The sequence below is a fragment of the Aeromonas sobria genome (assembly GCF_000820145.1).
Lineage (GTDB): Bacteria > Pseudomonadota > Gammaproteobacteria > Enterobacterales > Aeromonadaceae > Aeromonas > Aeromonas sobria.
In genome coordinates this window covers 1-57,671 of the sequence record NZ_CDBW01000013.1, presented here as the reverse complement: position 1 = coordinate 57,671, position 57,671 = coordinate 1, and the positions used below count along the sequence as shown (strand labels likewise).

45 protein-coding genes and 4 tRNA genes (1 of these 49 running past the window's edge) are annotated in these 57,671 nt (G+C 58.0%); 29 read left to right on the top strand and 20 right to left on the bottom strand.

Annotation, left to right across the window (positions count from 1 at the left end):
* The 3 genes from BN1135_RS05920 to mutT all read left to right on the top strand — a co-directional run.
* Nucleotides 1-183 carry the 3' portion of a M23 family metallopeptidase gene (locus tag BN1135_RS05920; RefSeq protein ID WP_042019574.1) on the top strand. Its footprint begins 723 nt before the window's first position, so 183 of the gene's 906 nt are visible here — the last part of the coding sequence; its start codon lies beyond the left edge, outside the window; its stop codon occupies nt 181-183.
* Nucleotides 184-241: 58 nt separating this feature from the next.
* The gene (gene secA, locus BN1135_RS05915) at nt 242-2,962 is read left to right on the top strand and encodes a preprotein translocase subunit SecA (RefSeq protein ID WP_042019572.1); all 2,721 of its coding nucleotides are present in this window, start codon (nt 242-244) and stop codon (nt 2,960-2,962) included.
* A gap of 165 nt (nt 2,963-3,127) precedes the next feature.
* Nucleotides 3,128-3,532, top strand: coding sequence for an 8-oxo-dGTP diphosphatase MutT (gene mutT / locus BN1135_RS05910; protein WP_042019571.1), 405 nt, complete (start codon nt 3,128-3,130; stop codon nt 3,530-3,532).
* Nucleotides 3,533-3,603: 71 nt separating this feature from the next.
* Here the strand turns inward: mutT and yacG are convergent, their stop codons facing one another.
* The 9 genes from yacG to BN1135_RS05865 form a co-directional block, all read right to left on the bottom strand.
* Nucleotides 3,604-3,798 carry a DNA gyrase inhibitor YacG gene (gene yacG / locus BN1135_RS05905; protein ID WP_042019568.1) on the bottom strand — a complete coding sequence of 65 codons (195 nt, stop codon included), beginning with the start codon at nt 3,796-3,798 and terminating at the stop codon, nt 3,604-3,606.
* A gap of 12 nt (nt 3,799-3,810) precedes the next feature.
* Nucleotides 3,811-4,533: a cell division protein ZapD gene (zapD, locus tag BN1135_RS05900; RefSeq protein WP_042019565.1), complete on the bottom strand. Its 723-nt coding sequence runs from the start codon at nt 4,531-4,533 to the stop codon at nt 3,811-3,813.
* 37 nt (nt 4,534-4,570) lie between these two features.
* Entirely contained in the window at nt 4,571-5,185 is a 615-nt protein-coding gene (coaE, locus tag BN1135_RS05895) for a dephospho-CoA kinase (protein ID WP_042019564.1), read from the bottom strand.
* 3 nt (nt 5,186-5,188) lie between these two features.
* A complete protein-coding gene (locus tag BN1135_RS05890) occupies nt 5,189-6,061 on the bottom strand; it encodes a prepilin peptidase (RefSeq protein WP_042019563.1) in 873 nt (290 codons plus the stop codon).
* Between the two features lie 143 nt (nt 6,062-6,204).
* Nucleotides 6,205-7,446 carry a type II secretion system F family protein gene (locus BN1135_RS05885; RefSeq protein WP_042019562.1) on the bottom strand — a complete coding sequence of 414 codons (1,242 nt, stop codon included), beginning with the start codon at nt 7,444-7,446 and terminating at the stop codon, nt 6,205-6,207.
* Nucleotides 7,447-7,686: 240 nt separating this feature from the next.
* Entirely contained in the window at nt 7,687-9,393 is a 1,707-nt protein-coding gene (tapB, locus tag BN1135_RS05880; RefSeq protein WP_042019559.1) for a PilB family type IVa pilus assembly ATPase TapB, read from the bottom strand.
* On the bottom strand, nt 9,393-9,857 hold the full coding sequence (locus BN1135_RS21410) for a pilin (RefSeq protein ID WP_071287619.1): 465 nt from the start codon (nt 9,855-9,857) through the stop codon (nt 9,393-9,395). Before BN1135_RS21410 ends, tapB begins: the two co-directional genes overlap by 1 nt.
* Nucleotides 9,858-10,171: 314 nt before the next feature.
* Nucleotides 10,172-11,053: a carboxylating nicotinate-nucleotide diphosphorylase gene (gene nadC / locus BN1135_RS05870; protein WP_042019558.1), complete on the bottom strand. Its 882-nt coding sequence runs from the start codon at nt 11,051-11,053 to the stop codon at nt 10,172-10,174.
* 3 nt (nt 11,054-11,056) lie between these two features.
* Nucleotides 11,057-11,527, bottom strand: coding sequence for a retropepsin-like aspartic protease family protein (locus BN1135_RS05865; RefSeq protein ID WP_042019556.1), 471 nt, complete (start codon nt 11,525-11,527; stop codon nt 11,057-11,059).
* 130 nt (nt 11,528-11,657) lie between these two features.
* Between BN1135_RS05865 and ampD the strand changes: the two genes are divergently transcribed.
* From ampD to BN1135_RS05835, 6 genes are all read left to right on the top strand, one after another.
* Nucleotides 11,658-12,242, top strand: coding sequence for a 1,6-anhydro-N-acetylmuramyl-L-alanine amidase AmpD (gene ampD, locus BN1135_RS05860; RefSeq protein WP_042019554.1), 585 nt, complete (start codon nt 11,658-11,660; stop codon nt 12,240-12,242).
* 269 nt (nt 12,243-12,511) lie between these two features.
* Nucleotides 12,512-13,276, top strand: a complete 765-nt coding sequence (gene pdhR / locus BN1135_RS05855; protein WP_042019553.1) for a pyruvate dehydrogenase complex transcriptional repressor PdhR — start codon at nt 12,512-12,514, stop codon at nt 13,274-13,276.
* 79 nt (nt 13,277-13,355) lie between these two features.
* On the top strand, nt 13,356-16,016 hold the full coding sequence (aceE, locus tag BN1135_RS05850; protein WP_042019551.1) for a pyruvate dehydrogenase (acetyl-transferring), homodimeric type: 2,661 nt from the start codon (nt 13,356-13,358) through the stop codon (nt 16,014-16,016).
* Between the two features lie 124 nt (nt 16,017-16,140).
* Complete coding sequence (gene aceF, locus BN1135_RS05845; protein ID WP_042019550.1) at nt 16,141-18,027, top strand: pyruvate dehydrogenase complex dihydrolipoyllysine-residue acetyltransferase; 1,887 nt, start codon at nt 16,141-16,143, stop codon at nt 18,025-18,027.
* 162 nt (nt 18,028-18,189) lie between these two features.
* The gene (gene lpdA, locus BN1135_RS05840; protein ID WP_042019549.1) at nt 18,190-19,617 is read left to right on the top strand and encodes a dihydrolipoyl dehydrogenase; all 1,428 of its coding nucleotides are present in this window, start codon (nt 18,190-18,192) and stop codon (nt 19,615-19,617) included.
* Nucleotides 19,618-19,743: 126 nt separating this feature from the next.
* Nucleotides 19,744-20,706, top strand: coding sequence for a GGDEF domain-containing protein (locus BN1135_RS05835; protein WP_042019548.1), 963 nt, complete (start codon nt 19,744-19,746; stop codon nt 20,704-20,706).
* A gap of 85 nt (nt 20,707-20,791) precedes the next feature.
* Here BN1135_RS05835 and BN1135_RS05830 read toward each other — a convergent pair whose 3' ends face one another.
* The gene (locus tag BN1135_RS05830; protein ID WP_042019547.1) at nt 20,792-22,702 is read right to left on the bottom strand and encodes a methyl-accepting chemotaxis protein; all 1,911 of its coding nucleotides are present in this window, start codon (nt 22,700-22,702) and stop codon (nt 20,792-20,794) included.
* 235 nt (nt 22,703-22,937) lie between these two features.
* Between BN1135_RS05830 and BN1135_RS05825 the strand changes: the two genes are divergently transcribed.
* Nucleotides 22,938-25,199, top strand: coding sequence for a patatin-like phospholipase family protein (locus BN1135_RS05825; RefSeq protein ID WP_042019546.1), 2,262 nt, complete (start codon nt 22,938-22,940; stop codon nt 25,197-25,199).
* Between the two features lie 229 nt (nt 25,200-25,428).
* Entirely contained in the window at nt 25,429-28,026 is a 2,598-nt protein-coding gene (gene acnB / locus BN1135_RS05820) for a bifunctional aconitate hydratase 2/2-methylisocitrate dehydratase (RefSeq protein ID WP_042019762.1), read from the top strand.
* 91 nt (nt 28,027-28,117) lie between these two features.
* Here acnB and BN1135_RS05815 read toward each other — a convergent pair whose 3' ends face one another.
* Complete coding sequence (locus tag BN1135_RS05815) at nt 28,118-30,535, bottom strand: GH92 family glycosyl hydrolase (RefSeq protein ID WP_042019544.1); 2,418 nt, start codon at nt 30,533-30,535, stop codon at nt 28,118-28,120.
* 599 nt (nt 30,536-31,134) lie between these two features.
* Between BN1135_RS05815 and BN1135_RS05810 the strand changes: the two genes are divergently transcribed.
* The 4 genes from BN1135_RS05810 (at nt 31,135) to mdtD (ending at nt 36,987) form a co-directional block, all read left to right on the top strand.
* A complete protein-coding gene (locus BN1135_RS05810) occupies nt 31,135-32,721 on the top strand; it encodes an EAL domain-containing protein (RefSeq protein WP_042019543.1) in 1,587 nt (528 codons plus the stop codon).
* Nucleotides 32,722-32,883: 162 nt separating this feature from the next.
* Nucleotides 32,884-34,278 carry a D-arabinono-1,4-lactone oxidase gene (locus BN1135_RS05805; RefSeq protein ID WP_042019542.1) on the top strand — a complete coding sequence of 465 codons (1,395 nt, stop codon included), beginning with the start codon at nt 32,884-32,886 and terminating at the stop codon, nt 34,276-34,278.
* A 71-nt stretch (nt 34,279-34,349) separates the two neighbouring features.
* Entirely contained in the window at nt 34,350-35,477 is a 1,128-nt protein-coding gene (locus tag BN1135_RS05800; protein WP_042019541.1) for a CobW family GTP-binding protein, read from the top strand.
* 85 nt (nt 35,478-35,562) lie between these two features.
* Complete coding sequence (gene mdtD, locus BN1135_RS05795; RefSeq protein ID WP_042019540.1) at nt 35,563-36,987, top strand: multidrug transporter subunit MdtD; 1,425 nt, start codon at nt 35,563-35,565, stop codon at nt 36,985-36,987.
* On the opposite strand, the gene BN1135_RS05790 is transcribed toward mdtD, so the two are convergent.
* From BN1135_RS05790 to folB, 3 genes are all read right to left on the bottom strand, one after another.
* Nucleotides 36,959-37,447 carry a YbaK/EbsC family protein gene (locus tag BN1135_RS05790; RefSeq protein ID WP_042019539.1) on the bottom strand — a complete coding sequence of 163 codons (489 nt, stop codon included), beginning with the start codon at nt 37,445-37,447 and terminating at the stop codon, nt 36,959-36,961. The two genes, mdtD and BN1135_RS05790, sit on opposite strands and share 29 nt — an antisense overlap.
* A 99-nt stretch (nt 37,448-37,546) precedes the next feature.
* Entirely contained in the window at nt 37,547-38,056 is a 510-nt protein-coding gene (folK, locus tag BN1135_RS05785; RefSeq protein ID WP_042019538.1) for a 2-amino-4-hydroxy-6-hydroxymethyldihydropteridine diphosphokinase, read from the bottom strand.
* Nucleotides 38,056-38,427, bottom strand: a complete 372-nt coding sequence (folB, locus tag BN1135_RS05780; RefSeq protein ID WP_042019536.1) for a dihydroneopterin aldolase — start codon at nt 38,425-38,427, stop codon at nt 38,056-38,058. Before folB ends, folK begins: the two co-directional genes overlap by 1 nt.
* Nucleotides 38,428-38,583: 156 nt before the next feature.
* Between folB and plsY the strand changes: the two genes are divergently transcribed.
* The 6 genes from plsY (at nt 38,584) to BN1135_RS05750 (ending at nt 40,945) form a co-directional block, all read left to right on the top strand.
* A complete protein-coding gene (plsY, locus tag BN1135_RS05775) occupies nt 38,584-39,246 on the top strand; it encodes a glycerol-3-phosphate 1-O-acyltransferase PlsY (protein WP_042019534.1) in 663 nt (220 codons plus the stop codon).
* A 47-nt stretch (nt 39,247-39,293) separates the two neighbouring features.
* A tRNA-Phe gene (locus BN1135_RS05770) sits at nt 39,294-39,369 on the top strand.
* A gap of 52 nt (nt 39,370-39,421) precedes the next feature.
* Nucleotides 39,422-39,497: transfer RNA gene (locus BN1135_RS05765), tRNA-Thr, on the top strand.
* An 11-nt stretch (nt 39,498-39,508) separates the two neighbouring features.
* Nucleotides 39,509-39,584, top strand: a tRNA-Phe gene (locus tag BN1135_RS05760).
* Nucleotides 39,585-39,592: 8 nt separating this feature from the next.
* Nucleotides 39,593-39,668: transfer RNA gene (locus BN1135_RS05755), tRNA-Asn, on the top strand.
* 104 nt (nt 39,669-39,772) lie between these two features.
* Nucleotides 39,773-40,945 carry a CD0519/CD1768 family membrane protein gene (locus BN1135_RS05750; RefSeq protein WP_042019533.1) on the top strand — a complete coding sequence of 391 codons (1,173 nt, stop codon included), beginning with the start codon at nt 39,773-39,775 and terminating at the stop codon, nt 40,943-40,945.
* A 74-nt stretch (nt 40,946-41,019) separates the two neighbouring features.
* Here the strand turns inward: BN1135_RS05750 and BN1135_RS05745 are convergent, their stop codons facing one another.
* Nucleotides 41,020-41,712 (bottom strand): B3/B4 domain-containing protein, encoded by a 693-nt coding sequence (locus tag BN1135_RS05745; protein ID WP_042019532.1) that lies wholly within the window; start codon nt 41,710-41,712, stop codon nt 41,020-41,022.
* A gap of 143 nt (nt 41,713-41,855) precedes the next feature.
* Here BN1135_RS05745 and BN1135_RS21980 point away from each other — a divergent pair, with 143 nt between their 5' ends.
* Entirely contained in the window at nt 41,856-42,104 is a 249-nt protein-coding gene (locus tag BN1135_RS21980; protein WP_139245144.1) for a hypothetical protein, read from the top strand.
* 155 nt (nt 42,105-42,259) lie between these two features.
* Nucleotides 42,260-42,718 carry a hypothetical protein gene (locus BN1135_RS05735; RefSeq protein ID WP_042019527.1) on the top strand — a complete coding sequence of 153 codons (459 nt, stop codon included), beginning with the start codon at nt 42,260-42,262 and terminating at the stop codon, nt 42,716-42,718.
* A gap of 75 nt (nt 42,719-42,793) precedes the next feature.
* On the opposite strand, the gene argH is transcribed toward BN1135_RS05735, so the two are convergent.
* From argH to argC, 5 genes are all read right to left on the bottom strand, one after another.
* Nucleotides 42,794-44,179: an argininosuccinate lyase gene (gene argH, locus BN1135_RS05730; RefSeq protein WP_042019526.1), complete on the bottom strand. Its 1,386-nt coding sequence runs from the start codon at nt 44,177-44,179 to the stop codon at nt 42,794-42,796.
* A gap of 210 nt (nt 44,180-44,389) precedes the next feature.
* Entirely contained in the window at nt 44,390-45,625 is a 1,236-nt protein-coding gene (locus BN1135_RS05725) for an argininosuccinate synthase (protein ID WP_042019525.1), read from the bottom strand.
* Between the two features lie 84 nt (nt 45,626-45,709).
* Nucleotides 45,710-46,621, bottom strand: coding sequence for an ornithine carbamoyltransferase (locus BN1135_RS05720; protein ID WP_042019524.1), 912 nt, complete (start codon nt 46,619-46,621; stop codon nt 45,710-45,712).
* 25 nt (nt 46,622-46,646) lie between these two features.
* The gene (gene argB, locus BN1135_RS05715; RefSeq protein ID WP_042019522.1) at nt 46,647-47,426 is read right to left on the bottom strand and encodes an acetylglutamate kinase; all 780 of its coding nucleotides are present in this window, start codon (nt 47,424-47,426) and stop codon (nt 46,647-46,649) included.
* Nucleotides 47,427-47,448: 22 nt separating this feature from the next.
* Complete coding sequence (gene argC / locus BN1135_RS05710) at nt 47,449-48,456, bottom strand: N-acetyl-gamma-glutamyl-phosphate reductase (RefSeq protein ID WP_042019521.1); 1,008 nt, start codon at nt 48,454-48,456, stop codon at nt 47,449-47,451.
* Nucleotides 48,457-48,738: 282 nt separating this feature from the next.
* Between argC and argE the strand changes: the two genes are divergently transcribed.
* The 6 genes from argE to BN1135_RS05680 all read left to right on the top strand — a co-directional run bounded on the left by argE (nt 48,739) and on the right by BN1135_RS05680 (nt 57,560).
* On the top strand, nt 48,739-49,884 hold the full coding sequence (gene argE / locus BN1135_RS05705) for an acetylornithine deacetylase (protein ID WP_042019519.1): 1,146 nt from the start codon (nt 48,739-48,741) through the stop codon (nt 49,882-49,884).
* A gap of 219 nt (nt 49,885-50,103) precedes the next feature.
* Nucleotides 50,104-52,737, top strand: coding sequence for a phosphoenolpyruvate carboxylase (ppc, locus tag BN1135_RS05700; protein WP_042019517.1), 2,634 nt, complete (start codon nt 50,104-50,106; stop codon nt 52,735-52,737).
* 370 nt (nt 52,738-53,107) lie between these two features.
* The gene (locus tag BN1135_RS05695; protein ID WP_042019516.1) at nt 53,108-53,779 is read left to right on the top strand and encodes a helix-turn-helix transcriptional regulator; all 672 of its coding nucleotides are present in this window, start codon (nt 53,108-53,110) and stop codon (nt 53,777-53,779) included.
* A gap of 113 nt (nt 53,780-53,892) precedes the next feature.
* On the top strand, nt 53,893-55,047 hold the full coding sequence (locus BN1135_RS05690) for a trans-sulfuration enzyme family protein (RefSeq protein ID WP_042019515.1): 1,155 nt from the start codon (nt 53,893-53,895) through the stop codon (nt 55,045-55,047).
* A gap of 19 nt (nt 55,048-55,066) precedes the next feature.
* The gene (locus BN1135_RS05685) at nt 55,067-56,482 is read left to right on the top strand and encodes a Na+/H+ antiporter NhaC family protein (RefSeq protein WP_042019514.1); all 1,416 of its coding nucleotides are present in this window, start codon (nt 55,067-55,069) and stop codon (nt 56,480-56,482) included.
* Nucleotides 56,483-56,564: 82 nt separating this feature from the next.
* A complete protein-coding gene (locus BN1135_RS05680; protein WP_042019760.1) occupies nt 56,565-57,560 on the top strand; it encodes a D-cysteine desulfhydrase in 996 nt (331 codons plus the stop codon).
* The last annotated feature ends 111 nt before the right edge of the window (nt 57,561-57,671 follow it).

Here is a 57,671-nt window from a genome sequence, read left to right as displayed (position 1 = left end):
GTCACTCGTTACGCCCACAACTCCAAGCTGCTGGTTGAAGTGGGCACCCTGGTTGATCAGGGCCAGAAGATTGCCTTGATGGGGCGCACCGGTCGCGCGACCGGCGTCCATTTGCATTACGAAGTGTTGAAAGACGGTCGTCAGGTCAACCCCGCACGCTTTCTGAGTGCCGGACGGGGTTAGGTTTTTTCTCCAGGTTCCCATGACGGAACGCTTTTATAACCAGAAATAGTTGGTACCCATGATTAGCACACTGCTTACCAAGATTATTGGCAGCCGGAACGATAGAACGCTCAAGGCTTTGCGCAAAATTGTAAAACAGATCAATGCAATGGAGCCTCAGTTCGAAGCTCTGTCCGACTCTGAGCTGCAGGCCAAGACGGCCGAGTACCGTCAGCGTCTGGAGCAGGGTGAGACCCTGGAGCAGCTGTTGCCGGAAGCATTCGCGACCGTGCGTGAAGCCTCCAAGCGGGTATTCGGCATGCGTCACTTCGACGTGCAGCTGATCGGCGGCATGGTGCTGGATTCCAACCGCATCGCTGAAATGAAGACCGGTGAAGGTAAAACCCTGACCGCAACCCTGCCAGCGTACCTCAATGCCCTGAGTGGTCGTGGCGTCCACGTGGTGACAGTGAACGACTATCTGGCCAAGCGCGATGCGGAAGCCAACCGTCCGCTGTTTACCTTCCTCGGCATGACAGTAGATTGCAACGTGCCAGGTATGGATGCGTCGCAAAAGCGTGACGCTTATGCTGCCGATATTACCTACGGTACCAACAACGAATTCGGTTTTGACTACCTGCGCGACAACATGGCGTTCTCGCCGGAGCAGCGCGTACAGCGTCCGCTCAACTATGCGCTGGTGGATGAAGTTGACTCGGTGCTGATCGATGAAGCCCGCACCCCGCTGATTATCTCTGGCCCGGCTGAAGACAGCTCTGCCATGTATACCCAGATCAACAAGCTGATCCCGCTGTTGGTCAAGCAGGACAAAGAAGACACCGAGGAGTACACCGGTGAGGGGCACTACACGGTTGACGAGAAGAACCGTCAGGCCCTGCTGACCGAAAACGGTCAGATTTTCGTGGAAGAGCTGCTCAAGAAAGAGGGACTGCTCGATGAGCATGACTCCCTGTTCTCTGCCACCAATATCAGCCTGCTGCATCACGTCAACGCCGGTCTGCGTGCTCACACCCTGTTTGAGCGCAACGTGGATTACATCGTCCAGAAGGATGAGATCGTCATCGTCGATGAGCATACCGGCCGTACCATGCCGGGTCGTCGCTGGTCAGATGGTCTGCATCAGGCGGTTGAAGCGAAAGAAGGGACCAAGATCCAGAACGAGAACCAGACTCTGGCCTCGATCACCTTCCAGAACTACTTCCGTCTCTACAACAAGCTGGCGGGGATGACAGGTACTGCAGATACCGAAGCCTTTGAATTCCAGCAGATTTATGGTCTGGATACCGTGGTTATCCCGACTAACCAGCCGATGGTGCGCAAAGACATGGGCGATCTGGTCTATCTGACCGCCAATGAGAAGTATGCCGCCATCGTTGAAGATATCCGCCAGTGTGTGGCCAAGGGCCAACCTGTGCTGGTCGGTACCGTCTCTATCGAGAACTCCGAGCTGCTCTCCGGCATCCTGAACAAAGAGCAGATCCCGCACAAGGTGTTGAACGCCAAGTTCCACGCCATGGAAGCGGAAATTGTTGCTCAGGCGGGCCAGCTTGGCGCGGTCACCATCGCGACCAACATGGCTGGTCGTGGTACTGACATTGTGCTGGGCGGTAACTGGCAGGCAGAGATTGCCACGCTGGAGAACCCTTCCAGCGAGCAAGTCGCCGAGTTGAAAGCGGCCTGGCAGGTGCGCCACGATGAGGTGCTGGCTGCCGGTGGTCTGCACATTATCGGTACCGAGCGTCACGAATCCCGTCGTATCGACAACCAGCTGCGCGGCCGTTCCGGTCGTCAGGGTGACCCGGGTTCCTCCCGTTTCTACCTCTCCATGGAAGATACCCTGATGCGGATCTTCGCCTCCGATCGCGTGACCGGCATGATGAAGAAGCTGGGCATGGAAGAGGGCGAAGCCATCGAGCACCCTTGGGTGACCAAGGCGATCGAAAACGCCCAGCGCAAGGTGGAAGGTCGCAACTTCGACATCCGCAAGAGCTTGCTGGAGTTTGATGACGTGGCCAATGATCAGCGCAAGGTGGTTTACGAGCAGCGCAACGAGCTGCTGGATACCAACGATATCTCCGAGACCATTCACGTCATCCGTGATGACGTGTACGGCGCTGTGATCGACGAATACATCCCGCCCCAGTCACTGGAAGAGATGTGGGATGTCGCCGGTCTGGAAGCACGCTTGAAGGCTGACTTCGGGCTGGATCTGCCGCTGCAACAGTGGCTGGCAGAAGATGACAAGCTTTATGAAGAGAAGCTGCGCGAGCGCATTCTGGACGAAGCCAACAAGCTCTATAGCCACAAGCAGGAGCTGGTCGGGGTCGAAGTGCTGCGTAACTTCGAGAAGGCGGTGATGCTGCAAACCCTGGATGGCCTGTGGAAGGAGCATCTGGCGGCGATGGATCACCTGCGTCAGGGCATTCATCTGCGCGGTTATGCCCAGAAGAACCCCAAGCAGGAGTACAAGCGTGAATCCTTCGATCTGTTTACCCAGATGCTGGAAACTCTCAAGCGCGATGTAGTCAGCATCCTGAGCCGGGTTCAGGTGCAAGAGCGTGATGTAGAAGTGATGGAGGAGCAGCAGCGCCAGCAGGCAGAAGCCGCTCCCCGTACCTATACCCACGCCGCTGCAGAGAGCCAGCTGGCCGATGAAGAGGCCGCAGGCGAAGAGGGTCATACCACCTTCGTGCGCGACGAGCAGAAGGTTGGCCGCAACGATCCGTGCCCTTGTGGCTCCGGCAAAAAGTACAAGCATTGCCATGGTCAGTTGACCTGATCGATTGCAATGCCATAACAAGGCGGGCCCGGTGCCCGCCTTGTTTTTATCAAATGAGCGAAGAGAGCCAAAGTTGTCGATATCAAGTCGCCGCGGATGCGAGCGCTAATCAGGGATTGGCGGTATCGAGCAGCTTGATTAAGCAGATGGTGCAAAGGTAACAAGATGGAACAGAAAAAGCGGATCTGGGTGGCGGTTGGCGTCATCGAGAATGAACAGGGCGATATCTTCATCGCCAGACGCTCCTCCGATCGCCATCAGGGGGATCGTTGGGAGTTTCCCGGTGGCAAGGTGGAGTCGGGCGAGGATCTGCTCGGTGCGCTGGATCGGGAGCTGTGGGAAGAGATCGGTATCCGGGTGCAGGATTGCGCCCCCTTCATGGAGCTGCAGCACGACTATCCCGAGAAACAGGTGTTGCTGGATATCTGGAAGGTAACCCGCTTCAGTGGTGAACCGTTCGGCAAGGAGGGGCAGGAGTGCTTGTGGGTGCCGGTAACAGAGCTGCACCACTATCAGTTCCCTGATGCCAATGGCCCGATTGTGACGCGGCTACAGGCCACGCTGGCGTGAGCTGATAACAAGAAATGAAAAAAGGGCCATTCGGCCCTTTTTTCATTTTGCAGAGGTGAGTGACCACGGGCTTATAGCCACTGATCGCCCTCTTCCGGCTCAGGCAGCAGATCCGGGTTGATCGCCCCGGGGATCCGCTTCTCTTCATCTGCCCATTCGCCGAGATCGATCAGCTGGCAGCGCTTGCTGCAGAAGGGGCGAAACGGGCTCTGCGGACCCCATTCCAGTTCAGTTTGGCAAGTCGGACACTTAACCTTGGTGACCATCTGGATGTCTCCTTAACAGCAAGCGAGCTGGAACGGCACATCACCAACCAGCTGTTCCGAGGTGGACAAAAACCGCAAGGCAAAGCGATTTTTATGGCCGCTCAGGGTCGGGTAGCAAGAGAGATTGGCTGGCAGCTTGATGCGGATCAGCTCGGCGCTCTCGGCGGTATCCTGGAAGAAGCCGTTGCTGGCAACCTGCTCGCTGAAGGCGCCTGAATCGCGCCACAGCCCCAGTAGCAGGGTAATGGAATTCATCAACAAGTTGATGTCGGCAAGCCAGCTTTGCATCTGCTGGTGACGGGTAATAGCCGGGGTACCGAGCCAGTGGTGCAGTTGCGGTACATCGAAGGCACACAGGCCGCCGGGAATAGAGAAACGCTGGCGGATCGCCGCAAGCTGGCGATCTTCTTTCAGTCGTGCGCCGGGGCGAGGGGACTTGAGCAGATTGCGGGAGAGCTGGCTGCTCTCTTGCTGCATCTGCTTGATCTGCTCCAGATCGACGTCAGGCAAGCTGGCCCAGTGGCTCAGGCGCTGACTGAGTCGCTCCAGATCCTTGATAAGATCGGCGCGCAGGTCACCCCGCTCCAGCAACTCTTGCAGGTCAAACAACCCTTTGAAGAAGGCGATATGTGCCCAAGGCTGGTCGCTCTCCAGATTGTCGCGGATCTGGGAAAACAGAGACTCCAGACGAAGATAGGTCCGGCTTTTTTCATTGAGAGGAAAATCGTAAATCATGCCTAATCCTGGCCAGCCATAAACCGGCCTAGTGTACTCACAGTTGGTGGGCTTGTTGAGAGGCAAATGCCAGATATGTTTCGTGCAGCGCCAAAATCCGCGTTTTAATCGCCATTTCGCCGCCATTGTGGTTTTCGATGACATCATCTGCCGCAGCGAGACGCTCCGACCGGCTCGCCTGGGCCGCGATAATCAAACGGGCCTGTTCGGCTGACACCCCATCCCGGCGGCAGGTACGCTCAATCTGGGTCGCTTCGTCCACATCGATCACCAGCACCCGGTTGGCCAGTGTGGTGAGCTGGTTCTCTACCAGCAGTGGCACCACCAGCAGGCAGTAAGGTGGGCGGGCGACGGCGCACTGGCGCAGCATTTCATTGCGAATGAGCGGGTGGAGCAGGGCATTGAGCCACCCCTTGGCCTGTGGATCGGCAAAGATCTGTTCGCGCAGGCGGCGACGATCGAGCTGACCGGCCGGATCTATGAGGTCAGCGCCAAAATGCTCAGCGATGGCCGCCAGCGCCGGGCTACCCGGTGCCACTACCTCGCGGGCGATCACATCGGCATCCACTACCTCGATGCCCAGTTCGGCAAACTGGTTGGCGATGGTGGTCTTGCCGCTGCCAATGCCACCGGTAATTGCGACTACATACATGGGTTAGAGCACCATCTGAAGATACCAGCGGGTGATGGTATCGCCCCACAGCAGAGCGATCCAGCCCGCGATGGCGAGGTAGGGGCCGAAGGGGATCGGTTTGCCCTGATGGTGCTTGTGCAAGGCGATCAGGGCGATGCCGATAATGGCGCCGACCAAGGATGAGAGCAGCAGAATAATAGGCAGCGCCTGCCAGCCCAGCCAGGCGCCCAGGGCTGCCAGCAGCTTGAAGTCGCCATAACCCATCCCCTCCTTGCCGGTGAGCAGTTTGAAGGCCCAGTAGAGGCTCCAGAGCACCAGATACCCGGCCATGGTACCGATCACTGCATCCCCTAGTGGCACAAAACCATCCAGCAGGTTGAATAGCAGGCCACCCCACAGCAGCGGCAGGGTGAGCTGGTCGGGCAGCAGCATCTTGTCGAGATCGATAAAGGTGAGGGCTACCAGCATCCAGGTCAACAGCAGGGCTGCCAGCGTGCCCCAACCAGGGGTAATCACCATGGCAACGGCAACCGAGAGCAGGGCGGTCAACAGCTCCACCAGCGGATAACGGGCCGAGATCGGGGCTTGGCAGCCACGGCAGCTCCCCTTGAGCCAGAGCCAGCTTAGCAGCGGGATATTCTCCAGCGCAGTAATAGCATGGCCACAGTGAGGGCAGGCGGAGCGCGGCACCATCAGGTTGTAACGCTCTGCTGAAGCGGCCTCCTCATCGGGAGCGAAGTAGCCGCGATATTCCGCCTGCCACTCCCGCTCCAGCATGATCGGCAAGCGGTGGATCACCACGTTGAGAAAGCTGCCGATCATCAGGGAGAAGAGAAAAACCAGAGAGAGGTAGAGCCAGGGCAAGCCGTGAGCCAGCTCGATAAATAGAGGCATAAGAACAACCGTTACTAACAAAGGGTGAAAAAAGGTCTGTTAAAGCAGACCGGCTGGATCGCCAGTGTGAACCGGCCTGGTTAGCGCAGAGCAATCGAGCGTTGCAATGGCTGGGCTCGGCACGTGGGGTCTATCGCGCATCCTTAGCCAATGACATCACCGAGCTTGAAGATGGGTAGGTACATGGCGACCACCATGCCACCAACCAGCACCCCGAGCACCACCATGATTAGGGGTTCGAGCAGGCTGGTGAGGCCATCGACCAGATCATCCACCTCCTGTTCGAAGATGGTGGCGACCTTGGAGAGCATATCATCGATGGCGCCGGACTCCTCACCGATCATCACCATCTGGATCACCATGTCCGGGAAGAGATCGACCGTGCGCATTGCCACGTTAATCTGCATCCCTGCTACTACCTCGTTGCGAATGGCCAGCACGGCGGTGCGATAGACATAGTTGCCGGAGGCGCCAGCTGCCGAAATCAGCGCATCTACCAGCGGGATACCCGCTGAGAAGGTGGTGGATAGGGTGCGGGCAAAGCGCGCCATCGCCGCTTTGTGCAGGATCATTCCGACCACCGGAATAGTCAGTACAAACTTGTCGGTGTTGTCTTTTACCGTTTGCGAGGCTCGCCAGGCGCGCACATAGAGGAAGATCCCCAGCCCCACACCGCCAAAAATCAGGTACCACCAGTTCTGCATAAAGCGGGAGATGCCGATGACAAACTGGGTGAAGGCCGGTAACTCGGCACCAAAGCTCTTGAAGATATCCTCGAACTGGGGGATCACGAACAACAGCAGGATCGAGGTCACCACAATGGCCACCAGCATGACCATGGCAGGGTAAAACATCGCCTTCTTGATCTTCGACTTGAGCGCCTCTGATTTTTCCCGGTAGGTCGCGATACGGTCGTAGATGGTCTCCAGCGCACCGGATTGCTCACCGGCTTCCACCAGATCGCAATAAAGTTCGTCAAAGTGGCGGGGATGGCGGCGCAGCGCCTCTGACATGGGGGTGCCAGTCTCGACATCCGAGGCAATTTGCCCCATCAGCTCGCGCATTGCCGCTTTTTCATGGCTGCGGGCGATGATCTGCAGGCTCTGGACCAGCGGCACCCCGGCAGAGAGCATGGTGGTGATCTGGCGTGACACGATGGCGATATCCATCGGCTTGATCTTGGCGCCGCCCTTGGAGAAGAGTCCCTGGGATTTCTTGGCGACCTTGGTGACGTTGACCCCTTGCTTGCGAAGCTCGGCCTTGACGGTACTGATGCTGTCAGCCTGCAGTTCGCCGGACACTTTTTGTCCTTTGCGATTGACCCCGTGCCAGCGGAAGGCGAAGACTTTTTTGGGCGCATTGTTCTTTTTTGCTAGCGTAGCCATGACTGCATCCTGCAATGGGGTTGGTTGTCAGAGCCGGGCTCTGCGCATCACCAACTAGGTCAAGGTGCCCGGCAGGCTTGATGCCTGCGGGGTACTGATAGGGTGGGTGGTACCTTCTTGGCGCCAGCCCAGTAACTTGAATGTCTGATTACTCTGTTGCCGTGGCTATCATCCGTTCCGTATTCGTGAACGACCGATACCCTTTGCCAACTAAACTGATGAAACGCTTCGTCACGCGATCTAGTTGGTGGTCACCCGGTTGATTTCAGCCAGGCTGGTGACGCCGAGCCGGGCCTTCTCCAGGCCGGAGATCCGCAGGGTGCGCATCCCCTCTTTCTGGGCAATGGCGGCGATCTGCAGCGAGTTGGCCCCTTGCATGATCAGTTTGGCGATGTTCTCTGACATCAGCATGATTTCGTAGATACCGACCCGCCCCTTGTAGCCCGCCGAGCACTCTTTGCAGCCCACCGGCTTAAACAGTCGCAAGCCAGCTGCCAGTTGCTGTGGGGTAAAACCCAGCTCCAGCAGTTCGGCTTCCGGCACCACTTCTGGCGCTTTGCAGTGATCGCACAGTTTGCGGGCTAGCCGCTGGGCCATGATCAGGGTCACCGAGGATGCGATGTTAAAGGCGGGTACCCCCATGTTCATCATCCGGGTCAGGGTCTCGGCGGCGGAGTTTGTGTGCAGGGTGGAGAGCACCAGGTGGCCGGTTTGCGCCGCCTTGATGGCGATTTCGGCGGTTTCGAGATCGCGGATCTCCCCCACCATCACTACGTCCGGGTCTTGCCGCAAGAAGGATCGCAGGGCGCTGGCGAAGGTGAGCCCCGCCTTGGGGTTGACCTGCACCTGATTGACTCCGGGCAGGTTGATCTCCACCGGATCTTCGGCGGTGGAGATGTTCACCTCTGTGGTGTTGAGAATATTGAGGCCGGTATAGAGCGAGACGGTTTTGCCCGAGCCGGTGGGGCCAGTCACCAGGATCATCCCCTGCGGCTTGGCCAGCGCCCGCAGGTATTGCGCTTTCTGCCGGTCGTCAAAGCCGAGCTGCTCGATATTGAGGCGCGCCGCCGAGGAGTCGAGCAGTCGGATAACGATCTTCTCCCCCCACATGGTGGGCAGGGTGTTGACCCGCATATCCATCGACTTGTTGCGCGACAGCTTCAACTTGATGCGGCCATCTTGCGGCAAGCGCCGCTCGGCGATATCGAGCCGCGCCATTACCTTGAGTCGGGCGGAGAAGCGATTGGAGAGGTTGACCGGCGGAGTGGCGATTTCATGGAGAATGCCATCGATGCGAAAGCGCACCCGATATTTGAACTCGTAGGGCTCGAAGTGGAGGTCAGAGGCGCCGCGCTTGATGGCATCCATCAGGATCTTGTTGATGTACTTGACGATGGGGGCGTCGTCATCGGCGGTATTGACGCTCTCATCGAGCCGGCTGCTCTCGTCGGAGACTTCAAGTTCGGAGATCTCGGATTCGTCGATCTCTTCCATGCCGAGGGCATCGTTTTCGCTCTCCAGCAACTTGCCGATGGCGATGGTGAGCTTGTTCTCCTCCACCAGCAGCGCCTCGGTATGCAGGCCGAAGCTGAAACCAAAGTCTTCCAACGCCGAGACATTGGTCGGGTCCGACATGGCGATATAGAGAGTGTGGCCCTGGGTGTAGATGGGCAGAACGTGATGTTTCTCAATCAGCTTCTGATTGAGGTACTTCTGCGGGATCTCGGCCAAATCGAAGGCAGCAAGATCCAGCAGAGGTACCCCATACTCCAGCTCGCAAAAATCGGCCAGCGCCTTGCTGTCGAGGATGTCATTCTCTATCAGAAATGTCACAAAGGGCTTGCGCTGGGCCTTGGCCTGGCTCAGATAGCGCTGGGAGTCCTCTTCACTGATCAGAGAAGAGGCGGCCAGGCTTAACGCCAGGCCGCTATTAGGGCTAGAGGTCATTAGTTTGCTGGGCAGAAATCAGCAGTTGTAGCGGTTGGGCAACTACCGACCCAAGTTAGAGCCGCGCCATCAGCTTCGGTCGAGCTAGTGAGTCTATAGACATCGCCAGTTGCAGTGCCTTTGAGAGGCGGGAGGTTGGTGTCTGCTGTTGGATAAGAGCTAATAGTCCAAATGCCATAGGCGGTGTCAGAGCCGGTATAAGAAACAGAAGTGGTTACATTTCCTTTAGTGACAGCTCCGCTAATAATATTGGCGAGAGTGCAACCAATGCCTTTAGTTTGAAAGCATACTTCGATTGCAGTTTTGTAAGTACCGGTCGCTGCTGCAACTTCGGTCATCTTGGCTTTTTTGGTGTAGTTCTGATACGCCGGCAGCGCTACCGCCGCCAAAATGGCCACGATCGCGACCACGATCATCAGTTCAATAAGGGTAAAACCCGATTGTTTCTTCATTTCGCTGTTCATGGAAAATATCCTTTTATCCTTGGTTCCTGGGAAGTGCCGGTAGAAAATCGTCCGCACGTCAGTATCTTATCCGAGCTATCAAGGGTGGCAACAGAGATCGCGCTCTTTGTTAACCACTTTTCTATCATTTACCAAAAATATGATATAAATCATAAAATAAGCGGCTTCTATCGACTCTTTTTTAGCGGTTGGGGAAGGCCCATCATCACACTCCTTTGCTGCGGGATCCTGCATAAAGAAAAGGCGCCTATGGCGCCTTTTGCAAGTTGTTTATCCGGTTAGGTCGAGTATTTGCTCAGTTCCGCTGGTTCGCCTTACTGCTGGATAAAGCGCATGGAGAGATCGAGCGCCCGCAGATGCTTGGTCAGCGCCCCTACCGAGATAAAATCGACCCCGGTGGCGGCAAACTCGGCCAGAGTATCCAGGGTGACATTGCCGGAGACTTCCAGCTTGGCGCGCCTCTGATTGATGGCTACTGCCTCGCCCATCATGGCCACATCGAAGTTGTCGAGCATCACGATATCGGCGTGGGCCGCCAGCGCCAGCGCCTGCTCCAGCTCGGCCAGTGATTCAACCTCCACCTCGACCGGTTTGCCCGGATTGAGGCGGCGCGCTTCGCCAATCGCCTCGGCAATGCCGCCGCAGGCGAGGATATGGTTCTCTTTGATGAGGTAGGCGTCATAGAGGCCGATGCGGTGATTTTTGCCGCCGCCACAGGTGACCGCGTACTTCTGGGCGGTACGCAGCCCCGGCAAGGTCTTGCGGGTGTCGAGCAGGCGGCAGTCGGTGCCCTCCAGCTCTGCTACATAGCGGGCGGTAAGGGTAGCGACACCGGAGAGGGTCTGGACAAAGTTCAGCGCGGTGCGTTCGCCGGTCAGCAGCAGGCGGGCAGGGCCGTGCAGGCGGAACAACTCCTGATTGGGGGTGAGCCGCTCGCCATCTTGCACTTGCCACTCGACCAGAACGTCGCCACCGAACTGGGCATTGAGTTGCAAAAAGACTTCATCCACCCAGGGTTGGCCGCAGAACACTCCGGCTTCGCGGGTGATGATCCGGGCGCTGGCCATGCGGTCGGCCGGGATCAACTGGGCGGTGATATCGGCGCTGGCGTCCGGTTGGTCCAGCGTAGTGAGGGCATCGCCCAGATCTTCGAGTAGTGCGGCGCGCACGGCGCGGCTGACATCCTGTTGAAACATGCCTTATTCCTGCAAGGGTCTGAGCAGCAACTGCCGCTCCTTTTGAACCAGCTCCAGCCGACCGAGGGCGTTCATGCCAACCAGCACTTCGTCACCGTCTGCCGCCGGATTGATAAAGATGGCCAGATCGTACAAGGTCAATGGCCCCATCGCCAGCGTTTCGATGGTGCCGTTACCAACGCGGATCTGCCCCGCTGCGGTGTTGACCTGGCTGCTGCCCAGGGCGGTCAGGCCGAGCCGCTCGGCAACCTGCTGCGGGATGGTGACGCGGGTGGCGCCGGTATCGAGCAGCAGTTGCACCGGCTGGCCGTTGATGGCACCCTCCAGACGATAGTGGCCGCTCTGATCGGCCCGCAGCAGCAGCTCGCCGCTGGCGGTAACGCTCGGTTGCGAGCGGGAGTGGAAGTAGAGGGTCAGCAAGCCCATCAAAGAGAGCCAGGCCAGTAACCACAACCAGCGCGCCGTTTGCTGCATAGCCCATCCATATCGAGCGGAAGATGACTCAGCCTAACATACAATTTCCCGTTGATTCAGCAAGTTGGTGCAGGCTTGCCTATCACGTATCTTCCTCTTTTCGCCATTTGTCAGCCATATCGAGTAGCCGATGACTCAACTCGCTTTGCAACCTCACTTTGCTATCGATGCCGCAGGCTGGTGCCTGCAGGCGCGCCGGGTGCCCTCTCCCCATCACAACGAACGGGCCGCGCCGGACGATATCTCCCTGCTGGTGGTGCATGGCATCAGCCTGCCACCGGGGGAGTTTGGCGGCCCCTTTATCGACGATCTCTTTATGGGGCGGCTCGACCCTGACGCTCACCCCTATTTTGCCGCTATCCATCAGTTGCGGGTCTCGGCCCACTGTCTGATCCGTCGTGATGGTGAGCTGGTGCAGTATGTGCCATTTGGCGCGCGCGCCTGGCATGCGGGGGCATCGAGCTGGCAGGGGCGGGAGGCGTGCAACGACTTCTCCATCGGCATCGAGCTGGAAGGAACCGACGAGACCCCCTATACCAAGGCCCAGTATCGGGCACTGGCAGGGCTCACCCGAGCCATCTCAGGCCGTTATCCGGCCATCACCCACGAAAAAATTGTCGGTCATTGCGACATAGCGCCGGGGCGCAAAACGGATCCTGGTGCCAGTTTCCAGTGGGATCATCTGCACCAGTTACTCAACCTTGAAAGTAAATAATAAAATTTAGTTTAGATTTTAAAATCAATGGCTTGCCGATCTGGCAGGCCATTGCCACCGCCAGTTGCTCAAATGTTATCTGTGAGCGCCATCAAAATTATTGGTCAGACCAATTTCTATGAGCTAAATCATGTTTACCCCGTTTTACCCCTTAAGTGGTGGGGTTGGTTCTTGATTCAGATCATCTTTTGAGTGGACTTTTCAAAAGGCCTCTGCTAATTTTCGCCCCATCCATGAAATTGGTAATACCAATTTAACAAAGTAGCCTCATGCCCTATCGCAAGATTACGCAACCCAAGTTGGCCGACGCCATTGTCGCCGAGCTGGAACAGATGATTCTGGAAGGCAGTCTGCAGTCCGGGCAGAAATTGCTGCCCGAGCGGGAACTCGCCATCCAGTTTCAGGTATCGCGCCCCTCCCTGCGCGAAGCCATTCAGCGGCTGGAAGCGCGCGGGTTGCTTTATCGCCGTCAGGGCGGCGGCACTTATGTGCAGAATGCCTTGAACAAGGGGATCGCTGATCCGCTGTTTGAACTGCTCAGTACTCACCCGGAAGCCCAGTATGACCTGCTGGAGTTTCGTCACGCGCTGGAAGGCATCTGTGCCTACTATGCGGCGTTGCGCGGGACCGAGTCTGATTTCGAGCGCATTCGTCAGGTGCAAATCACCATTGAAGAGGCGGGCCAGCTGGGCTCGCTGGTGGCCGAGTCGGCTGCCGTTACCCAGTTTTATCTGGCGGTGGCGGAGGCGTCCCACAACGTGGTGCTGCTGCACCTGCTGCGGGCGATGGGCCCGATGCTTGAGCAGAACATTCTGCAAAATAACGAAATTTTGAATCGCCGCCCGGGAGTGGTAGCCAAGATCCGTCGCCATCGTGCGAATCTGATCGAGGCTATTCTTTCGGGGGCTCCGGAGCGGGCCAGAACTGCTTGTCATGAGCATCTGGCCTTTATCGAGGACACCTTGTTGGATATGCAGAGGGAAGAGACCCGGATCCAGCGATCCATGCGTCGGATCCGTCAGCAGGAAAACTAATCCCACAAGGCTTTATTGTCGAATGTTTGCGCCCTTCGCCGCGCAATGCCGTGCAATCACAACAAAATAGGAACCAGCCATGTCTGATATCCTGAAGAACGATGTGGACCCGATAGAAACGCTGGAGTGGCTTGCCTCTCTGGAATCCTTGCTGCGTGAAGAGGGTCCGCAACGCGCTCAGTTCATTCTTGAACAGCTTGCTGAGAAAGCCCGCGCAAGCGGTGTGGACGTGGCTGCCAAGGCAAATCGCGATTACATCAACACCATCCCGTCCAGCGATGAGCCGGACTACCCGGGCGACCTGGAGATGGAACGCCGCATTCGCGCCATCATCCGCTGGAACGCCATGATGATCGTGCTGCGCGCTTCCAAGAAAGATCTGGACCTCGGTGGTCACATGTCTTCCTTCGCCTCTTCTGCGACCATCTATGATGTCTGCTTCAACCACTTCTTCCGCGCTCGCAGCGAGAAGGATGGTGGTGACCTGGTCTACTTCCAGGGTCACATCTCCCCGGGCATCTATGCCCGCGCCTTTGCAGAAGGTCGTCTGACCGCAGAACAGCTGGACAACTTCCGTCAGGAAGTGGATGGCAAGGGTATCCCTTCCTATCCGCACCCGAAACTGATGCCGGACTTCTGGCAGTTCCCGACCGTTTCTATGGGTCTGGGTCCTATCGCCGCCATCTATCAGGCGCGTTTCCTGAAGTACCTGACCGACCGTGGTCTCAAGGATTGCTCCGAGCAGACCGTTTACGCCTTCCTGGGTGACGGCGAGATGGACGAGCCGGAAGCCAAGGGTGCCCTGACCGTTGCCGTGCGTGAAAAGCTCGACAACCTGGTATTCGTGGTCAACTGCAACCTGCAGCGTCTGGATGGTCCTGTGGTCGGTAACGGCAAGGTGATCAACGAGCTGGAAGGCCTGTTTGCTGGCGCCGGTTGGGATGTCACCAAGGTCATCTGGGGTCGCAAGTGGGATGAGCTGCTGAAGAAAGATACTTCCGGCAAGCTGATCCAGCTGATGAACGAAACAGTGGACGGTGACTACCAGACCATGAAGTCCCGCGACGGTGGCTACATCCGCGAGAACTTCTTCAACCGTTACCCGGAAACTGCCGCGCTGGTCAAAGACATGACCGACGAGGAGATCTTTACCCTGAACCGCGGTGGTCACGATCCTCGCAAACTGTTCGCCGCGTTCAACAAGGCGACCCAGACCAAGGGCAAGCCGACCGTTATTCTGGCCAAGACCATCAAGGGTTATGGCATGGGTGAAGCGGCTGAAGGCAAGAACATCGCTCACCAGGTCAAGAAGATGGAGCTGGACTCCGTGCGTCACCTGCGTGACCGCTTCAACCTGCCGGTGGCCGACGAGCAGCTGGCCGATCTGCCTTACCTGAAGATCGAAGCCGGTTCTGCCGAGCACAAATACCTGCACGACCGTCGCACCGCCCTGAAAGGCTATGTGCCGACCCGTCTGCAGGAGAGCACCACCAAGCTGGAAATCCCGGCGCTGGAAACCTTCGGCCCGCTGCTGGGTGAGCAGGCGCGCGAAATTTCCACCACCATGGCGTTCGTGCGTTCCCTGAACGTGATGCTGAAAGACAAGTCCATCGGCAAGCGCATCGTACCGATCCTGGCTGACGAAGCCCGTACCTTTGGTATGGAAGGTCTGTTCCGCCAGATCGGTATCTACAGCCCGCACGGTCAGCAGTACACCCCGCAAGACCGTGACATCGTCTCCTACTACAAGGAAGACAAGCAGGGTCAGGTTCTGCAAGACGGTATCAACGAGCTGGGCGCCATGTCCTCCTGGCTGGCTGCTGCGACCTCTTACAGCACCAACGACTGCCCGATGATCCCGTTCTACATCTACTACTCCATGTTCGGCTTCCAGCGTGTCGGCGATATGGCGTGGGCAGCCGGTGACCAGCAAGCCCGTGGCTTCCTGCTGGGCGCGACCTCCGGTCGTACCACCCTCAACGGCGAAGGTCTGCAGCACGAAGATGGTCACAGCCACATCCTGGCCAACACCATCCCGAACTGCGTCTCCTACGATCCGTCCTACGCCTATGAAGTGGCGGTGATCGTACAAGACGGCCTGCGCCGCATGTACGGTGAGAAGCCGGAGAACGTCTTCTACTACATCACCACCCTGAACGAGAACTATGCGATGCCAGCCATGCCGCAAGGCGCGGAAGAGGGTATTCGCAAGGGTATCTACAAGCTGGAAACCGTTGCTGGCAGCAAGGGCAAGGTTCAACTGCTGGGTTGTGGTTCCATCCTGGGTCATGTGCGCACCGCCGCCCAGATCCTGGCGAGCGAGTACGGCGTGGGTTCCGACGTGTTCAGCGTCACCTCCTTCAACGAACTGGCCCGTGACGGTCAGGACGTGGATCGCTGGAACATGCTGCACCCGACCGCCGAGGCTCGCGTACCGTACATCGCTACCGTACTGGGTTCCGAAGCCACCATCGCTGCGACCGACTACATGAAGTCCTTCGCCGATCAGGTTCGCGCCTTCGTACCGACCGAGCACTACCGTGTGTTGGGTACCGACGGTTACGGCCGTTCCGACAGCCGCGCCAACCTGCGTCGTCACTTCGAAGTGAACGAATTCTACGTGGTGGTTGCTGCCCTGACCGAACTGGCCAAGCGCGGCGAGATCGACAAGCAGGTTGTGGCTGATGCCATCACCAAGTACGGCATCGATGCCGACAAGGTCAACCCGCTGTACGCGTAAGAGGATCAAGTGTCGCGCCGCACTGCGGCGCGACACTATCTAGGTTTACAGTAAACGGTTAACGCGCGATACGCGTGAGGGCGGTCAGCCAGTCACGCGGATGCACGCAAGAGGATAAAGCACAATGTCCAAACAGATTATGGTGCCGGATATCGGCGCCGATGAAGTGGAAGTGACCGAGATCATGGTGGCCGTGGGCGATAAGGTCGAGCTCGACCAGTCCCTGATCGCTGTGGAAGGTGATAAAGCCTCCATGGAAGTCCCGGCCCCTGCCGCCGGTATCGTCAAAGAGATCCTGATCAAGGTGGGCGACAAGGTTGCCACCGGTTCCCAGATCATGATCTTCGAAGCAGAGGGCGCGGCTGCCGCTCCTGCTGCAGTTGCCGCCCCGGTTGCTGCTGCACCGGCCGCCGCTCCTGCCGCCGCCGTGCGCAAAGATGTACACGTACCGGACATCGGTGATGACGAAGTCGAAGTGACCGAGATCATGATTGCCGTGGGCGACATGGTTGAAGCTGACCAGTCCATCATTGCTGTGGAAGGTGACAAGGCCTCCATGGAAGTGCCTGCACCGTTCGCTGGTCGCGTGGTCGAGATCAAGGTTGCCACTGGCGCCAAGGTCTCTACCGGTTCCCTGGTAATGGTGTTTGAAGTGGCTGGCGCTGCGCCTGCTGCCGTTGCTGCTCCGGCTCAAGCCGCCGCTCCCGTGGCTGCTGCCCCGGTTGCCGCCGCTGCCAAAGAGGTCAACGTACCGGATATCGGTGGCGACGAAGTGGAAGTCACCGAGATCATGGTTGCCGTGGGTGACAAGGTTGAAGCTGACCAGTCCCTGATCGCGGTTGAAGGTGACAAGGCCTCCATGGAAGTGCCTGCGCCGTTCGCCGGTGTCATTAAAGAGATCAAGGTGAAGGCGGGTGACAAAGTCTCCACCGGTTCCCTGATCATGGTCTTCGAAGTGGCTGGCGCTGCTCCTGCCGCCGCCCCGGTGGCACAAGCTGCCGCTCCGGTCGCTGCTGCACCAGTTGCCGCTGCTCCGGCACCGGTTGCCCAAGCTGCTGCCGCTACCGATTTCGTTGCCAACGATGCTTACGTGCATGCCTCTCCGGCGGTACGTCGTCTGGCCCGTGAGTTCGGTGTCAATCTGGCCAAGGTTAAAGGTTCAGGTCGCAAAGGCCGCATCGTCAAAGAAGACGTGCAAGCCTATGTGAAGGATGCCATCAAGCGCGCCGAATCTGCTCCTGCTGCTGGCACAGGCACTGGCAACGGCATGAGCGTTCTGCCGTGGCCGAAGGTCGATTTCAGCAAGTTCGGTGAAGTGGAAGAGGTCGAACTGACCCGGATCCAGAAGATCTCTGGTCCTGCCTTGCACCGCAACTGGGCCATGATCCCTCATGTCACCCAGTTCGACGAAGCTGATACCACCGAGCTGGAAGCGTTCCGCAAAGAGCAGAACCTGATGCTCGAGAAGCAGAAGTCGGACGTGAAGATCACCCCGCTGGTGTTCATCCTGAAAGCCGCCGCCAAGGCGCTGGAAGCGCACCCGCGTTTTTGCAGCTCCCTGTCTGAAGATGGCAGCCGGATTATCATGAAGAAGTACATCCACATCGGTGTGGCGGTGGATACCCCCAACGGTCTGGTGGTTCCGGTGGTGCGCGATGTTAACAAGAAGGGCATCATGGAGCTGTCGCGCGATCTGGCCGAGATCTCCAAGAAGGCCCGTGCCGGCAAGCTGACCGCTGCCGACATGCAGGGCGGTTGCTTCACCATCTCCAGCCTGGGTGGCATCGGCGGTACCAGCTTTACCCCGATCGTCAACGCGCCGGAAGTGGCTATCCTCGGTGTCTCCAAGTCCGAGATGAAGCCGAAGTGGAACGGTAAAGAGTTCGCGCCGCGCCTGATGCTGCCGCTGGCTCTGAGCTACGACCACCGCGTGATCGATGGTGCCGATGGTGCTCGCTTCATCACCACCATGAACGGCGTGCTGTCCGACATTCGTCGACTGGTCCTGTAAGTGAGAGGGCGGGCCCAGAGCCTGCCCTTTTTACTTCTCATTTCATTAACAGGATTGTAAACTTGCCCCGTTTTTTCACGGCCGCAGCCGCCCTCTTGTTTAAGTAAAAAGTAGGCTTGAGACTGCGCCGTCCGGGGATATAAGAACGACAAAGAGGTCATGATGAGTAAAGAAATCAAAACTCAGGTCGTAGTACTGGGTGCTGGCCCTGCCGGTTATTCCGCTGCTTTCCGCGCGGCTGACCTGGGTCTGGATACTGTTATCGTCGAGCGTTACTCCACCCTGGGTGGCGTCTGCCTGAACGTGGGTTGTATTCCCTCCAAGGCGCTGTTGCACGTTGCCAAAGTGATTGAAGAGGCCAAGGCGCTGGCCGAACACGGTATCATCTTCGGTGCCCCGCAAACCGACATCGACAAAGTCCGTCTGTGGAAAGAAAAAGTCATCAACCAGCTGACCGGCGGTCTGGCTGGCATGGCCAAGATGCGTAAAGTTCAGGTTGTTAACGGCTTTGGTAAATTTACCGGCCCGAATACCCTTGAAGTCACCGGGGAAGATGGCAAGACCACTGTCACCTTCGACAACGCCATCATCGCCGCCGGTTCCCGTCCGGTGAAGTTGCCGTTCATCCCCCATGATGACCCCCGCGTATGGGATTCTACCGATGCGCTGGAGCTGACAACCGTACCCGGTAAACTGCTGGTTATCGGTGGTGGCATCATAGGTCTGGAGATGGGTACCGTTTACTCCTCGCTGGGTTCCGAGATCGACGTAGTGGAATTTGCTGACCAGCTGGTACCGGCTGCCGACAAAGACATCGTCAAGATCTACACCAAGCGCGTGGCCAAGAAATTCAACATCATGCTGGAGACCAAGGTCACCGCAGTTGAAGCCCGTGAAGATGGCCTGTACGTATCTTACGAAGGCAAGCATGCCCCTGCCGAGCCGGTACGTTACGACAACGTGCTGGTTGCCGTAGGCCGTGTACCGAACGGCAAGCTGATGGATGCCGAGAAGGCCGGTGTGACCGTGACCGAGCGCGGTTTCATCGAGGTGGACAAGCAGCTGCGTACCAACGTGGCGCACATCCACGCCATCGGTGACATCGTTGGTCAGCCGATGCTGGCCCACAAGGGTGTTCACGAAGGCCACGTTGCCGCCGAAGTTATCGCCGGCAAGAAGCACTACTTCGACCCGAAAGTGATCCCGTCCATCGCCTATACCGAGCCAGAGATGGCGTGGGTCGGTGTGACCGAGAAGGAAGCCAAGCAACAAGGGCTGAATTTCGAAGTGGCCACCTTCCCGTGGGCCGCGTCTGGTCGCGCCATTGCGTCTGATTGCTCCGACGGCATGACCAAGCTGATCTTCGACAAGGAGAGCGGCCGCGTCATCGGTGGTGCCATCGTCGGTACCAACGGCGGTGAACTGCTGGGTGAAATCGGTCTGGCCATCGAGATGGGTGCTGACGCCGAAGATATCGCGCTGACCATCCACGCTCACCCGACTCTGCACGAGTCAGTGGGTCTGGCTGCCGAAGTGTTCGAAGGCTCCATCACCGACCTGCCGAACGCCAAAGCCAAGAAGAAAAAGTAATTTTCTTCCCCCGCTAGCCTGAAAAAGCCGCTCAATCGAGCGGCTTTTTGTTTTCTCCGCTGCACACCGACTTTTCTAAAGCCAAATATGCTAAAGATAGGTTTTATCACGGACGAGAGATATCCAATGCTAGAGGCACCTATTCCACCCGATGAGGCATTGCGACTGGACACTCTGCGGCGGCTCTCTTTGCTTGATTCCGAGGCCGAGGAGCGGTTTGACCGGCTGACCCGCATGGCCCGACGGGTGTTTGATGTCCCGATCGCGCTGGTGAGTCTGGTGGATGAAGATCGCCAGTGGTTTAAATCCTGTATCGGGCTGGAGGTCAGCGAGACTGCGCGGGATATTTCATTCTGCGGCCACGCCATCATGGGTAATGAGACCTTCATCGTACCCGATGCCTCGCTGGATCCCCGTTTTGCCGACAATCCGCTGGTAGTGGGCGGGCCTTGCATCCGCTTCTATGCCGGACAGCCACTGCAGATCGCCAACGGTTGTAAGCTGGGGACGCTCTGTATCATCGATACGGTGCCACGAGTCTTGAGTGACGAAGATGTGGGGCTGCTCAAGGATCTGGCGGCGATGGTGGTGCGGGAGCTCGAAGCGGTACAACTGGCCACCATTGATGAGTTGACCCGGATCTCCAATCGGCGCGGGTTCGTGATGCTGGCAGAGAAGAGTCTCTCGCTGGCCAGTCGCTTGCAGATGCCACTGGCGTTGCTCTATCTGGATCTCAATGGTTTCAAGGGGATCAATGATCGCTGGGGACATGCGGAAGGGGATCGGGCCCTGATCGTCTTTGCCACTCTGCTCAAACAGGCTTTTCGTGGCGCCGATGTGTTTGCCCGCATGGGAGGCGATGAGTTCGCCGTCCTGCTGCCCAATGTGGTGGAGGCGCAGGCGCAGCTGGCTTATGAGCGTTTCAACGCTATCTTGGCCGAGCATAATCGGCACAGTGGTTGCGGTTATGCGCTTGCCTGCAGTACCGGGATCGTCAGCTATGACGGGCGCAGTTGTGTATCGCTGGCCGAGCTGCTCACCCGCGCCGATGAGCTGATGTATCAGCGCAAGCGGGATAGCAAGCGCTGACGGTTATACCGAAGGAGCAACCACGAGAAACAACAGAGAGCGCCGCGGCGCTCTCTGTTGTTGATGGTTCAGGTCAGGGTGTGGGTCAGAGCCGGAAGTTGCCAACCAGCTTGTCCAGCTGGCCGGAGAGCTGCTGCAGGCTGCGGCTGGACTCGGTCAGCTGGTGGGCGATATCGGCGGTCTCCATGGTGAGCTGGTTGATATCCTCCACATTGCGGTTGATCTCGCCGACCACGCTGGACTGCTCCTCGGTGGCGGTGGCGACCTGGATATTCATGTCGTTGATCTGGGTGATGTGGGCGGTGATCTGGCCGAGGGCAGCGTTGGCTGCATCGGCCTGACTCACCACTTCGAGACTCTGGTTGCGCCCTTGTGCCATGGCACTGACGGCGCGGGCACTCTGCTCCTGCAAGCGGTTGATCATCCCCTGGATCTCGGCGGTCGAAGCGGCGGAGCGGTTGGCCAGATTGCGCACCTCATCCGCTACCACGGCGAAGCCGCGACCCTGTTCACCGGCGCGAGCGGCCTCGATAGCGGCGTTCAGAGCCAGCAGGTTGGTCTGCTCCGAGATGCTGCGGATGGTTTCGAGGATGCTGCCGATGGAGTCGGTCTGGCTCGCCAGCGACTCTATGACCCCTGCCACCTGCTCAATATCGCCGGAGAGCCCGACGATGCCGTGGCGTGCCTGCGCCACCACCACAGCACCCGCATCGGCCTGATCGTTGGCTTGTTTGGCAACGTCGGCTGCCAGTGAGGCGTTACCGGCGATCTCGCTCACCGTAGCCCCCATCTCGTGGATGGCGGTCGCCACCTGCACGGTGCGGTCGCGCTGGGCGGTACAGTTGTGCTGGGTCAGCTGCGCCTTGTTGGCCACCTCGTTGGCGGTGTCGGCGAGCTGGCGGGAGTTCTCTGCCACCTGCTCGATGGAGGCGTGGATCTTGGCGACGAAGTTGTTGAAGCCGGTGGCGACCTGACTCAGCTCATCACGACCTTCCACCTTGAGGCGTTGGGTGAGATCCCCATCGCCGCTGCCCAGCTCCTTGAACAGGCGGGCCAACTCGTTGAGCGGACGACTGACCGAGCCTGCCAGCAGCATCCCCATCAGCCCCATGGCCAGCGCAATCACCAGCGAGATCATCAGGATCTCGTTGCGGGTCTGATCCAGCTCGGCATAGATCTCGGCTTGTGGCACCTGGGCCACCAGATACCAGTCGAGCAGCGGGATATAGCTACTGGCCAGTACCATGGGCTCGCCGTTCACCTCGGCGTTGATGACGGCAAAAGGTTGTTTGGCCAGCAGGCTGCCGGTATCACCGCTGGCAATGCTGCCAAGGGTATCGCGTTCGATGCGGTTAGCCTCGGGGTGCAGCTTCACCTTGCCGCTGCCATCGACCATAAAGACGATGCCACTCTCTTCCAGCCGGAAGTTGGCGACCATGGTCACCATGCTGTCGAGGGATTTGGCAAAGCCGGCCAGCCCGCGACCGTTGAGCTGCTGGAAGTTGACGAACAGCTTCACCTCGCCGTTGCTCTCGCGAAAGATGCTGAGGGTCATCTCCTTCTGGCTCTTGGTGTAGTCATAGAACCAGCCATCCTGCGTTGGGGTCAGGTTGCGCAGGAAGCCATCCTGGTTGTAGTAGGCGGCACTCTGGCGATCGGCGAAAGAGGCGGTCACCAGACCATACTGGTTGGCCACATCCTTGAGCTGGTTGATGAGAATAGGCTCCTGCTCTTTGGGCATGCCCCGATCCACCCAGTCGAGGATGAAGCGGTCGGTGGCCAGTTGGCGGGCGGCCTGGGCGATGCCGTGGAGATCCTGTTCAATCTCCTTGCTGATCCGCTGGGTCAGGTTGGGCAGCTCCTGCTCGAACATCCGGTTTTCGATCAGTTGCTGGGCCGAGCGTTGACTGAAGTAGCCTACCAGCAGGCAGGAGACGACCACGGCCAGGGTGACCGTAGCCAGTATTTTCTGTTTAAGAGTGAGGGTTGCCAGCATAAACGTGCTCAAAAGGTGGAGGGTTGACGACCCTCATATTAGCGGCAGCGCTGCACCGTCCATGAGGCAGGCAGCCCTTTATTTGCGGATTACGTTTGCGCTCACAGGGGCGGCGGCTCGCCCCTCCGGCATGCTGGCCGCGCAGGATGCGGATTGGCGGTTGCGCTAACCGCCACGCTCCTTATAGTAGAAGCCATCTTTGGTGACTGACCCCCTGAATAATATGGAAAATATGATGCGCAGCTTTGGTGCGGGATGGACCCGTCTGCTTTTGGTGTTGGTGGCGCTCAGCCCTCTGCTGGCTCAAGCCGCTGATGGTGGACGTCCCAAGATTGCTCTGGTGCTCAGCGGCGGCGGCGCCAAGGGATCGGCCCATATCGGCATCCTCAAGGTGCTGGAGCAAAAGCGTATTCCGGTCGACATCATAGTGGGTACCAGCATGGGATCCTACGTGGCGGGCATGTACGCCATGGGGCTCAGCGCCGAAGAGGTGGAGCGCGCTACCCTGGCCATTGACTGGAACAAGGGCTATCAGGACAAAGTGGGCCGCGATGAGCTCTCTTTGCGCAAGAAGCAGCAAAACGAACAGTATCAGCTGCGTACCGATATCGGGGTCAATGGCGATGCAGTGCAGTTAGCGGATGGCTTCTTCCAGGGCCAATCCATGGCCAGTCTGCTGCGGGGGGCGACCTCCAATCTGCCGGTGCAGCACAGTTTTGATGACCTGCCGATCCCCTATCGGGCGGTAGCGACCGACATGGAGACGGTCACCCCCTTTGTGCTGGGGAGCGGTAGCCTCGCCAAGGCGATGCAGGCCTCCATGTCCATCCCGGGGGCGCTCAAGCCCGTCGATTGGGAAGGGCATATTCTGGCGGACGGCGGCAGTGTCAACAACATGCCGGTGGATGTCGCCAAGGCGATGGGGGCCGATGTGGTGATCGCGGTGGATATCAGCGCCAAGCTGCGCACCCGGGAGTCCCTCAAGTCTGGTCTGGCGATGATCGATCAGCTCACCACCTACATGACCCAGGTGGGCACTGAAAAACAGAAAGCGCTGCTGGGGCCTAAGGATATTCTGCTAGTCCCCGAGTTTGGTGGCATGGGGATCGCCGATTTCGCCCGCATGCCGGAGGGGATCAAGATGGGGGAGGCGGTCGCCGAAAAGGCAGCGCTGCAGCTCGATAAGCTGTCCCTCAGCAAGGAGCAGTACGCCGCCTATCGCAACCAGAAATTGAGCCGTCGTGCCGAGCGCAGTGGTCAGCCTGCTTACTTCATCGACAAGGTGGAGATCATCAACAAGTCGCGCCTCTCTGATGAGACAGTCCGCGCCATGCTCAAAGTGCGGCCGGACAAGGTGCAGACCAACGAGAGTCTGGAGGCGGGTATTCGTCGCCTCTATGCATTGGAGTCGTTTGATCGCATCACCTATGAGGTGGAAGAGCGCGATGGGGAGAATGTGCTGGTGGTGGATGCCAGCGAGAAGAACTGGGGGCCGGGTTACCTCAACTTTCAGTTTGGCTTCACCGATGACTTCGAGAATACCTCCAACTACAACGTTGGCATGTCCTACACCCTCACCAACGTCAATGATTGGGGGGCCGAGTGGCTGACCGAGGCATCGCTGGGCACCGCCAAGCACCTCAAGACCAACTTCTATACTCCGCTTGAGCCTTCCCAGACCTTCTATGGCGAGGCCAGTCTGGCCTATGACCAGACACAGCGCCGGCTGTTCTTCCCCGACCCTGACCCCTCGTCAGTGCAGCTCAGTTATCTCGACTCTGAATACTCTTTCTTCAGCACTAATGTCGCTGTTGGCTGGAATCGCCAGCCATGGAGCCGCTTGTCGATGGGGCTGGAGGGGCAGACTGGCAAAATCGATGTGAAAAATATCAATGACCTGGAGGTGGATGCCAATGCATGGGGGCCTTATGCCCGTTTCGAGCACGATACCCTCGATAGTCTCTACTTCCCTTACCAAGGGGTTAAGTGGGATATGAAGCTGGGCTACTCCCACGTCGATCTGGATGGGGACCCCTCCGAGAGCTCCCGCAGTGAGGGGTGGAACTATCACTTGTCGATGATCAAACCCTGGTCCTGGGACCGCCATAGTCTCAACCTTATCCTCGAAGGGGGCGGCTCAGGCAGTGAAGAGGTGGTGCCGCTGCACATTCAGGATCTGGGGGGGCTGTTCCGCCTATCCGGTTTCCAGCGCTACCAACTGAGTGGCCGCTACAGCCTGTTTGGCGGCTTGCGTTACATCTATAGGGTGGCAGACAACGACTTCGGCGCGCTCAAGGTGCCGCTCTATCTGGGTGGATCCATCGAGCAGGGGGGGGTCTGGAACAAGGGTGAGGATATCAGCCTGGAGAGCTCGTTTACGGCTGGCTCTGTCTATGTGGGAGTCGAGAGCTTCCTTGGCCCCATCTTCCTTGGCTACGGCATGGCGGAGGGGGGCAATGATGTCTTCTATCTGCAATTGGGCAGTACGTTCGAATAATGCCAAATTGCTGCCAATTTGTTAACTCTGGTTGGTGGTGGGCAGTAATTTTTCAAAAAATATCAGGCGGGTTAGTTGGTTACGTTTTTGTGATGAATAAGTAAACAGGGTTTGGATTTTAATTAGTCGTTAAAACTTATATAGTGGGGAGCACCCTACGGGGTGTCCTGCAAGGACGATCGCCGCGAGCGTGGGCGAACCCCAAAAAAAGACCAAAGAGGAATTAGTCGTGCTTGAAACATACCGTAAACACGTCGCAGAACGTGCTGCCGAGGGCGTGGTCGCCAAGCCTCTGGATGCAGAGCAAGTCGCCGCCCTGGTAACGCTTCTCAAGAACCCGCCCGCTGGCGAACAAGACTTTCTCAAAGAGCTGTTGTCCTCCCGCATTCCACCCGGAGTTGATGAAGCTGCCTATGTCAAAGCCGGTTTTCTCACCGCCGTCGCCAAGAGCGAAGCCCACTCTCCGATACTGACTGCGGCAGAAGCCGTTGCGCTGCTGGGTACCATGCAGGGTGGTTACAACATTCAACCGCTGATCGATCTGTTGGATCATGCCACGCTGGCGCCTCTGGCCGCCAAGGGGCTCTCCCACACTCTGCTGATGTTTGACTCCTTCCACGACGTGGAAGAGAAGGCCAAGGCGGGCAATGCCCACGCCAAGCAGGTGATGCAATCCTGGGCTGATGCGCAGTGGTTCCTCTCCCGCCCGGAACTGGCCGAGAAGATCACCGTCACCGTGTTCAAGGTGACTGGCGAAACCAACACTGACGACCTCTCTCCGGCACCGGATGCCTGGTCCCGCCCCGATATTCCGCTGCACGCCCTGGCGATGCTGAAAAACGCCCGTCCCGGCATCACCCCCGACAAAGATGGTGCCGTCGGCCCCATCAAGACCATCGATGCCCTGAAAGAGAAAGGCTTCCCGCTGGCCTATGTGGGTGACGTGGTCGGTACCGGCTCTTCCCGTAAATCCGCCACCAACTCGGTGCTCTGGTTTATGGGTGACGACATTCCGTTTGTGCCGAACAAGCGCGCTGGCGGTGTCTGTCTGGGTGGCAAGATTGCTCCGATCTTCTTCAATACCATGGAAGATGCCGGCGCCCTGCCCATCGAAGTGGATGTCTCCAAACTGGAGATGGGCGATGTGATCGACATCTACCCGTTTGCCGGCAAGATCTGCAAGCACGGTACCGAGCAGGTGCTGGCGCAGTTTGAACTGAAAACCGAGGTGCTGATCGACGAAGTGCGCGCCGGTGGCCGTATCCCGCTGATCATCGGTCGCGGCCTGACTGACAAGGCTCGCGAAGCCATGGGTCTGCCGTTCTCCACCGTATTCCGTCGCCCGCAACCGGTGGCCGATACCGGCAAAGGCTTCACCCTGGCCCAGAAGATGGTGGGCAAGGCGTGTGGCGTGCAGGGCATTCGCCCGGGCACCTACTGCGAGCCCAAGATGACCACGGTCGGCTCTCAGGACACCACGGGCCCGATGACCCGCGACGAGCTGAAAGATCTGGCCTGCCTCGGCTTCTCCGCCGACCTGACCATGCAGTCCTTCTGCCACACCGCGGCCTATCCCAAGCCTATCGACGTGCAGACTCACCACACCCTGCCGGACTTCATCATGAACCGCGGCGGTGTGAGCTTGCGTCCGGGTGACGGTGTCATCCACTCTTGGTTGAACCGCATGCTGCTGCCGGATACCGTGGGTACCGGTGGTGACTCCCACACCCGTTTCCCCATCGGCATCTCCTTCCCGGCGGGTTCCGGTCTGGTGGCGTTCGCCGCCGCCACCGGTGTGATGCCGCTGGATATGCCGGAGTCCGTGTTGGTGCGCTTCAAGGGCGAGCTGCAACCGGGCATCACCCTGCGTGATCTGGTGCATGCCATCCCCTACGCCGCCATCCAGAAGGGGCTGCTGACCGTCGAGAAAGCGGGCAAGAAGAACATCTTCTCCGGCCGCATCCTCGAGATCGAAGGTCTGCCGACCCTGAAGGTAGAGCAGGCATTCGAGCTGGCCGATGCCAGCGCCGAGCGCTCTGCCGCCGGTTGCACCATCAAGCTGGATCAGGCTCCGATCATCGAGTACCTGAAGTCCAACATAGTGATGCTGAAATGGATGCTCTCCGAAGGCTACGGCGACCCGCGCACCATTACCCGCCGCATCAAGGGGATGGAAGAGTGGCTGGCCAACCCTGTGCTGATGGAAGCGGACAAGGATGCCGAGTACGCCGAGATTATCGAGATCGATCTGGCCACCATCAAGGAGCCAATTCTCTGTGCGCCGAACGATCCGGACGATGCCCGTCTGCTCAGCACTGTGGCTGGCGACAAGATCGACGAGGTATTCCTCGGTTCCTGTATGACCAACATCGGCCACTTCCGCGCCGCCGGCAAGCTGCTCGAGAAGTTCCAGGGCGAGCTGCCGACTCGCATGTGGATAGCGCCGCCCACCAAGATGGACAAGGATCAGCTGACCGAAGAGGGCTACTACGGCATTTTCGGGCGCGTCGGTGCTCGCATCGAGATCCCGGGCTGTTCGCTGTGCATGGGCAACCAGGCGCGTGTAGCGGAAGGGGCCTCAGTGGTCTCTACCTCCACCCGTAACTTCCCGAACCGTCTGGGTAAAGGCGCCAACGTCTACTTGGCCTCTGCGGAGCTGGCAGCAGTTGCCGCCATCCTCGGCAAGATCCCGACCGTGGCAGAGTACCTGCAGTACGCCAAGGCGCTGGATGCCACGGCGGCAGATACTTACCGCTACCTCAACTTCAACGAGATCGCCTCCTACACCAAGAAGGCCGATGCGGTGATCCTGCAGCAAGCGGTCTGAGTGAATGGATGACAGGGTCCTTCCCTAGGCTCTGTGTAATCCAATTAAAAATGCCGCGTAGCTACGCGGCATTTTTCATTTATGCGGACGGTTAGAGTCGGGTCATTGCCTCTCTCTTGTCGCCTGTCATGACAAAGTGCAACTCGCCGCCAGCCCTGATCTCGCTGTGCTCGAAGGTGAGATCCCCCGATAGCGGCTTGCCGTTGATGGTCACTGACTTCACGTACTTGTTGTGAGGGCTGTTGTTGTCGGCGGTGATCCTGAATTGCCCATCTTTCACTGCAATCGTCACCTCATCGAACAGTGGGCGGCCGATGCTGTAGTGCGGGGAGGCAGGGGTAACCTGATAGAACCCCATGGCCGACATGATGTACCAGGCTGACATCTGTCCCACGTCCTCGTTGCCGATAAGGCCTGTTGGCTTGGTGGTGTAAAACTCGTTCATGATCCGATCCAGATACTCCTGAGTTTTCCACGGTTCATCGGTCATGTTGTAGAGGTAGGGGATATGGTGCGATGGTTCATTGCCATGCATGTACTGGCCGATATAGCCGGTCAGGTCAGGCAGCGCTTCACCGCTATTAGATGAGCGGGCGTTGAACAGTTCATCGAGATCCTCGCGCAATCCTTTCTCTCCACCCAGCTCCTGTTTGAGCCACTGGAATGCGTGCAGCGGCTGGAATTTCCATTGCCAGCTGTTGCCCTCGGTGTAGGCAAACTCGTCCACATAATAGGGGTCAAATGGCAGTAACGGGCAGACGCGCATCTCGACGCTGGTCCCATCGGGTTTGTTGACCGTCTCCAGTTTGCAGTCAGGAGAGTTCTCATCAACGGGTTGATTGAACTGGCTGGCAGGGCGGTGCGGGTTCCAGCTGTCGGGGTGGTTTTTGGGGCGGAAGAAGCCGGTTTTGGCATCCCAATGGTTCAGGTAGTTGTTCGAGCGTTTGAGAAATTCCTGCTGAACCTTGTTGTTGCCCGCCATTCGAGCAATTTCCGAGAGAGCCCAGTCGCCGTAAGCAAACTCCAGGGTATAGGAGGTGGAGTTCCAGTATCCCCAATGCACATAGCCGTTCTGCTCGTATACCTCGAGCTGGGCAATGCTGGCCGCGCCTATGTTCTGGTCTTCGCTCCAGTCCGGGAACTCCTCTTTCTTGTGATAGCGGGCGGTATATTCGGCGGCTTCCAGAGCCTCCTGGGCATCGACATTCATCCCCTTGGCCATGGCATCCGCAATGATGGAGATGGCGGGAAAGCCAATCATGGTGCCGGTGTAATGGCCGTGCAGCTCCCACTTGGGCAGAATGCCGCCATCCTTGTACTTGCGGATCAGGTCGTTGACATACTCCTCGGCTTTACGGGGGTTGATGATTGTTTGCAGTGGATGCTGTGCCCGGAAGGTGTCCCACATGGAGTAGACGGAGTAGTTGGGGATGGCTCCGGCATCCTTGATCTCCTGAGTACGCATAGCACGATACTTGCCATCCACATCCTGGAAAATCATCGGGGCAATCTGGGCGTGGTACATAGCGGTGTAGAAGATCTCTTTTTGGGCCTGAGTGCCTCCGCTCACTTTCACTTTTTCCAGCTCGCCATGCCAGGCTTGCTGGTTGCTGGCTACCTGATCCTCGAAACCCCAACCCGGCACCTCGGTTTCCAGATTCTTCTGCGCTCCTTCTACCCCGGTGGGGGAGATCCCGACCTTCAGTTCGAGCGGTTGTTCGGTGGGGGTAAAGGTGAGATAGGCGATGGTTTTGATGCCCTTGAAGGCATCTTTTTTCAGGGTAACTTCCGTTTCTACATCGTCGACAACGACTCTGGCCTTGACCACCGGCTGATTGAATTTTACATAAAAGTAGATGTGCTGGTTGTTGGCCCAGCCATCCGAGCTGCGTTTGCCGCGAATGGTATATTCATCGACAAACTCGATATCACCAATGGTGGTGCGATTGCCCCAACTCTTATTCAGGGTGTGATCAAGATCGAGTTTAATCGCAGGAGTGCTGCCTTTTGGGAAGGTATATTTATGATACCCAACCCGGGGTGAGGTTGTTAACTCTGCCTTGATTTCACCTCGGTTAAGAGTGACCGAATAGTAGCCTGCTTCAGCCTTCTCATTGGATTTATCAAAGGTGTTGTAAGTGGAGTCTTTTTTATCGGTAAATGGCAACACGAGAATATCACCGAGATCCGTGATGCCAGTGCCTGATAAATGAGTGTGAGAGAAACCGTAAACTGGAATATCTGATACCGAACCATGGTCAAAATAGCCGGCTGCCGAGCCCCAACCCTCCATTTCGGTATCAGGGGAGAGCTGTACCAGCCCGCCGGGGTAGACGGCTCCGGGGAAGGTGTGGCCATCAGCCCCGGTACCGATAAAGGGATTGATATACTGGATCAATGATGTGTCTGGCGTGGGGCGTTCGGTGTCTGAATCGCTGGTCGAATCACTATCACAGCCGGATAGCGCTATAGTGATCGCTATGACCAATGGGGTTAATTTTTTTTTCATAACTGGGCTCCTTGCCAAGGGTGTGTTTTCTTGAATATATAAAATATTACCAACCAATGTTTTTATTGCTGGTAGTCTGTTATTGATATGGCCGACATTATTTTTCATCCCTGCGTAATAATTAAATTCGTAATAGCTTACATGTAAATTTGCAGGCGATTATTAGAGTGAGTTGATAGTAATTGGATAATGGTTGAGCGAACAGGTTAATAATGTGGCATTTACTGGATTATTATGACGATAGCCCTATTGTGTGAAATTGATCACCTGTAAGGTATCCACCACTGTTTTACTTCAACCATATAAGATGATGGTAGTAGTGAGCGCAGGTCGGGTGTCCCGTCATGCTTGTCGGCATGTGTTCCCCATGACGGGGGCTCGCAGGGGGAATAGCCGACTTTCATCAGCTTGATTCAAATGAGAATTTTCTTGGCCGCTACTCTCCCTTTGTGGATTTTACAGTTCGTTTTATAAACGCTTTGCGTTATTTTGTTAGGTTATGAGCGGTAATGATGGGGCATCGTTATCGAGGGAAAGTGGATATCTGTTCACTGGGTGCTTGCTTTGGGCAGGCCTGACGAATTGCGGCGTGGTTCATTATGTTTCTGTTCAGGCTAGATCTCTCCCAAACCCGGTTACGTTTCGGTGCCACCTTGCTGGTGTTTGCCCTGCCACTGTTGGCGGGGAGCTGGATCATCAACAGCAATTATGTACAGGATTTGAAAGCGGACTCCAGCGCCTCGGCCCACAAGGCCAGAGCCCTGCTGGAGGCCATGCTGGATCATGCGGAGCAGGCCAATCGGGAGGTATTGCCGCTGGTCAATGCCCCTTGCGCCGAGAATAAGTTGGTTCTGCGGACCAAGGTTGCGCTCGAGCCCTTCTTGCGTTCGGTCAATCTGGTTCGCGATGGCATCATCAACTGCACCTCGCTGTTTGGTGAGGCCAATGATGCTGACGACGGCTCCATCTATACCGGGCGCAAGCTGCTGCTGATGAGTGGCAATCGGGTGCGGCAGAATCACCCGCTGCTGGTGGTGCGCACCGAGCAGGGCAGGGATGCGGCCTTGAGTGCCATCGACAGCACCCAGCTCAGTTTTATGCTCTCCCTGAGTGGCCAATCCAGCGAGCTGTTTTTGCAGGTAGGGTCGGCCCGCCTTGATGAGTCGGGCCGCTATCTGAGTGACCCGCCCAAACTGCACCGCAGCACCGGTTTGGTGTTAAGTTCATCGCACTATCCCTTCACCATTCATGCCGGTTACTCCCTGCCGCGTTACTGGCAGTCGGTGTGGGAGGCACGGCGTATAGCGCTGTTGTGGCTGGGGGGGTCTTCTTTTTTGTTGGCTTGGGCGGTGTGGTGGATTCTGGGGCGTCCCGGCTCGCCAACAGATGAATTGCGACGCGCCCTGCGGGCCAGGGAGTTTGTGCCCTATCTGCAACCGTTGGTCGCCAGTAATGGCGGCCGTATGACAGGGGCAGAGGTTCTGATGCGCTGGCAACATGCGACCGAGGGAATGATCCGCCCCGATCTGTTTATCCCGCAAGCGGAAGAGTCGGGGCTGATCGTTCCCATGACCAACCAGATCATACAACGAGTGGCGAGTCAGTTAAGCCGGGTACAGGAGCAACTGCCTGACGGTTTTCATCTCAGCTTCAACATCAGCGCCGCCCATTGCCACGACTTTGCCCTGCTGGCCGAGTGTCGCGCCTTCCTCGGCCACTTCGTCCCCGGCAAGGTGGTACTGGTGCTGGAGCTGACCGAGCGGGAGCTGTTGATGTCGGATCCCCAGACCCTCTCCCTGTTCCGTCAGCTGGACGAGATGGGGGTCAAACTCGCCATCGACGACTTTGGTACCGGCCACTCCAGCCTGGCTTACCTGCAGCAGTTTCATGTGGATTACCTCAAGATCGACAAATCATTCATCGCCCGCATCGGTACCGAGTCCCTCTCGGAGCATATCGTGGACAACGTGATCGATCTGGCGACCCGGCTCGGTCTGGCGCTGGTGGCGGAAGGGGTGGAGACCGAGCGTCAGGCTGATTATCTCAGGGCCAAGGGGGTCGATTACCTGCAGGGCTACCTGTTCGCCCGTCCCATGCCGCTGCGCCAGTTCTGCGAGGAGCTGCTGCCGGAAGAGGCACAGACCCGGCAGCCAGATGGGGTGCGGAGCATCTCGAACGCGACCTGATCTATCCGTGACAGATGTGCGGCAAAGCTCCCGTCAGGAAGGGTGGGGGAGTGCTCTCCCCCTATCCCTCCTCGAGTGCAGGGGCTTGTTTTCCATGCCTTGTGGCTCGCTTTTCGGTAGAATCGGCGCTCATTTTGACGTCAGTAAAAGATGAGGCGCGGTATGACGGTTCAGTTCCAGGCATTTCACAGCATCAAGGCGATCGGTAATCGGGAGGTGCTGTTCAACTGGTCGAGAACCAATCCCCTCGGGGCGCTGGATCAGGTATGGCGCCCGAAAACCCGCGATGAGCTGCAAACGCTGCTGCGGGAACACCCCGAGCGCAAGTTGCGCCTTATCGGCTCCGGCCTCTCCTTCGAACCCATTCACAGCGTCTATGCCGAGGGCAGTCAGGCGCTGCTGGTGGACTTGCACCACCTGCGCGGTCAGTTGGCGAAAACCGCCGATACCGTCACCTATCAGGCGGGGACGCCGCTCGATACCGTCTATGCCGAGCTGATCGCCATGGAGCGGATGCTGCCGGCATCCCCCGGTGTTATCGGCATCCAGACCCTGGGCGGCGCCCTCAGCACCGGCACCCACGGTCAGGGGCTGCACCAGTCCGCTCTCTGCGATGCGGTGGAGGTGATGACGGTGATGCTGGCCAGTGGCGAGATTATCCGGGTCGATCGCACTGACCCGCGCTTCGGCGCCTTCGTGATGGGGATGGGGATGCTCGGCATTTTGCTCGACGTCACCCTGCGCACAGTGCCAAACCGCATCATGCGTTGCACCAAGTTCACCACCGATTACCCCTTCCTCTTGGAACACAACGAGCGGCTTAACCGCGAGCACGGCTTTGTGAAGAGCTGGTGGTTTGCCTGGACCGGCGAGAGCCACATCTGGCTGGTGGATCCCGCCTCTGATGACGAGGTCGCCCGTTACCGGGCCGGTGGTAGCGAGCCGCTGCTGCTGGAGGGCGATATCGACGCCCGCATGAACGCTACCATTGACGCCACCCTGCAGAAGATGGCGAAAGACACCAAGGATGAGGCGCTGGCGGGGGAGCACTTCGAGACGGTGCGCCGCTTCAAGGATGCCTCCGATCTGGTGGGCAACGTTTACCAGATCCTCTGCAAGGGAATCCCGGCACCCCAGATCAACTGCGAGGTGGCGGTACCGCTCCATCGCATGAACGAGGCGCTGGAGACCCTGCAAGCGTGGCAGCAGGCCAATCCCGGCGTGCTGCACTACCCCTTTATCCTGCGCTGCACCGGCCCTTCCGAGGCTTGGCTCAGCGCCGCCCATGGCCAGTCGGTCTGCTGGATTGGTTTCCTGGTCTATCTGGCGGCGGACGGCACCTTCGTCAACGGCTCCATGGAGCAGATGCGCGAGCTGCAGCAACTGCTGGTGCCGCTCGGTGGCATTCCCCATTTTGGCAAGCATCTGGCGATGGATCTCTACGACTTCCCGGTTCTGCTGCCACGCTGGAACGACTTTGTGGCGTTGAAAGCCGAGCTCGACCCGCACGGCCGCTTCGAAAACCGCTGGCTCAGCGATCTGTTCGCCAACCGGTAAGGATTGAAAATGACCCATATGCAAGATACCCGCGCACTCATCACCCTGCCGACCAAGGGGGAGTCATCGATATGACAGATATGCAAGATACTCGTATCCCCGTGACCCTGCTGACCGGCTTTCTCGGCAGCGGCAAGACCACCTTGCTCAACCACTGGGTCAAGCAGCCCGAGCTTGGCGAGTGCGCTGTGCTGATCAACGAGTTCGGCTCGGTGGGGCTGGATCACCATCTGGTGCAGCAGGTGGACGAGCAGGTGGTGCTGCTCGATTCGGGCTGCATCTGCTGCTCGGTGCAAGGCTCCCTGGTGGAGGCACTGCAGGGGCTCTTCATGCGCGCCATCCAGCGAAAAATTAAGCCGTTCAAGCGACTTATCATAGAAACAACCGGCCTGGCCGATCCTGCTCCCGTGCTGTTTACCCTGCGCGAAGAGGGCTTTATCGCCCAGCGTTACCGTTTCGATGGCACTGTGACGGTGGTGGATGCCGGTCATATCGAGCAGCAGCTGGCGGCTCAGTATGAGGCGGTGAAACAGGTGGCGCTGGCGGATCTGCTGGTGGTGAGCAAGGGGGATCTGGTGGACGGCGAGCAACTGGCACGGGTCGAAGCCCAGCTGGCGGCGCTCAATCCTGCGGCGCCGATCCAGCAGGTGACCAATGGTGAGCTGTCGCCCAATGTGCTGGAGAAGCTGGGCGCCTACAACGAAGCAGCGGGGCGCGATGTGCGCCAGCTGCTGGCCTGGCTGCGCACCGAATCCCCCAAGCAGGGACTGGCTTCGCCGATGCAGCCGAAGATGCAGCCGTTCGCCGCCAAGGTGGGTACGGCCGCGCCCACCCACTTCGAGCACGGCAACATAGAGAGCTTCTCCCTGCGTATCGGCGAGCCGCTCAAGCCCTCCCGCCTGCTGGCCGCCATCGATGCGGTGCAGGTCCAATATGGCAATGCCCTGCTGCGGCTCAAGGGGATCTTGCAGCTGGAGGGAGAGAGCCAGCCGGTGGTGATCCACGGCGTCCACGGCCAGCTCTATCCGCTGCAGGCATTGGGAGATTGGCCGGAGGGCAAGGCCCAGTCCCGGCTGGTGTTTATCGTGAAAAGTCAGGACAAGGAGGGAATAGAGCGTCTCTTTATGGAGACCCTCAAGGCCCCCGAGCCCACCCTGGAAGAGCGGCTCAAAGCCATGCTCGGCCAACCGGACGCCTGACAGGCCAACGTGACCCGCCCCGTTGTAACCCAACGAGTGCGGGTCTCTTTTTATGCAAGCGATGCGAGAGAGGAGGGTGCCGGTTATGTCAGAACATTCACAGAGGGTGACTCCCGCCCAGCGCAAGTGGCTGCCCCTGCTGGCAGCGGTCGGTTTCTTTATGCAGGCGCTGGATGGCACCATCCTCAACACCGCCCTGCCCAGCATGGCCGAGACGTTGGGGGAGAGCCCGCTGCAGATGCAGTCGGTGATCATCGCCTACATGCTGACGGTGGCGCTGCTGATCCCGGCCTCCGGCTGGCTGGCGGACAGGTTCGGTACCCGCCGCATCTATCTGGCCGCCATCTCGCTCTTTACCCTGGGCTCGCTCGCCTGCGCCGCCTCCAACTCCCTTCCCATGTTGGTGGCGGCACGGGTGCTACAGGGGGTTGGCGGTGCCCTGCTGATGCCGGTGGGGCGACTGGCGGTGCTGCGGGTCTATGACAAACACGAGTTGCTGCGGGTGATGTCGTTCGTCACCATTCCGGGGCTGCTCGGCCCGCTGATGGGGCCTGCCCTCGGTGGCTGGCTGGTGGAAGTGGCGAGCTGGCACTGGGTGTTTCTCATCAACCTGCCGGTGGGGCTGCTCGGCTTTATCGCCAGCTGGCACTTTATGCCGGAGCTGCGGCAACAGACCGCCCGCTTCGACTGGCAAGGGTTTGTGATGTTCAGTGTCGGCATGGTGCTGGTGTCGGTCGGTTTGCAAGGGCTGGGGGAGCACAGCATCGCCACCGGTTGGGCGCTGTTTGCGCTGATCTTCGGGCTGGCAGCGATGGCGAGCTACTGGCTCTATGCTGCCAATGCCGAGCAGCCGCTGTTTAGCTTGAAGCTGTTCAAAACATCCAGCTTCGCCATCGGCATCTGGGGCAACCTGTTTGCCCGCCTCGGCAGCGGTTCCATGCCATTTCTCACGCCGCTCTTCTTGCAACTGGGGCTCGGCTTCTCGCCGAGCAAGGCGGGGATGACCATGATCCCCACAGTGATTGGCGCCATGCTGACCAAGACGCTGGTGAACAAGCTTATCCCCAAGGTGGGCTATCGCCGCATTCTGATCGGCAACACTTTGGCTCTGGGCGCCATGATCGCCAGCTTCTACTTTATCGACAACCAGCTCCCCTATGGGGTCTTGCTGGGCTGGCTGGCGATCTTCGGCGCCATCAACTCGCTGCAGTTCTCCGCCATGAACACTCTCACGTTGCAAGATCTCAGTCCGACCCTGGCCAGCAGTGGCAACGGTTTGCTCTCGGTGGTGATGCAGCTCTCCATGAGTTTGGGGGTGGCGATTGCCGCCAGCCTGCTCGGGCTCTTCTCGGCGGGCACCTCAGCGGGCACCTTAGCGGCCGAGGGTCAGTGGCTGGAAGGTTTTCACCTCACCTACCTCTGTGTCGGGCTGCTCTCCATGCTGGCGGCGTTGATCTTTGCCCAACTGGCGCGCGATGGCGCTACGCCGTCGGCGCGGGCAGATAGCTGACTTCGCAGGGGAGCTGCGCCAGCACCTCGGCCAGATGCTCGGTCGCCAGCAGAAAGGTCTGCTCCGGGTGGCCCGGGGTCCAGGTGAATGCCTCATGGTCGAGCAGGATAGGATCCACCAGTAGCGGAATATCGGCGCGGGGCAGAAAGGGACAGACCGCCCCCGGCAGACAGCCGATCGCCGTCTGCATCTCCTCGGCGGTACAGATGGAGGGCTTGGCACCGAGCGCAGCTTTGACCGCCTTGTTGTCGAGTCGGCCATCCCTGTGGGTCAGCAGCAGGGCGAAGCGGCCATCCTTGAACTTGAGAAACAGGGTCTTGCTGAACTCCGCCTGCCAGCCGAGGCGGGCCTTGACCCGTTCGTCGGTGGCGTAGTCGAGGATGGGCTCGTGCTCATAGCGTTGGTGGGGCAGTGCGGCCAGCAGCTGGCAGTTGAAGTGGTGAATGGTATCGAGTGGCATGGGGTTCTCCTGTAGTGGGCGCTATCCTGCCAACCTCGCAGGGCCGGGCCCTCTTATTTCGCTATAAACGACAAGGGCGCCGTGAGGCGCCCTTGTCGATCAGTGATGCTGCAATTCGCACGCTTCCCAATGAAAGGGGATGGGGCACAGCTGTTGGGAGGCCTTGTCATAAGCCTGCCACAGCTCGCCCATGGTGCGGCCATCGACGGGGTGGCGCAGTGCGGGGGCCAGCTCGGCCAGCGGCCACAGCACGAAGGCGTTGGTGAGCACTTCACCGCGCGGCAGCACCAGCGGGGTGTCGCAGACCAGCTCGCCATAGAGCAGCAGATCGAGATCCAGGGTACGCGGGGCGAACTTCTTGGCATCCGGCTCGCGGCCGTGGGCGAACTCCATGGCCCGCAGTCGCTGGCAGACGGTGGCCAGCGGCAGGTCAGTCTCGGCAGCAGCCACCAGGTTGTAGAAGGGGCGGCCGTTGAAGCCAACCGCCTCGCTTTCGAATACCCGGGAGACCCGCAGCTCGCCAAATTCGGCGTGCAGGGCATCGAGTCCGGCGCGGATATGGCGATCCCGCTCGATGTTGGAACCCAGGCTGATATAGATGGTGGTCATCAGTTGCTGCTCGCGGCCGGGGTGCGATGGCGCAGGATCTCGACGCCGACACCAGCGGCATTGGGCACGGCGCCCGGTTTGGTGAGGGTCACCTTGACCCACTGTACCCGCTCGTCATCCAGCACCAGCATGGCGACCTGTTCGGCCATGGTCTCGACCAGCTCGACCACCTTGCCGGTGACATGCTCACAAATCTTGTTGGAGAGGTCGGCATAATCCAATGCCAGCTTGATATCGTCAGTTGCTGCTGCGGGGCGGTTGTCGAACCCCATCTCGAGGTCAAAGCGAAGCTTTTGGCGAATGCCCTTCTCCCACTCATATACACCGATAGTGGTCAAAACCTCGAGTCCGCGAATAAACACCTTGTCCATGACTGTACTTCTTCTTTACTCTTGATTGGCTGTGATAACAGCGCAGGGATGCTGGCCGGGCAACAGGCTTGCCGGCGCGCTCAGGTTGGGCAAGGACCCATGCCAGCGTGTGTGGCGGCATCATACCCCATTCATATCGTGGTAAAAACGACCAAGATGACGGCCCTGACGATTTTGATGATTATTCTGGCCTACCTGGGTGGTTCACTATCCAGTGCTGTGCTGGTCTCCCGTTGTAGCGGTCTGCCCGACCCGCGGGATCATGGCTCCCACAATCCGGGGGCAACCAATGTGCTGCGCCTCGGTGGTCGAGTTGCTGCGCTGGTGGTGCTGCTGCTCGATGTGCTCAAGGGCACGGCCCCCGTCTATCTCGCCTGGTATCTGCAAATCAAACCCGTCTACCTCGGCTTTATCGGGGTCGCCGCCTGCCTTGGTCATATGTATCCCCTCTTCTTTCACTTTCGCGGCGGCAAGGGGGTGGCCACGGCACTGGGTACCATGATGCCGCTCGGCTTTACCATGGGAGGCGCCGTTATCGGCACCTGGCTGCTGGTGCTGCTGGTCAGCGGCTACTCCTCGCTAGCCTCGATCATCACGGTGTTACTGAGCCCGCTCTTTACCTACCTGCTCAAACCTGAGTACACCCTGCCGGTCTCTTTGCTCTCTTGCCTCATTCTGATCCGCCATCACGAGAACATCTCCCGCCTGCTAAAGGGGGAGGAACCCCGGCTATGGGGGCGAAAATCCGGCAACTGCGCCGAGGAAGTGGCAAAAATGAGCGATGTTGCGCAAAAAAAAGACGAACGAAACAAAAAGTGAAATTTCCCGTTGACCATCAGCCTTAAAATCCGTTTAATAGCGCCCACGCCCAGATAGCTCAGTCGGTAGAGCAGGGGATTGAAAATCCCCGTGTCGGCGGTTCGATTCCGTCTCTGGGCACCAAGATTTGGTGCCATGAAATAAAAATTTGTTCATGCACAATAGTTTAAAGTGTGCCGGCTTAGCTCAGTAGGCAGAGCAACTGACTTGTAATCAGTAGGTCACCAGTTCGATTCCGGTAGCCGGCACCATTTATAGATTTGCCCAGATAGCTCAGTCGGTAGAGCAGGGGATTGAAAATCCCCGTGTCGGCGGTTCGATTCCGTCTCTGGGCACCAAGTACAATTCCTCCTTAGTTCAGTCGGTAGAACGGCGGACTGTTAATCCGTATGTCACTGGTTCAAGTCCAGTAGGAGGAGCCATTTAAAAAGCCCTTGTCGCAAGACAAGGGCTTTTTTTTATTGGGCCAAGCCCGTTTATAACCATAAAAACAACCACACACGCACAGATGAACCGCAGGATAGATATGGAAAATCATGTAGTTATAGAGTCAAAGGGGCGACTTGCCGCCATTCGGGACTGGCTGGAGCCGGTGCTGGTGCTGCTTATTCTCGGCAGCCTGTTCGGTTACCTCGGCAGCCAGATGGGCCTCTCGGCCATGGTCAACACCCTGTTCAATACCGCCCACCAGCTGTTGCTCAATACCGTGCTCTTTATCATGGGGATCACAGTGCTCTCCGGTGCCCTGAGCCAGCTGCTCAGCGAGTTCGGGGTGATCCGTCTGCTGGAGGTGCTGCTGGCACCGCTGATGAAGCCGGTGTTTCGCCTGCCTGGTCGCACCGCGCTGGCTGCCCTGATGACCTTCTTCTCCGACAACCCGGCGGTGATCAGCCTCGCCAAGGACAGCCGCTTTCGCAAAGGCTTCACCCCTTGGCAGCTGGTGTCGCTCACCAACTTCGGCACCGCCTTTGGCATGGGGCTGATCGTGGTGACCTTTATGGCCACCTTGCAGCTGCCGAGCGGTGAATCCACTGCCAGTGCGGCGCTGATTGGTCTGCTGGGCGCTCTGGTGGGCTCGGTGGTCTCTACCCGACTGATGCAGCGGATGATCCGCCCCTTGGTGGGGGAAGTGCTGATCGATGACCAGCCTGCAGGCAACGGCCCCAAGGTGGGAGTGACCAAAGAGGCCGCTCCCGGCTGGCTGCGGATCCTCAACTCATTGCTCGATGGCGGCAAATCTGGCGTGGAGCTGGGGATGGCGGTGATCCCCGGGGTGCTGATCATCAGCACCTTTGTCATGCTGCTCACCTTCGGCCCGGGCGACAAGGGGTATACCGGCGAAGCGTTTCAGGGGGTTGCCCTGCTGCCGGTGCTGGCCGCCAAGGTGAGCTGGCTGTTTGACCTGCTGTTTGGTTTCAAGCAGCCGGAGCTGGTCGCCTTCCCAGCCACCTCGCTCGGCGCGGTCGGTGCCGCCATGTCGCTGGTGCCCCCTTTTATTGCCAAGGGGTGGATCACCGGTAACGAGGTCGCGGTGTTTACCGCCATGGGGATGTGCTGGAGTGGTTTCTTGAGCACCCACACCGCCATGCTGGATGCCCTCGGCTATCGCCACCTCACCTCCCGCGCCATCGTTGCCCACACCATCGGCGGCTTGAGTGCCGGGGTGGCGGCGCACCAGCTTTATATGCTGCTGGGCTGAGAGGTTTGATAACAGAGAGGGGCGCTGCGGCGCCCCTCTCGGTATCTGCTGACGAAACTCGTCTGGCCTCCGGTTTATTCGATATGGCTGATAAGGCACTGCGCGATCACCGCCTCCGGCATCATCTCCTGCAGTCCAGCGACCAGCTTTTCCCCCGCCTCATGCAGCGCTGCCAGCGGCATCTCGGGCAGGCTCTCCAGAATGAACCACATCTGGCCCGAATCGACACTCAGTCTGGTACGCACACCCTGCCGCCAGTTCCAGCGCCGACAGGTGACCCCCTTGTCATCCCGCCAGACTACTTCGCCGGGCTCCACCGGTTCGTGGGCGGGCTCGCCCCCTTTCATGGTATCGAACTGCTCGCTGCCATCGGCCACTACCAGTCGCGGTTGCCCTTCATAAGCAAGCAGGTTTTCGCCCCCGACCGGAATGGCGTAGCGAATGCTGATGGCGTTGTAGAGATCGACCACGGGGTCGATGGCGGGCAGGTTGCCATCTCGGGCGACCCGTTTTCTCAGGGCCTCGGCGGAGCAGGGGGTCCGCTGCGGCTTGGCGCCGAACTTTCTGAACAGCTCGCCCCAGGCGGCGAGGTGCGCCTCTGCCCACGGCACATCGGCAGTCAGCATGGCGGTGCAGGCGTCATCAAGGGCGCGCGCTCCCACGTTCGGGTCAACCACGGCGGCGGCCTGCACCGTGATGCTCAGGGCGCGAAAGCCCGGGGCCAGTTGACTGACTTCGGGGGAGATATGTGGGGTGATCAGGGACATAACGACTCCAGAATCGAAAGAGGCAAGGGAAGCCCGGCTGCCGGCCAGCATAGCGGCAACGGCAAATCCGGTTTGAGAGCCATCATGCGCGAACATGCTAGATAAGAAAATTTACATGATCTTAATGGTCATAAGTTTCATGAATGAAAAATGGCGTGATCGAGGGGATGGTGGGTGTGGAGGGAAGGGCATCCCGTCGCTTCCGGTTTGCTCCGGCAATACCCTTTGCCGCCCCGATCCACCGTGGCAGCCGCTGGCCGCCCCGATCCACCGTGGCAGCCGCTGGCCGCCCCGATCCACCGTGGCAGCCGCTGGCCGCCCCGATCCACCGTGGCAGCCGCTGGCCGCCCCGATCCACCGTGGCAGCCGCTGGCCGCCCGGCTCCCTCCTGATACCCGCAGTGGTCATGACCAAGCACGAGGCGGCCATGCAAATCGCTCGACGGCTCAATGAGTTGGCTATGGTTGGCGTTTTTTTCATCGTTCTGGCCCCGCTTATGCACATCTCTTTGCAACACCACCAAGGGCTGCCGTAGCGGAGAGATATCATGATCAGTACCCTGCTTCCCCTTGCCTCTATCGCCCTCAAGCTGGGCAGTCAGCTGCTCAGTAGCAGTAGCAAACCCCAGCCCGCGGCGCAGCAAACCGTGCAGGAGGAACGCCTGCCACCGACCGTCCAGAACCTGTTCCAGCGACTCGGCATCAAGGATGCCGACAGCGAACAGAACCGTGCGGCCATCAACCACTTTATGGGGGATCTGATGCAGACCCTGGGGCAGGAGAATGGCGGCCAATCCCTCCCTGCCGCCATCGATGCTGCCCGCAACCAGCTGGCCAACGGCACCCAGAGCACTCGCTTCGACGCGCTGCAAAGCGAACTCGATACCCTCAAGGATTCCCTCGGTGCCAGCGAACTCAATCTCGATCAGTTGCTCGGCGCCTTTAAACAGACCCTGCCCAATGGCAAGGGGGAGGGGGTTGGTAAACTGCTCAATGCCAGTGCGTGACGGGCGGCGAGCAATAAAAAACGGCAACCTCGGGTTGCCGTTTTGCTTTGTTATTCGAATGACAAGCCGATGGGTTTAACCCGCCCGCTTGGCCAGCCACTGTTCGGCGGCGGTAAGGGCTGCTTCTACCTGCTCGCGGGCGACGCCGCCTTTGGCGACCCGTTTGGCCAAGGTCGCTTCCAGTTCCAGATTGGGGTAGACGTCTGCCCCAATCACCGGGCTAAAGCGCTGGAACTCGGGCAGCGAGAGATCTTCCAGCGGCTTCTTTGCGCCAATGGCATAAACCACAACTTCGCCGACGATATGGTGCGCCTCGCGGAACACAATCCCCTTGGCAACCAGATAGTCCGCCAGCTCAGTCGCGTTGGCATAACCACCCTGCGCCGCCGCCATGGTGCGCTCGCCGTTGACCTTCAGATCGATCAGCACCAGCGCCGCCATATCGAGGCAGTCGTGCCAGGTGTCGAGGGCATCGAACAGCCCTTCCTTGTCTTCCTGCATGTCTTTGTTGTAGGCCAGCGGCAGCGCCTTGAGGCTCATCAGCATGCCCATCTGGGCGCCGACCACCCGGCCGGTCTTGCCACGGATCAGCTCCAGCGCATCGGGGTTTTTCTTCTGCGGCATCAGGGAGGAGCCGGAAGTGACCGCATCGGAGAGCTCGACAAAGCCCGCCTCGCCGGTGTTGTAGAAGATGAGATCTTCGGCAAAGCGCGACAGGTGGGTCATGGAGAGGGACGCCACGTGCATCAGCTCCACCACGTGATCCCGATCGGAGACCGAATCCAGACTGTTGCGGGTGGCACCGGCAAAGCCCATGTCGAGCGCCAGCGCTTCGCGGTCGATGGCATAGGCCGTGCCCGCCAGTGCGCCGCAGCCGAGCGGGCTGGTGTCGAGGCGTTTGAGGGCATCCTGCAGCCGTGAGTAGTCCCGCTCCAGCATCTCCACATAGGCCAGCGCCCAGTGGGCGAAGGTGACCGGCTGGGCGCGCTGCAGGTGGGTGTAACCCGGCAGCACCGCAGCCTGATTGGCGCGGGCCGAGGCGACCAGCCCCTGCTGCAGGGCGGTGATGGAGCCGAGCAGCAGTTCGCCCTGCGCCTTGCACCACAGTTTCAGGTCGGTGGCGACCTGATCGTTGCGCGAGCGGCCGGTGTGCAGCTTCTTGCCGAGATCGCCGACAGCGGCAATCAGCTGGCTCTCGACCCAGGAGTGGATATCTTCGGCGTCCGAGCTCAGGATCTGCTGGGGATCCTGCTGCACCGAGGTGAGCAGCACTTCCATCGCCTGTTGCAGTTTGCCCTGCTCATCGGCGGTCAATACGCCCACTTTCACCAGCGCTTTGGCCCAGGCCATGGAGCCCTGAATATCCTGCTCCGCCAGCCGGTAATCGAACCGCAGCGAATCGTTGAACTGCTTGAACCGGCTATCGGCTCCCTGACTGAAGCGTCCACCCCAAAGTGCCATACTGCTCTCCTTGAATGCGTTGTCGGCGGCGCCCTGGCCACCGAGCTTGAAATCGTGCCCTGTTTTTCTGCGAGCCTGTTATCTCACAGAAGCGGCCCGGGCGCTGCCGCTCTTGTCACACCCGCCGATGATGGGTCAGGGGTTATGTCCTCTGCCTATAGAAGAGGGGGCCATGCCCCCTCAACGGAATCAACGGGTTATCGCGCTTGCTTAACCGTGGGTGTGGTCGCCACCGATGGCCTGATGCTGCTCCTTCATGGCGCGGATCCGGCTGGCCAGGGTGTAGAGGCGGATAAAGCCTTCGGCATGGCTCTGGTCATACACTTCGTCGGCGCCGAAGGTGGCGAAGTCTTCGGAGTAGAGGCTGTTCGGTGACTTCTTCTGCACCGCAGTAACCTGACCCTTGTACATCTTCAGAATGACTTCACCGTCGAGATCTTCGGCGATGGCGTTGGCAGAGGCGACGATGGCCTTGCACAGCGGGGTGAACCAGCGGCCGTCATAGACCAGATGGGAGAACTCGGCACCCAGCTTTTCCCGCCAGGCGCGGGTTGGGCGATCCAGTACCAGCTCTTCCACGGCGCGCAGCGCGGCGACCATCACGGTACCGCCCGGGGTTTCGTAGCAGCCACGGGACTTCATCCCCACCATCCGGTTTTCGGTGATGTCGATGCGGCCCACGCCGTGTTTGCCGGCACGTTCGTTCAGGGTCATCAGGATCTGGTGCGGGCTGAGCGGCTGGTCGTCAACGGCCACCACTTCACCCTGCGCCACGGTCAGCTTGACGTACTCCGGCTGATCCGGTGCCTGCTCGGCCGGTACGGTCCACTGCCAGACCGCTTCGGAGGGCTCGTTCCAGGTGCTCTCCAGCTCGCCACCCTCGGTGGAGATGTGCCAGGCGTTGGCATCGCGGCTGTAGATCTTTTTCAGGGTCGCCTTGCAGGGGATGCCGCGGGTCTCCAGATAGGTCAGCAGATCTTCCCGGGAGCGCATGTCCCACAGACGCCACGGGGCGATCACTTTCAGCTGGGGCGCCAGTGCGGCGACGGCACCTTCGAAACGCACTTGATCGTTACCCTTGCCGGTACAGCCGTGGGAGATGGCATCGGCCCCTTCCGCCAGCGCGGCTTCTACCATCGCCTTGGCGATGATCGGGCGGGCCATGGAGGTGCCCAGCAGATAGGTGCCTTCATAGACGGCGCCGGTCTTCAGGGTCGGGTAGACGTACTCTTTGACGAACTCTTCGCGCAGGTCTTGGACGATGCACTTGGTGGCGCCAGAGGCGATGGCCTTCTGCTCGATCCCTTCCAGATCGTCACGCTCCTGACCGACATCGGCGACGAAGGCGATGATTTCGGCGTCATAGTGCTCTTTGAGCCAGGGAATGATGGCCGAAGTATCCAGTCCACCCGAGTAAGCCAGTACGATCTTGTTGATTCCGCTCATGTTACTTCTCTCCGTGATGATTCGATGATGATTCAATAAAAGGGTCGTGATTCAGGTTCAGTGCCGCGTTACTTGCCACCCAGACTATTTATGTCCAGACAGGGTCAGCAACACGGCGTTCTGGATATGCATCCGGTTTTCGGCCTCGTCCATGATGAGGGAGGTGGGGCCATCCATCACCTGTGAGGTGATCTCCAGCTCCCGGTGAGCCGGTTGGCAGTGCAGCACGTGCGCAATGCCGGTGCGGTCGAGCAGGGCCTGGTTGATCTGGTAAGGCATAAAGAGCTCGGTGACCTGCTCCATCGGGGTGTTGTCACCCATGGAGACCCAGGTGTCGGTGTAGGCCACGTCGAACCCTTCGATATCTGCCACGTCATCGCTGATGTGGATGGTCGCCCCCGACTTGGTCGCCAGTGCCTGCGCCTGCAGGAATATCTGGGTATCCGGGCCGCGGCCTTTCGGGCAGATCAGGGTGACGTCGGTGCCCAGAGTCGCCCCCAGCAGCAGCAGAGAGTGGCTGACGTTGTTGCCATCACCGAGGTAGGCAAGCTTCACCTTCGACAGATCGTCGTAGTGCTCGGCAATGGTCATAAAGTCGGCCAGCCCCTGACAGGGGTGGTAGAGGTTGCACAGGCTGTTCACTACCGGCACTGTGCCGTGCTCTGCCAGCTCGACCAGAGTCTGGTGATCGAACACCCGGGCGACGATGGCATCACACCAGCGCGACAGGTTGGCGGCGAAATCCTTCACCGACTCCCGCTTGCCCAGCGCGCCGTTTTGTTGATCCAGATAGACGCTGTGGCCGCCCAGTTTGGCGATGCCGATGTCGAAGGTGACCCGGGTACGCAGGGAGGGCTTCTCGAACAGGGTGACCACGCTCTTGCCGGCCAGTGCCTGGCTGTACTTCTTCGGGTCGGTCTTGACCGCTTTGCCCAGCGCAATCAGCGCTTCAATCTGGGCTTTGTTCAGATCACTGTCTTTCAGAAGATGTTGCATCGGATGTTCCTTGTTCCAGTGGAGATCAAATAGCGACTTGGGTGCCGACCGCGCCGCCAGCCAGCAGCTTGAGCAGCTGATCCGGGTAACGCCAGCTGGCGACACAGACCGGCTTGCCGAGGGTCTCGGCGGCGTGCAGGGCCGCTTCTACCTTGACCGCCATGCCATCGCGGATCACCCCTTTCTCCATCAGATCGAGGGCGGTTGATTTGTCGAGCTGGGGCACCAGCTTGCCCTTGCCATCGAGGATGCCGCTCACATCGGAGAGCATCACCAGATCAGCGCCGAGCGCTTCGGCAATGGCGGTGGCCGCCTGATCCGCGTTGACGTTCATCAGTTGCCCCTCGGCGGTGATGCCGATGGAGCTCACCACCGGCAGGAAGCCCTGACCGAGGATCCCCGCCACCAGCGCCGGGTTGCCCGGTTTGCACTCGCCAACGGCGCCGAGATCCGGGTCGAGCTGGGTCACCTGACACAGGCCGCCATCTGCCAGACAGAGTCCCACCGCCGGAATGCCGGTGGCAATCGCCTTGGCCATCATCTGCTTGTTGGCAGTCCCGGCCAGCGCCCCGGCAATGAAGGGGATCTGCTCGAACGGGGTCACCCGCAGGCCGTTCTTCTTGGTGGAGGTGAGACCCAGCCCCTTGAGCAGGTCATCCACCAGACAGCCACCGCCGTGTACCAGCACCAGCGGACGGTGTTGATCGTCGAGAAAAGTTTTGAGGGTGGCGAACAGGGCGGTCAGCGCCTCATCGTTCTCGATAAGGGCGCCGCCCAGCTTGATTACCAACGTCTGTTTGTCCATGTTCGAGATCCTTCCTAAGTCCTTAAATCAGGCCGGTGGCCGGTTCAAATCCGAATTTGATATTTATGCACTGAATGGCTTGCGAGGCGGCTCCCTTGAGCAGGTTGTCGATGGCAGAGACCACCACCAGCATGTTGCCCTGCTGTTGCCAGGCGATATCGCAGTAAGGGGTGTTTGCCACACCGCGAATAGAGGGCATCTGGCCGGTGAGGCGCACCAGCGGCTTGCCTTCGTAAGCCTTGAGGAAGGCCTGATCCACCTGGGTGGGGGTGACGCCGTCCGCCAGCTGCACATAGATGGTGGCCAGGATGCCGCGCACATAGTTGCCAAGGTGGGGCTGGAACAGCACCTCCTTGCCGAGGTGATGGCTGATCTCCGGCTGGTGTCTGTGATTGAAGGTGCCGTAGGGGTTGAGGCTTACTTCGCAGAAGCTGGTGTTGATGGCCGCCTTGCGCCCGGCACCGGAAACCCCGGAGACGGCGTTGATGATCGGCTGCCACCCCTTGGCAATCAGACCATCCTGCTGCAGCGGCTTGAGGGCGCAGAGGGAGGCGGTCGGATAGCAACCGGGCACGGCGATCAGCTGGGCGGTGGCGATGGCATCGTCGTTCCACTCCGCCAGACCATAGACGGCCTGATCCAGCCACTGTTCGCTGTCGTGGGTAAAGCCGTAGAAGCTGTCGTAAAAGCCCTGATCCTTGACCCGGAAGGCTCCGGAGAGATCGAACACCGGCAGCCCCTTGGCGAGAAACTTGGGTGCCAGCTCGGCGCTCACCTCGTGGGCGGTGGCCAGCAGCACCAGATCGGCCTGGGTCAGGATCCGGGTCATGCCGTCGTCGTCCAGCGGCAGCAGCGGCTGATCGAGGGCACCGACCCACTGGGGATGCAGGGAAGAGAAGCGCTTGTGGGCATCCTGACTGCCGGCCGAGACACAGAGGCCGAACAGCTTGAGTTGTGGATGGTTCTGTACCAGTGCGGCCAGTTCGGCTCCCGCGTAGCCACTGGCACCGACGATGACGGTGTTAAGCATGTTGAATATTCCAAGTCAGAGTTCGAGATTCACAGCATGGCGCTGCAGTGCAAGGGGTTCATTCACCCCGGTGCACCGTCTTGATAAAACAAGTGCGGAGGGGCGATTCAGGCGGGTGTGTGTCGTCGGTTATAGATCAGGTGACAGAACATTAACTTTCCCTTACAACTAGAAGCCTTTGTTGATGAGCCAGATATTCAGGTAAAATTACAGAATATTCATGCACTCACTTTGCATTTGTATTTTCTAACAGAAACATTCCGGGGACGCAAGGAGGAGCTGATGGCCAATCTGGATTTTTTTTCACTTTATAAGAATATTATTGCGATTCCCTCTATCAGCAGCACGGATCCCAAGTGGGACCAGAGCAATGAGGGGGTGATCCGGCTGCTGGCCGACTGGTTCGGTCAGCTCGGTTTTCAGTGCGAGGTGACGGCGCTGCCTGATCTGCCGGGCAAGTTCAATCTGGTGGCGACGATCGGTCAGGGGGAGGGGGGTCTGCTGCTGGCGGGTCACACCGATACGGTGCCGTTTGATGAGGGGGGCTGGAGCAAGGATCCCTTCAAGGTGACGCAAGAGGGCAATCGCCTCTATGGTCTCGGCACTATCGACATGAAAGGCTTCTTCGCCTTTATCGTCGAGGCACTGAAAGAGATTGACCTCAAGACGCTCAGTAAGCCGCTGCGCATTCTCGCTACCGCCGACGAAGAGACCACCATGGCGGGGGCGCGTGCCATCGCTGCGGCGGCCGAGCTGAAACCCGACTACGCGGTGATTGGTGAGCCGACCGGACTGGTGCCGGTGGTAGCCCACAAGGGGCATATGTCGGAGGCAATCCGCATTACCGGCAAGAGCGGCCACAGCTCGGATCCCGCCAATGGCGTCAACGCCATGGAGATCATGCACAAGGCGATGGGGCAGGTGCTGCGCTTGCAGCAGGATCTGAAAGATCGCTACGCCGACCACCGCTTTGCCGTGCCGCAGCCAACTCTGAACCTCGGTTACATTCAGGGCGGCGACAGCCCGAACCGCATCTGCGGCTGCTGCGAGCTGCATATCGACCTGCGACCCACCCCGCAGGTGGGGCCGGACGAGTTGATGGGGATGCTGAAAGAGGCGCTGTCGCCCATCGAGATCCACCAGCCGGGCTGCCTGCATCTGCAACATCTGCACGAGCCCATTCCCGCCTACGCCTGCGCCGACGACTCTGTGCTGGTGCGCGAAGCTGAGAAGGCGAGTGGTCGCGCCGCCGAGTCGGTCAACTACTGCACCGAGGCGCCGTTTATCCAGCAGCTTGGTTGCGAGACCATAGTGATGGGCCCCGGCCATATCACCCAGGCGCACCAGCCGGATGAGTATCTCGACCTCTCCTTCGTCAAGCCGACCACCACGGTGTTGCAGCACCTGATCAGACGTTTTTGCCTATAAAAAGTGCGGCAAGGTTGTAAGTAAGTTACATAACAAGCCGGTTGTGGAGTAGTGAGGGAAATACATGTTCTGAATCGGCCTGTTATTTGACCTTGCGCAGACAATCTGGGTAGATTGTCACCCTAAGATGACGGAGCATATGTTGTAATCGCACAACAATAAGTGAGGTCGTCTTGCACCCCGGATGGGTGTCAGGCACCAACAAGATAAGGATGTGGAATGAACGAAAAGTACGCCGCACTACGCGCCAACGTAGGTATGCTGGGTCAGCTGCTGGGTAAATCCATCAAGGATCATCAGGGTCAGGCCTTTCTCGACAAGATCGAAACCATTCGCCAATTGGCCAAGTCCTCCCGCAAGGGCAATGAATCAGACCGGGAACGTCTGCTCGATACCCTGCGCACCCTGAGTGATAGCGAGCTGCTGCCGGTGGCCCGCGCCTTCAGCCAGTTCCTCAATCTGGCCAACGTGGCGGAACAGTTCCACACCATCTCCCGTCGCTGCGAAGAGCAGGTCTGCACCCCGGATCCGCTGGAGCAGATGTTCGACAAACTGAAAGCCTCCAACCTGTCGCAAGAGGCCATCATTCAGGCCGTGCGTGAGCTGGATATCGATCTGGTGCTGACCGCTCACCCCACCGAGGTGACCCGTCGTACCCTGATCCACAAGCACGTGCAGCTCAACGACTGCCTCGAGGCGCTGGAACTTTCCGACCTGCTGCCCCGCGAGCGGGACAAGATCCTCAATCGCATCGAGCAGCTGATCAATCAGGCGTGGCACACCAACGAGATCCGCGAACAGCGCCCGACCCCGGTGGACGAGGCCAAGTGGGGCTTCGCCGTGGTGGAGAACAGCCTGTGGCCAGCCATCCCCGAATTCATGCGCAATCTGGACGAGCGTCTGCAACACCATCTGGGTGTGCGGTTGCCGCTGGATGCCGCGCCGGTCAAGTTCACCTCCTGGATGGGCGGTGACCGCGACGGCAACCCCTTCGTCACCGCCAAGGTGACTGCCGAAGTGCTGGAGCTGGGCCGCTGGATGGCGGTGAGCCTGTTCTACAAAGACATCAAGGAGCTCACCTCCGAGCTCTCCATGTCCGATTGTACCGACGCCGTGCGCGCCCGGGTTGGCGATCATCCCGAGCCCTACCGTGCGCTGGTGCGCGAGCTGCGTGAAGCGCTGCGCGAAACCAAGGAGCACCTCACCGCCAAGGTGCAGGGCCAGGTGAGCGAGAGCCAGGATCTGGTCAAGACCACCGCCCAGCTGCGCGAGCCGCTGGAGCTCTGCTACCACTCCCTGCATGCCTGTGGCATGGGCAACATCGCCGATGGCATGCTGCTGGATGTGCTGCGCAAGGTCGCCTGTTTCGGCATCCATCTGGTCAAGCTGGATATCCGTCAGGATGGCGAGCGCCATGGGCTGGTCTTCTCCGAGCTGACCCGCTATCTGGGTCTGGGTGACTACGCCGAGTGGAGCGAAGATGACAAGCAGGCCTTCCTGCTCAATGAACTGAACTCGCGCCGCCCACTCATTCCCCACGACTGGGAGCCGAGCGCCGAGGTGCGCGAGACCCTGGATACCTGTCAGGTCATTGCCCAGTACGATCCCGATGCGTTTGGCATCTACATCATCTCCATGGCCGGTGCGCCGTCCGACGTGCTGTCGGTGCAACTGCTGCTCAAAGAGGCGGGCTGCACGTTCCGCATGCCGGTTGCCCCGCTGTTTGAAACCCAGGATGACCTGATGGCAGGCACCGCCGTGATGGAGCGCCTGCTCTCGGTGGACTGGTATCGCGGCTACATTCAGGGCCGTCAGTACGTGATGATCGGTTACTCCGACTCCGCCAAGGATGCGGGCATGATGGCCGCAGGCTGGGCCCAGTACGCCGCCATGGAGTCGCTGGTGGGGCTGGCCGAAGCCAACAATATCCGCCTCACCCTGTTCCATGGCCGTGGCGGTACTGTTGGTCGTGGTGGTGCCCCTGCCCATCAGGCGATCCTCTCCCAGCCGCCGGGATCCCTGCGCGGCGGTCTGCGTACCACCGAACAGGGGGAGATGATCCGCTTCAAGTTTGGCCTGCCGAAAGTGGCGATCAAGAGTCTGGAGCTCTACACCAGCGCCGTGCTGGAAGGGAACCTGCTGCCGCCGCCCAAGCCGAAAGCGTGCTGGCGCGAGGTGATGGAACAGCTGGCCGCCGACTCCTGCGATCACTACCGCAGTATCGTGCGCGGTCATCCGGACTTCGTCCCTTACTTCCGTGCCGCCACCCCGGAGATGGAGCTTGGCAAGCTGCCGCTCGGTTCCCGTCCCTCCAAGCGCAAGCCTAACGGCGGCGTCGAGAGCCTGCGCGCTATTCCATGGATCTTCGCCTGGACCCAGAACCGCCTGATGCTGCCGGCCTGGCTCGGTGCCCACAAGGCGCTGCAACAGGCCATCGACGGTGGCAAGCTGGCGGTGCTGGAAGAGATGAGTGCCCAGTGGCCCTTCTTCCGCACTCGCCTCGAGATGCTGGAGATGGTGTTCCTCAAAGCGGACGCCTGGCTCGCCGAGTACTACGACACCCGTCTTGTGCCGCAGGAGCTGTGGGGCTTGGGTAAACAGTTGCGTCAGGAGCTCGCCGACTCCATCGAGGTGGTGCTGAAACTGAGCCCGCGCGGGGATCTGCTGGAGGATCAGCCCTGGATCAAGGAGTCCATCAAGCTGCGCAACCCCTACACTGACCCGCTCAACGTGTTGCAGGCCGAGCTGCTCAACCGTTCTCGTAACCAATCGGAGACCCTGCACCCCGAGCTGGACAAGGCGCTGATGGTCACCATCGCCGGTATTGCAGCAGGTATGCGCAACACCGGTTGATAGCCAGCCCAAGCCAGCAGGCTTCAGCGATATCCATCAAGCCAAAGGGCGCCGACAAGGCGCCCTTTGTTTTTTGTTGTTCTGCGCCGTCACCTGCCGTGGGTGCGATACACCGAAAGGCGTAATTGTTTACGGATGAACCTCAATTCAGTTTCTGCCTGGTTGGCGAGCTGGAGAAGTATGTCATCTTACTACAGTCTGGATCCGTCAAGTAAAACGTCATGACGATGTTGTTAGCTGCAGAAAACTTACATAAAGTTGAGCGCGATCACTCATTCACCATTTTTTGTTGCTTGCACAAGCATCACCATGCCAATAACATGGTTAAAACTCAAATCGCTCAACTATTGTTGATTTCTGGAGATATTGAATGAGTGATTCTTCATCCTGTGATGAGTTCCTACTTGACGAAGAATCTCGTCATTTAATCGCCAGTTTCGAACCTGCGGTAGAAGCTCTGTCGGCTCTTTTTGGATCTGGGTGTGAGGTGGTGCTGCACGCCTTTGACAACTTGCACGCCTCGGTCGTCAAAATTGCTAACGGGCATGTCACCGGACGGCAAGAGGGGGCGCCGGTGACCGATTTCGCGCTGACCAAACTGCAGAGCACTGCCGGTAGTCAATGGAGCAGCTATTTCACCCGCACCAAGGAAGGGAAGGTGATGAAGTCTTCATCGATTACGATCAAGAATCGTCATGGTAAACCGGTGGGGATGTTATGTGTGAATTTCAGTCTGGAGACGTCGCTGACAAATCTGCTGGAAACATTCTCGCCGCCTGCGACGGCTATCCATGTGAACAATGAAACATTTGCCTGCTCTGTGGATGATCTGGTCTCTCAGGTCATTGAAAAAGTCGATCAGGACAGTTCATTGGGAAGCAGCGTACGTAACAAGGAAATAGTGAGCAGGCTATATGATATGGGGATATTTGATATCAAAGATACGCCACAACTGGTTGCCCGTATGTTGGGAGTGTCTCGCCATACCGTTTATTTGCATATCCGGAATTACAAGTCCAGTCTGGTGAGTCCGCAAGCGTAAACTGATGGTGGTTTGCACATCAGCTAACAATAAAAATTTAAATTTGGCAGTATATATACCCATAGTTTGAAGGTATGGGTACGGTTTTTATTAAATTTTATAGCAGGTCAAAAATGAATAGCAATAAAATAGCAACAATTGCCATCCATGGTGGAAATCAGCATGACAAGGGTAATAATGCCATATTCCCGCCAATCACTACTGCGAGCTCTTTTATTCAGCCAAATCTCGGTGAAGGTGGTGATTATTGCTACTCTCGATGCAGCAATCCGACTCGGTATGCCTATGAATCAGCACTGGCTGCGTTGGAGAATGGTATCTATGCCACTGCGACGGCTTCCGGTATGGCAGCAACCGCGCTGGTGCTGGAGCTGTTACCGAAAGATGCTCACATTATTGTAATGTGCGGCGTATATGGTGGTACTTATCGCCTGTTTGAGCGGTTGCGCAAGCATACATCTGGCCTGAATTGTACTTATGTCGATTTGAATGATCTGGATGCGGTCAGTCAGCAGGTCACTGCGCAGACCAAGCTTATCTGGATTGAGACGCCAACCAATCCATTGCTGACGCTGGTTGATATTGAACAGGTTTGCCAATTGGCTAAAGAGAAAAATCTGCTTACCTGTGTTGATAATACCTTTGCCAGTGCTTGGAATCAAAGACCGCTCGAACTGGGTGCAGATATGGTGATGTTATCCGCCAGCAAATATATTGGTGGTCACTCTGATCTTATTGGTGGGGCAATTATTACCAACAAGCCTGAATTGGCGGAAAAACTTGATTTTGTAAAGACTACTGTCGGTGCCATTGCCTCACCTTTTGATGCGTATCTTGCGCTTCGTGGCATGAAGACCCTGGATGTGCGTATGGAACGTCATTGCAAGAATGCCCAGCAAATCGCCGAGTATCTTGAATCACATCCCAAGGTAAAAGAGGTTCATTACCCGGGGCTAGCCTCGCATCCACAACATGAGTTGTGCAAAAAGCAGATGCGTTCTGGCGGTGCCGTTGTCACGGTGCGTTTGTACGGTGAACGTGAGGACGTGGTCAAGTTCCTCTCCGGGCTCAAATATTTTGTGCTGGCAGAGTCGCTTGGTGGTGTAGAGAGCATGATCAATCACTCTGCCTCCATGTCCCATGGTTCCATGACGCCAGCAGAACGTGAGAGTATCGGAATATATGATACGACATTGCGATTCTCCATTGGCATTGAAGATGTTCAGGATCTTAAAGACGATCTGACGAATGCGCTGGCATTAATCTAATAATAATAAGGTTGTATTTATGCACGATTACGGGGTGTGGACAATTATCACACCACTGGTGACTATCCTTTTGGCAATATTCACTAGACAGGTCATTTTGTCATTGCTGGCGGGGATATTTGTTGGCTTTGTTGTTATTAACCACAGCTTTTCTCTAGGCGTTGTTGCGACCGTCAATGGGATTATTGATACTTTCTCTTCACCGGGCAACACCAGAACCATCATATTTATGGTGCTTATTGGTGGTATTATGAGATTGATTGTCGTGACCGGTGGCGTCAGACGATTAGTTCAATCGTTGTCAGAACACAATGGTTATATTACCAACAAAAAGTCCGTGCAGTTTCTGGCGATGATCATCACATCATTGATATTTATTGAAAGTTCAGTAAATCAGTTGATTTCTGGTGCCTCGACCAAGGATTTGGCTAAGCGATATCGAGTTCCACCAGAGAAGATGTCATATATTATTCAAACATCATGTGTCTCTGTTTGTTCATCCGTGATGATCAATGGCTGGGGAGCGGCCATGATGGGGGTGATCGGTGTTCAGATTTCCAAGGGGTTGATTGATGGTCAGCCATTTGAGATCCTGGCGCACTCCATGGTTTGGAATATCATGGCTTGGCTGTCATTGGCATCGGTATTGTTTTATATTTTTTCTGGTGCTTCATGGGGGCCGATGAAAAAAGCCGAGCAGCGTTATGAGCTGGCAAAGCATGATGTAGCGGATACAGTGACCGAGCATCATGATGATGTTATCAAGCACCCGGCCAGCGACTCACTGTGGAACTTCTTCATCCCGATCCTCTCTACGGTATTGATGGTACCTGTGGTGCTCTACCTCACTGGAGATGGTAACTTCTCCAAAGGGAGCGGATCCATGTCTGTATATTCCAGCGCCATGTTCGGTACTCTGGTCTCTTTTGTATGGTTCTGGGGTCGAGGTATTTTAAATATCGAAAACTTTTTTAAGGAGCTGTATGTTGGTTATGCCAGTATGGTAAAAATCAGCTCGGTAATGATACTGGCATTTTTGATGGGTCATATATCAGCTGAATTGAATACCGGCAACTATATTGCATCGGTTACTTCTGGAGTGATTTCACCTGGCTTCTCAATTGGTTTTATCTTTATCGTCAGTGCCATCATGTCTCTGGCGACTGGTACGTCATGGGGCACCTTTGCCATCATGATCCCGATTGGTGTTCAGCTAGGGGTCTCCTTGGGCGTTCCTTTTGAATATATGATTGGCGCCTCAATTGCAGGTTCTATATTTGGTGATATGACATCACCGATATCAAGTGATGCCATCGTAGCTTCAATGGCGACTAACTGTGATCATATAGAGCATATTCGAACCCAATTCCCCTATGCGTTAGTAACTGGTACGATAGCATTCATTGGCTATGTCATTCTCGGTTTCTCAATCTAATATTGAATTATTGTTAGGCATGAGGCACTCTATCGAGTGCCTCAATTTTATATGGCGGCAAGCATTTTATTTGGAGATAAAGATGAGTCACCTGACTGGAAAAATAAATAGTTTCCCACGCGTTGAACTGGTTAATGTGGCGACTCCGTTAGAATATTTAGCTCGTTTTTCAGCTCACTTGGGACGTGATGTTTATATCAAGCGTGATGATGTGACACCGTTAGCTATGGGCGGAAACAAGCTAAGAAAACTGGAGTTTTTGGTTGCCGATGCCAAGCTAAAAGGGGCAAATGTGTTGGTCACCGCAGGAGCCATTCAATCCAACCATGTAAGGCAGACTGCGGCTGTTGCTGCAAAATATGGTATGCGATGTGTCGCCATATTAGAAAATCCGATTAATACCGAGTCGGAAAATTATTTACATAACGGCAATAGCTATCTCATTGATCTATTCGGTTGTGAAGTCGAGTTAGTTGACGAGCTCAATGCGCCAGATGAACAACTGGACGCGGTGCGGTTACGTTTGGAGCAGCAAGGATTAATCCCGTATGTCGTTCCTATTGGCGGTTCAAATGCCCTTGGGTCTCTTGGGTATGTGGTCTGTGCTACTGAAATTGCAGCACAGGCTGAGGCTATGGGTATCGATTTTGCAGCCGTTGTTGTCCCCTCAGGCAGTGCCGGTACGCATGCTGGGTTAGCGGTGGGTCTGGAGCAATTGATGCCTGAATGTGAGTTGGTTGGGGTGACCGTCTCGCGAGTGGTTGATACGCAAGCGCCTAAAGTTATCAAGCTTCAGCAAGAGGTTGCGGCTTTGCTCGATGTGAGTGCTGATGCCAAAATATCGCTCTGGGATGAATATTTTTTGCCAATGTATGGCATGCCAAATGAGCAGGGTATGGCTGCAGTGAAGCTATTAGCAAGACTGGAGGGGATTACGCTTGATCCTGTTTATACCGGTAAAGCTATGGCCGGTTTGATTGATGGCATCAAGACAGATAAATTTGGCAAGCAGGGGCCGTTGTTATTTGTTCATACTGGTGGTTCACCTGCGTTGTTTGCTTATTATCCATCTGTATGACGTTGCTATTTATATTAAGTGTTTAGTTAGTTTAGGTAAGGCTACTGATCGTTTTGATTGCCTTATTTAAACTTGACGGTTGTACTCAGCACCGGCGTTGTTTCCCAAATC

What these genes read in the sequence shown, in the direction of transcription:
- argB (WP_042019522.1), bottom strand. Translation starts at nt 47,426, where the DNA reads ATGGACAAACAGACGTTGGTAATCAAGCTGGGCGGCGCCCTTATCGAG.
- plsY (WP_042019534.1), top strand. Translation starts at nt 38,584, where the DNA reads ATGACGGCCCTGACGATTTTGATGATTATTCTGGCCTACCTGGGTGGT.
- lpdA (WP_042019549.1), top strand. Translation starts at nt 18,190, where the DNA reads ATGAGTAAAGAAATCAAAACTCAGGTCGTAGTACTGGGTGCTGGCCCT.
- ampD (WP_042019554.1), top strand. Translation starts at nt 11,658, where the DNA reads ATGACTCAACTCGCTTTGCAACCTCACTTTGCTATCGATGCCGCAGGC.
- BN1135_RS05735 (WP_042019527.1), top strand. Translation starts at nt 42,260, where the DNA reads ATGATCAGTACCCTGCTTCCCCTTGCCTCTATCGCCCTCAAGCTGGGC.
- mdtD (WP_042019540.1), top strand. Translation starts at nt 35,563, where the DNA reads ATGTCAGAACATTCACAGAGGGTGACTCCCGCCCAGCGCAAGTGGCTG.
- yacG (WP_042019568.1), bottom strand. Translation starts at nt 3,798, where the DNA reads ATGGTCACCAAGGTTAAGTGTCCGACTTGCCAAACTGAACTGGAATGG.
- BN1135_RS05725 (WP_042019525.1), bottom strand. Translation starts at nt 45,625, where the DNA reads ATGAGCGGAATCAACAAGATCGTACTGGCTTACTCGGGTGGACTGGAT.
- BN1135_RS05825 (WP_042019546.1), top strand. Translation starts at nt 22,938, where the DNA reads ATGCGCAGCTTTGGTGCGGGATGGACCCGTCTGCTTTTGGTGTTGGTG.
- BN1135_RS21410 (WP_071287619.1), bottom strand. Translation starts at nt 9,857, where the DNA reads ATGAACAGCGAAATGAAGAAACAATCGGGTTTTACCCTTATTGAACTG.
- ppc (WP_042019517.1), top strand. Translation starts at nt 50,104, where the DNA reads ATGAACGAAAAGTACGCCGCACTACGCGCCAACGTAGGTATGCTGGGT.
- BN1135_RS05865 (WP_042019556.1), bottom strand. Translation starts at nt 11,527, where the DNA reads ATGCAGCAAACGGCGCGCTGGTTGTGGTTACTGGCCTGGCTCTCTTTG.
- BN1135_RS21980 (WP_139245144.1), top strand. Translation starts at nt 41,856, where the DNA reads ATGAAAAATGGCGTGATCGAGGGGATGGTGGGTGTGGAGGGAAGGGCA.
- folB (WP_042019536.1), bottom strand. Translation starts at nt 38,427, where the DNA reads ATGGACAAGGTGTTTATTCGCGGACTCGAGGTTTTGACCACTATCGGT.
- mutT (WP_042019571.1), top strand. Translation starts at nt 3,128, where the DNA reads ATGGAACAGAAAAAGCGGATCTGGGTGGCGGTTGGCGTCATCGAGAAT.
- BN1135_RS05885 (WP_042019562.1), bottom strand. Translation starts at nt 7,446, where the DNA reads ATGGCTACGCTAGCAAAAAAGAACAATGCGCCCAAAAAAGTCTTCGCC.
- folK (WP_042019538.1), bottom strand. Translation starts at nt 38,056, where the DNA reads ATGACCACCATCTATATCAGCCTGGGTTCCAACATCGAGCGGGATCGC.
- BN1135_RS05690 (WP_042019515.1), top strand. Translation starts at nt 53,893, where the DNA reads ATGAATAGCAATAAAATAGCAACAATTGCCATCCATGGTGGAAATCAG.
- BN1135_RS05720 (WP_042019524.1), bottom strand. Translation starts at nt 46,621, where the DNA reads ATGCAACATCTTCTGAAAGACAGTGATCTGAACAAAGCCCAGATTGAA.
- BN1135_RS05810 (WP_042019543.1), top strand. Translation starts at nt 31,135, where the DNA reads ATGTTTCTGTTCAGGCTAGATCTCTCCCAAACCCGGTTACGTTTCGGT.
- BN1135_RS05695 (WP_042019516.1), top strand. Translation starts at nt 53,108, where the DNA reads ATGAGTGATTCTTCATCCTGTGATGAGTTCCTACTTGACGAAGAATCT.
- argE (WP_042019519.1), top strand. Translation starts at nt 48,739, where the DNA reads ATGGCCAATCTGGATTTTTTTTCACTTTATAAGAATATTATTGCGATT.
- nadC (WP_042019558.1), bottom strand. Translation starts at nt 11,053, where the DNA reads ATGTTTCAACAGGATGTCAGCCGCGCCGTGCGCGCCGCACTACTCGAA.
- pdhR (WP_042019553.1), top strand. Translation starts at nt 12,512, where the DNA reads ATGCCCTATCGCAAGATTACGCAACCCAAGTTGGCCGACGCCATTGTC.
- secA (WP_042019572.1), top strand. Translation starts at nt 242, where the DNA reads ATGATTAGCACACTGCTTACCAAGATTATTGGCAGCCGGAACGATAGA.
- BN1135_RS05805 (WP_042019542.1), top strand. Translation starts at nt 32,884, where the DNA reads ATGACGGTTCAGTTCCAGGCATTTCACAGCATCAAGGCGATCGGTAAT.
- argC (WP_042019521.1), bottom strand. Translation starts at nt 48,456, where the DNA reads ATGCTTAACACCGTCATCGTCGGTGCCAGTGGCTACGCGGGAGCCGAA.
- zapD (WP_042019565.1), bottom strand. Translation starts at nt 4,533, where the DNA reads ATGATTTACGATTTTCCTCTCAATGAAAAAAGCCGGACCTATCTTCGT.
- BN1135_RS05790 (WP_042019539.1), bottom strand. Translation starts at nt 37,447, where the DNA reads ATGCCACTCGATACCATTCACCACTTCAACTGCCAGCTGCTGGCCGCA.
- BN1135_RS05750 (WP_042019533.1), top strand. Translation starts at nt 39,773, where the DNA reads ATGGAAAATCATGTAGTTATAGAGTCAAAGGGGCGACTTGCCGCCATT.
- BN1135_RS05685 (WP_042019514.1), top strand. Translation starts at nt 55,067, where the DNA reads ATGCACGATTACGGGGTGTGGACAATTATCACACCACTGGTGACTATC.
- argH (WP_042019526.1), bottom strand. Translation starts at nt 44,179, where the DNA reads ATGGCACTTTGGGGTGGACGCTTCAGTCAGGGAGCCGATAGCCGGTTC.
- tapB (WP_042019559.1), bottom strand. Translation starts at nt 9,393, where the DNA reads ATGACCTCTAGCCCTAATAGCGGCCTGGCGTTAAGCCTGGCCGCCTCT.
- BN1135_RS05800 (WP_042019541.1), top strand. Translation starts at nt 34,350, where the DNA reads ATGACAGATATGCAAGATACTCGTATCCCCGTGACCCTGCTGACCGGC.
- BN1135_RS05815 (WP_042019544.1), bottom strand. Translation starts at nt 30,535, where the DNA reads ATGAAAAAAAAATTAACCCCATTGGTCATAGCGATCACTATAGCGCTA.
- BN1135_RS05680 (WP_042019760.1), top strand. Translation starts at nt 56,565, where the DNA reads ATGAGTCACCTGACTGGAAAAATAAATAGTTTCCCACGCGTTGAACTG.
- BN1135_RS05745 (WP_042019532.1), bottom strand. Translation starts at nt 41,712, where the DNA reads ATGTCCCTGATCACCCCACATATCTCCCCCGAAGTCAGTCAACTGGCC.
- BN1135_RS05890 (WP_042019563.1), bottom strand. Translation starts at nt 6,061, where the DNA reads ATGCCTCTATTTATCGAGCTGGCTCACGGCTTGCCCTGGCTCTACCTC.
- BN1135_RS05830 (WP_042019547.1), bottom strand. Translation starts at nt 22,702, where the DNA reads ATGCTGGCAACCCTCACTCTTAAACAGAAAATACTGGCTACGGTCACC.
- coaE (WP_042019564.1), bottom strand. Translation starts at nt 5,185, where the DNA reads ATGTATGTAGTCGCAATTACCGGTGGCATTGGCAGCGGCAAGACCACC.
- aceE (WP_042019551.1), top strand. Translation starts at nt 13,356, where the DNA reads ATGTCTGATATCCTGAAGAACGATGTGGACCCGATAGAAACGCTGGAG.
- BN1135_RS05835 (WP_042019548.1), top strand. Translation starts at nt 19,744, where the DNA reads ATGCTAGAGGCACCTATTCCACCCGATGAGGCATTGCGACTGGACACT.
- aceF (WP_042019550.1), top strand. Translation starts at nt 16,141, where the DNA reads ATGTCCAAACAGATTATGGTGCCGGATATCGGCGCCGATGAAGTGGAA.